58 protein-coding genes and 2 pseudogenes (2 of these 60 running past the window's edge) are annotated in these 53,171 nt (G+C 68.8%); 26 read left to right on the forward strand and 34 right to left on the reverse strand.

Translation table 11 applies throughout. From position 1 onward, the window contains the following. The 6 genes from pxpA to ACAM58_RS21650 all read right to left on the reverse strand — a co-directional run. Positions 1 to 722, reverse strand: the 5' portion of a protein-coding gene (gene pxpA / locus ACAM58_RS21625) for a 5-oxoprolinase subunit PxpA (RefSeq protein ID WP_015867135.1). The gene continues 19 nt to the left of window position 1, outside the view; only the first 722 of its 741 coding nucleotides appear in the window; its start codon is at positions 720 to 722; its stop codon lies off the left edge, out of view. Between the two features lie 70 nt (positions 723 to 792). Then, positions 793 to 1,791 carry a biotin-dependent carboxyltransferase family protein gene (locus ACAM58_RS21630; protein WP_018906724.1) on the reverse strand — a complete coding sequence of 333 codons (999 nt, stop codon included), beginning with the start codon at positions 1,789 to 1,791 and terminating at the stop codon, positions 793 to 795. Further along, complete coding sequence (gene pxpB / locus ACAM58_RS21635) at positions 1,788 to 2,435, reverse strand: 5-oxoprolinase subunit PxpB (protein WP_018906723.1); 648 nt, start codon at positions 2,433 to 2,435, stop codon at positions 1,788 to 1,790. Before pxpB ends, ACAM58_RS21630 begins: the two co-directional genes overlap by 4 nt. Before the next feature lie 10 nt (positions 2,436 to 2,445). Further along, positions 2,446 to 2,949, reverse strand: a complete 504-nt coding sequence (coaD, locus tag ACAM58_RS21640; RefSeq protein ID WP_015867138.1) for a pantetheine-phosphate adenylyltransferase — start codon at positions 2,947 to 2,949, stop codon at positions 2,446 to 2,448. Positions 2,950 to 2,992: 43 nt separating this feature from the next. Next, the gene (locus tag ACAM58_RS21645) at positions 2,993 to 3,655 is read right to left on the reverse strand and encodes an RsmD family RNA methyltransferase (protein WP_015867139.1); all 663 of its coding nucleotides are present in this window, start codon (positions 3,653 to 3,655) and stop codon (positions 2,993 to 2,995) included. A gap of 27 nt (positions 3,656 to 3,682) precedes the next feature. Then, positions 3,683 to 4,318, reverse strand: coding sequence for a LysE/ArgO family amino acid transporter (locus ACAM58_RS21650; protein ID WP_369663547.1), 636 nt, complete (start codon positions 4,316 to 4,318; stop codon positions 3,683 to 3,685). Positions 4,319 to 4,399: 81 nt separating this feature from the next. Between ACAM58_RS21650 and ACAM58_RS21655 the strand changes: the two genes are divergently transcribed. Continuing rightward, positions 4,400 to 5,317 carry a LysR family transcriptional regulator ArgP gene (locus ACAM58_RS21655; RefSeq protein ID WP_018906721.1) on the forward strand — a complete coding sequence of 306 codons (918 nt, stop codon included), beginning with the start codon at positions 4,400 to 4,402 and terminating at the stop codon, positions 5,315 to 5,317. Between the two features lie 11 nt (positions 5,318 to 5,328). On the opposite strand, the gene ACAM58_RS21660 is transcribed toward ACAM58_RS21655, so the two are convergent. Next, on the reverse strand, positions 5,329 to 6,675 hold the full coding sequence (locus ACAM58_RS21660) for a M16 family metallopeptidase (RefSeq protein WP_369663548.1): 1,347 nt from the start codon (positions 6,673 to 6,675) through the stop codon (positions 5,329 to 5,331). A gap of 17 nt (positions 6,676 to 6,692) precedes the next feature. After that, positions 6,693 to 8,102: a M16 family metallopeptidase gene (locus tag ACAM58_RS21665; protein ID WP_369664507.1), complete on the reverse strand. Its 1,410-nt coding sequence runs from the start codon at positions 8,100 to 8,102 to the stop codon at positions 6,693 to 6,695. Between the two features lie 77 nt (positions 8,103 to 8,179). Between ACAM58_RS21665 and ftsY the strand changes: the two genes are divergently transcribed. Further along, the gene (gene ftsY / locus ACAM58_RS21670) at positions 8,180 to 9,412 is read left to right on the forward strand and encodes a signal recognition particle-docking protein FtsY (RefSeq protein ID WP_369663549.1); all 1,233 of its coding nucleotides are present in this window, start codon (positions 8,180 to 8,182) and stop codon (positions 9,410 to 9,412) included. A 24-nt stretch (positions 9,413 to 9,436) separates the two neighbouring features. On the opposite strand, the gene ACAM58_RS21675 is transcribed toward ftsY, so the two are convergent. From ACAM58_RS21675 to ACAM58_RS21685, 3 genes are all read right to left on the reverse strand, one after another. Continuing rightward, entirely contained in the window at positions 9,437 to 10,474 is a 1,038-nt protein-coding gene (locus tag ACAM58_RS21675; protein WP_018906719.1) for a hypothetical protein, read from the reverse strand. Between the two features lie 149 nt (positions 10,475 to 10,623). After that, a complete protein-coding gene (locus ACAM58_RS21680; protein WP_018906718.1) occupies positions 10,624 to 12,402 on the reverse strand; it encodes a hybrid sensor histidine kinase/response regulator in 1,779 nt (592 codons plus the stop codon). 10 nt (positions 12,403 to 12,412) lie between these two features. Then, complete coding sequence (locus tag ACAM58_RS21685; protein WP_038108002.1) at positions 12,413 to 13,126, reverse strand: response regulator transcription factor; 714 nt, start codon at positions 13,124 to 13,126, stop codon at positions 12,413 to 12,415. Positions 13,127 to 13,293: 167 nt separating this feature from the next. On the opposite strand from ACAM58_RS21685, the gene ACAM58_RS21690 reads away from it, so the two are divergent. Both ACAM58_RS21690 and rpoH read left to right on the forward strand, forming a co-directional pair. Then, complete coding sequence (locus ACAM58_RS21690) at positions 13,294 to 13,758, forward strand: DUF962 domain-containing protein (protein ID WP_018906716.1); 465 nt, start codon at positions 13,294 to 13,296, stop codon at positions 13,756 to 13,758. A 147-nt stretch (positions 13,759 to 13,905) separates the two neighbouring features. Beyond that, entirely contained in the window at positions 13,906 to 14,847 is a 942-nt protein-coding gene (rpoH, locus tag ACAM58_RS21695; protein WP_018906715.1) for an RNA polymerase sigma factor RpoH, read from the forward strand. A 51-nt stretch (positions 14,848 to 14,898) separates the two neighbouring features. On the opposite strand, the gene ACAM58_RS21700 is transcribed toward rpoH, so the two are convergent. The 6 genes from ACAM58_RS21700 to ACAM58_RS21725 are packed head-to-tail and all read right to left on the reverse strand — an operon-like array spanning position 14,899 to position 20,000. After that, positions 14,899 to 15,738 (reverse strand): DNA alkylation repair enzyme, encoded by an 840-nt coding sequence (locus tag ACAM58_RS21700; RefSeq protein WP_018906714.1) that lies wholly within the window; start codon positions 15,736 to 15,738, stop codon positions 14,899 to 14,901. Between the two features lie 10 nt (positions 15,739 to 15,748). Further along, complete coding sequence (locus ACAM58_RS21705; RefSeq protein ID WP_026284245.1) at positions 15,749 to 16,366, reverse strand: SCO family protein; 618 nt, start codon at positions 16,364 to 16,366, stop codon at positions 15,749 to 15,751. A 28-nt stretch (positions 16,367 to 16,394) separates the two neighbouring features. Beyond that, the gene (cyoE, locus tag ACAM58_RS21710) at positions 16,395 to 17,300 is read right to left on the reverse strand and encodes a heme o synthase (protein ID WP_015867152.1); all 906 of its coding nucleotides are present in this window, start codon (positions 17,298 to 17,300) and stop codon (positions 16,395 to 16,397) included. Then, positions 17,297 to 18,517: a heme A synthase gene (locus ACAM58_RS21715; RefSeq protein WP_018906712.1), complete on the reverse strand. Its 1,221-nt coding sequence runs from the start codon at positions 18,515 to 18,517 to the stop codon at positions 17,297 to 17,299. The genes cyoE and ACAM58_RS21715 overlap by 4 nt, the downstream gene beginning before the upstream one ends. A gap of 6 nt (positions 18,518 to 18,523) precedes the next feature. Further along, positions 18,524 to 19,207, reverse strand: coding sequence for a hypothetical protein (locus ACAM58_RS21720; RefSeq protein WP_018906711.1), 684 nt, complete (start codon positions 19,205 to 19,207; stop codon positions 18,524 to 18,526). Further along, entirely contained in the window at positions 19,191 to 20,000 is an 810-nt protein-coding gene (locus ACAM58_RS21725; protein WP_018906710.1) for an SURF1 family protein, read from the reverse strand. The genes ACAM58_RS21720 and ACAM58_RS21725 overlap by 17 nt, the downstream gene beginning before the upstream one ends. Before the next feature lie 36 nt (positions 20,001 to 20,036). On the opposite strand from ACAM58_RS21725, the gene ACAM58_RS21730 reads away from it, so the two are divergent. Next, a complete protein-coding gene (locus ACAM58_RS21730) occupies positions 20,037 to 20,258 on the forward strand; it encodes a twin transmembrane helix small protein (RefSeq protein ID WP_015867156.1) in 222 nt (73 codons plus the stop codon). Positions 20,259 to 20,332: 74 nt separating this feature from the next. Here the strand turns inward: ACAM58_RS21730 and ACAM58_RS21735 are convergent, their stop codons facing one another. From ACAM58_RS21735 to ACAM58_RS21770, 8 genes are all read right to left on the reverse strand, one after another. Beyond that, on the reverse strand, positions 20,333 to 21,214 hold the full coding sequence (locus ACAM58_RS21735; protein WP_015867157.1) for a cytochrome c oxidase subunit 3: 882 nt from the start codon (positions 21,212 to 21,214) through the stop codon (positions 20,333 to 20,335). Between the two features lie 70 nt (positions 21,215 to 21,284). Continuing rightward, entirely contained in the window at positions 21,285 to 21,494 is a 210-nt protein-coding gene (locus ACAM58_RS21740) for a DUF2970 domain-containing protein (protein WP_015867158.1), read from the reverse strand. Beyond that, on the reverse strand, positions 21,491 to 22,117 hold the full coding sequence (locus tag ACAM58_RS21745; RefSeq protein ID WP_018906709.1) for a cytochrome c oxidase assembly protein: 627 nt from the start codon (positions 22,115 to 22,117) through the stop codon (positions 21,491 to 21,493). Before ACAM58_RS21745 ends, ACAM58_RS21740 begins: the two co-directional genes overlap by 4 nt. Positions 22,118 to 22,145: 28 nt before the next feature. Further along, positions 22,146 to 22,262, reverse strand: a complete 117-nt coding sequence (locus ACAM58_RS21750; protein ID WP_208856271.1) for a cytochrome oxidase small assembly protein — start codon at positions 22,260 to 22,262, stop codon at positions 22,146 to 22,148. 31 nt (positions 22,263 to 22,293) lie between these two features. Continuing rightward, positions 22,294 to 23,925 carry a cytochrome c oxidase subunit I gene (gene ctaD / locus ACAM58_RS21755; protein ID WP_015867161.1) on the reverse strand — a complete coding sequence of 544 codons (1,632 nt, stop codon included), beginning with the start codon at positions 23,923 to 23,925 and terminating at the stop codon, positions 22,294 to 22,296. Positions 23,926 to 23,971: 46 nt separating this feature from the next. Next, positions 23,972 to 25,150 carry a cytochrome c oxidase subunit II gene (coxB, locus tag ACAM58_RS21760; protein ID WP_015867162.1) on the reverse strand — a complete coding sequence of 393 codons (1,179 nt, stop codon included), beginning with the start codon at positions 25,148 to 25,150 and terminating at the stop codon, positions 23,972 to 23,974. Between the two features lie 60 nt (positions 25,151 to 25,210). Beyond that, positions 25,211 to 25,687, reverse strand: coding sequence for a DUF2244 domain-containing protein (locus ACAM58_RS21765; protein ID WP_026284244.1), 477 nt, complete (start codon positions 25,685 to 25,687; stop codon positions 25,211 to 25,213). A gap of 168 nt (positions 25,688 to 25,855) precedes the next feature. Further along, on the reverse strand, positions 25,856 to 26,770 hold the full coding sequence (locus ACAM58_RS21770) for a class I SAM-dependent methyltransferase (RefSeq protein ID WP_018906707.1): 915 nt from the start codon (positions 26,768 to 26,770) through the stop codon (positions 25,856 to 25,858). A 23-nt stretch (positions 26,771 to 26,793) separates the two neighbouring features. On the opposite strand from ACAM58_RS21770, the gene ACAM58_RS21775 reads away from it, so the two are divergent. Together ACAM58_RS21775 and trmL are read left to right on the forward strand one after the other, a co-directional pair. Beyond that, positions 26,794 to 27,510, forward strand: coding sequence for a ComF family protein (locus ACAM58_RS21775; RefSeq protein ID WP_369663550.1), 717 nt, complete (start codon positions 26,794 to 26,796; stop codon positions 27,508 to 27,510). Between the two features lie 19 nt (positions 27,511 to 27,529). Next, on the forward strand, positions 27,530 to 27,991 hold the full coding sequence (gene trmL / locus ACAM58_RS21780) for a tRNA (uridine(34)/cytosine(34)/5-carboxymethylaminomethyluridine(34)-2'-O)-methyltransferase TrmL (RefSeq protein WP_015867166.1): 462 nt from the start codon (positions 27,530 to 27,532) through the stop codon (positions 27,989 to 27,991). A gap of 9 nt (positions 27,992 to 28,000) precedes the next feature. On the opposite strand, the pseudogene ACAM58_RS21785 reads toward trmL, so the two are convergent. Beyond that, positions 28,001 to 28,470, reverse strand: a pseudogene (locus ACAM58_RS21785) (MaoC family dehydratase). A gap of 52 nt (positions 28,471 to 28,522) precedes the next feature. After that, on the reverse strand, positions 28,523 to 29,143 hold the full coding sequence (locus ACAM58_RS21790; protein ID WP_018906704.1) for a ParA family protein: 621 nt from the start codon (positions 29,141 to 29,143) through the stop codon (positions 28,523 to 28,525). A 92-nt stretch (positions 29,144 to 29,235) separates the two neighbouring features. Between ACAM58_RS21790 and ACAM58_RS21795 the strand changes: the two genes are divergently transcribed. Further along, complete coding sequence (locus ACAM58_RS21795) at positions 29,236 to 29,931, forward strand: NAD(P)H-dependent oxidoreductase (protein WP_018906703.1); 696 nt, start codon at positions 29,236 to 29,238, stop codon at positions 29,929 to 29,931. Positions 29,932 to 29,933: 2 nt separating this feature from the next. Further along, positions 29,934 to 31,784, forward strand: coding sequence for a glutathione-regulated potassium-efflux system protein KefC (gene kefC, locus ACAM58_RS21800; RefSeq protein WP_018906702.1), 1,851 nt, complete (start codon positions 29,934 to 29,936; stop codon positions 31,782 to 31,784). 27 nt (positions 31,785 to 31,811) lie between these two features. On the opposite strand, the gene ACAM58_RS21805 is transcribed toward kefC, so the two are convergent. Further along, positions 31,812 to 32,678 carry a 4-hydroxyphenyl-beta-ketoacyl-CoA hydrolase gene (locus ACAM58_RS21805; protein WP_015867171.1) on the reverse strand — a complete coding sequence of 289 codons (867 nt, stop codon included), beginning with the start codon at positions 32,676 to 32,678 and terminating at the stop codon, positions 31,812 to 31,814. A gap of 104 nt (positions 32,679 to 32,782) precedes the next feature. On the opposite strand from ACAM58_RS21805, the gene ACAM58_RS21810 reads away from it, so the two are divergent. The 7 genes from ACAM58_RS21810 to ACAM58_RS21840 are packed head-to-tail and all read left to right on the forward strand — an operon-like array spanning position 32,783 to position 39,756. After that, positions 32,783 to 33,556, forward strand: a complete 774-nt coding sequence (locus ACAM58_RS21810; protein WP_018906701.1) for a crotonase/enoyl-CoA hydratase family protein — start codon at positions 32,783 to 32,785, stop codon at positions 33,554 to 33,556. Continuing rightward, positions 33,553 to 35,406 carry a feruloyl-CoA synthase gene (locus tag ACAM58_RS21815; protein WP_018906700.1) on the forward strand — a complete coding sequence of 618 codons (1,854 nt, stop codon included), beginning with the start codon at positions 33,553 to 33,555 and terminating at the stop codon, positions 35,404 to 35,406. The genes ACAM58_RS21810 and ACAM58_RS21815 overlap by 4 nt, the downstream gene beginning before the upstream one ends. Positions 35,407 to 35,431: 25 nt before the next feature. Then, positions 35,432 to 36,196: an SDR family NAD(P)-dependent oxidoreductase gene (locus ACAM58_RS21820; RefSeq protein WP_018906699.1), complete on the forward strand. Its 765-nt coding sequence runs from the start codon at positions 35,432 to 35,434 to the stop codon at positions 36,194 to 36,196. Between the two features lie 49 nt (positions 36,197 to 36,245). Continuing rightward, entirely contained in the window at positions 36,246 to 37,235 is a 990-nt protein-coding gene (locus tag ACAM58_RS21825) for a Bug family tripartite tricarboxylate transporter substrate binding protein (protein WP_018906698.1), read from the forward strand. A 7-nt stretch (positions 37,236 to 37,242) separates the two neighbouring features. Continuing rightward, positions 37,243 to 39,012 carry an acyl-CoA dehydrogenase family protein gene (locus ACAM58_RS21830; RefSeq protein ID WP_018906697.1) on the forward strand — a complete coding sequence of 590 codons (1,770 nt, stop codon included), beginning with the start codon at positions 37,243 to 37,245 and terminating at the stop codon, positions 39,010 to 39,012. A 40-nt stretch (positions 39,013 to 39,052) separates the two neighbouring features. Next, positions 39,053 to 39,544 (forward strand): MarR family winged helix-turn-helix transcriptional regulator, encoded by a 492-nt coding sequence (locus ACAM58_RS21835; protein ID WP_018906696.1) that lies wholly within the window; start codon positions 39,053 to 39,055, stop codon positions 39,542 to 39,544. Positions 39,545 to 39,579: 35 nt separating this feature from the next. Continuing rightward, positions 39,580 to 39,756 (forward strand): hypothetical protein, encoded by a 177-nt coding sequence (locus ACAM58_RS21840; RefSeq protein ID WP_015867178.1) that lies wholly within the window; start codon positions 39,580 to 39,582, stop codon positions 39,754 to 39,756. A 55-nt stretch (positions 39,757 to 39,811) separates the two neighbouring features. On the opposite strand, the gene ACAM58_RS21845 is transcribed toward ACAM58_RS21840, so the two are convergent. Beyond that, positions 39,812 to 40,474, reverse strand: coding sequence for a TetR/AcrR family transcriptional regulator (locus tag ACAM58_RS21845; RefSeq protein ID WP_018906695.1), 663 nt, complete (start codon positions 40,472 to 40,474; stop codon positions 39,812 to 39,814). Positions 40,475 to 40,602: 128 nt separating this feature from the next. Between ACAM58_RS21845 and ACAM58_RS21850 the strand changes: the two genes are divergently transcribed. The 5 genes from ACAM58_RS21850 to ACAM58_RS21870 all read left to right on the forward strand — a co-directional run bounded on the left by ACAM58_RS21850 (position 40,603) and on the right by ACAM58_RS21870 (position 44,001). Continuing rightward, complete coding sequence (locus ACAM58_RS21850) at positions 40,603 to 41,040, forward strand: VOC family protein (protein WP_018906694.1); 438 nt, start codon at positions 40,603 to 40,605, stop codon at positions 41,038 to 41,040. Between the two features lie 41 nt (positions 41,041 to 41,081). After that, positions 41,082 to 41,609, forward strand: a complete 528-nt coding sequence (locus tag ACAM58_RS21855; RefSeq protein ID WP_015867181.1) for an SRPBCC family protein — start codon at positions 41,082 to 41,084, stop codon at positions 41,607 to 41,609. Between the two features lie 18 nt (positions 41,610 to 41,627). Beyond that, positions 41,628 to 42,047 (forward strand): VOC family protein, encoded by a 420-nt coding sequence (locus ACAM58_RS21860; RefSeq protein WP_018906693.1) that lies wholly within the window; start codon positions 41,628 to 41,630, stop codon positions 42,045 to 42,047. 36 nt (positions 42,048 to 42,083) lie between these two features. Further along, a complete protein-coding gene (locus ACAM58_RS21865; RefSeq protein ID WP_018906692.1) occupies positions 42,084 to 43,577 on the forward strand; it encodes a DHA2 family efflux MFS transporter permease subunit in 1,494 nt (497 codons plus the stop codon). Positions 43,578 to 43,641: 64 nt separating this feature from the next. Then, positions 43,642 to 44,001, forward strand: a complete 360-nt coding sequence (locus tag ACAM58_RS21870; RefSeq protein WP_015867184.1) for a DUF1428 domain-containing protein — start codon at positions 43,642 to 43,644, stop codon at positions 43,999 to 44,001. Positions 44,002 to 44,025: 24 nt separating this feature from the next. Here the strand turns inward: ACAM58_RS21870 and ACAM58_RS21875 are convergent, their stop codons facing one another. Then, on the reverse strand, positions 44,026 to 44,784 hold the full coding sequence (locus ACAM58_RS21875; protein ID WP_018906691.1) for a sulfite exporter TauE/SafE family protein: 759 nt from the start codon (positions 44,782 to 44,784) through the stop codon (positions 44,026 to 44,028). Between the two features lie 200 nt (positions 44,785 to 44,984). On the opposite strand from ACAM58_RS21875, the gene ACAM58_RS21880 reads away from it, so the two are divergent. Then, positions 44,985 to 45,458 carry a DoxX family protein gene (locus tag ACAM58_RS21880; RefSeq protein WP_015867186.1) on the forward strand — a complete coding sequence of 158 codons (474 nt, stop codon included), beginning with the start codon at positions 44,985 to 44,987 and terminating at the stop codon, positions 45,456 to 45,458. 9 nt (positions 45,459 to 45,467) lie between these two features. On the opposite strand, the pseudogene ACAM58_RS21885 reads toward ACAM58_RS21880, so the two are convergent. Continuing rightward, positions 45,468 to 46,207 (reverse strand): annotated as a pseudogene (locus ACAM58_RS21885) (Crp/Fnr family transcriptional regulator). Positions 46,208 to 46,235: 28 nt separating this feature from the next. On the opposite strand from ACAM58_RS21885, the gene ACAM58_RS21890 reads away from it, so the two are divergent. Next, a complete protein-coding gene (locus ACAM58_RS21890; protein WP_018906689.1) occupies positions 46,236 to 47,879 on the forward strand; it encodes an adenylate/guanylate cyclase domain-containing protein in 1,644 nt (547 codons plus the stop codon). Between the two features lie 28 nt (positions 47,880 to 47,907). Here ACAM58_RS21890 and rtcA read toward each other — a convergent pair whose 3' ends face one another. Genes rtcA through ACAM58_RS21905 form a run of 3 tightly spaced genes read right to left on the reverse strand, consistent with a single transcriptional unit; the run spans position 47,908 to position 50,552 of the window. Beyond that, entirely contained in the window at positions 47,908 to 48,945 is a 1,038-nt protein-coding gene (rtcA, locus tag ACAM58_RS21895; RefSeq protein WP_018906688.1) for an RNA 3'-terminal phosphate cyclase, read from the reverse strand. Next, the gene (locus tag ACAM58_RS21900; protein ID WP_015867190.1) at positions 48,942 to 49,325 is read right to left on the reverse strand and encodes a zinc-ribbon domain containing protein; all 384 of its coding nucleotides are present in this window, start codon (positions 49,323 to 49,325) and stop codon (positions 48,942 to 48,944) included. The genes rtcA and ACAM58_RS21900 overlap by 4 nt, the downstream gene beginning before the upstream one ends. Before the next feature lie 3 nt (positions 49,326 to 49,328). Then, complete coding sequence (locus ACAM58_RS21905; protein ID WP_018906687.1) at positions 49,329 to 50,552, reverse strand: RtcB family protein; 1,224 nt, start codon at positions 50,550 to 50,552, stop codon at positions 49,329 to 49,331. Between the two features lie 239 nt (positions 50,553 to 50,791). On the opposite strand from ACAM58_RS21905, the gene rtcR reads away from it, so the two are divergent. The 3 genes in view from rtcR to ACAM58_RS21920 are tightly spaced (at most 58 nt apart) and all read left to right on the forward strand, a layout consistent with a single transcriptional unit that may run on beyond the window. Continuing rightward, positions 50,792 to 52,402, forward strand: a complete 1,611-nt coding sequence (gene rtcR, locus ACAM58_RS21910; protein WP_018906686.1) for an RNA repair transcriptional activator RtcR — start codon at positions 50,792 to 50,794, stop codon at positions 52,400 to 52,402. A gap of 41 nt (positions 52,403 to 52,443) precedes the next feature. Next, positions 52,444 to 52,785 carry a VOC family protein gene (locus tag ACAM58_RS21915; RefSeq protein WP_026284241.1) on the forward strand — a complete coding sequence of 114 codons (342 nt, stop codon included), beginning with the start codon at positions 52,444 to 52,446 and terminating at the stop codon, positions 52,783 to 52,785. 58 nt (positions 52,786 to 52,843) lie between these two features. Beyond that, on the forward strand, positions 52,844 to 53,171 hold the beginning of the coding sequence (locus ACAM58_RS21920; RefSeq protein WP_018906684.1) for an alpha/beta hydrolase. 509 nt of this gene lie beyond the right edge of the window; 328 of the gene's 837 nt are visible here — the first part of the coding sequence; the start codon lies at positions 52,844 to 52,846; the stop codon falls past the right edge of the window.

Genomic DNA, 53,171 nt, shown 5'->3' on the forward strand with positions numbered 1-53,171 from the left:
GCGATGCCCTCTTGCTGCAGGCGCTCGCGAATGCGGCGCGCAAAGGCCAGCGCGTGGGCGCCATCGCCATGCAGGCACACGGTCTGGGCATTGACCGGCACGATGCTGCCGTCGATCGCCTTGACCTTGCGGTCGCGCACCAGCGAGAGCGTCTGGGCGAGGGACTGCTCCTCGTCCTCGATCAGCGCGCCGGGCTGGCTGCGCGGCACCAGGCTGCCGTCGGGCATGTAGCCGCGGTCGGCAAAAACCTCTTCGACCGGCGTGAGGCCGGCACGGCGCGCGGCGTCGATCATGCCGCTGCCCGCAAGGCCGAAGAAGCGGAGCGAGGGATCGAAGCGCCGCACCGCTTCGCAGAGCGCGTCGGCGAGTTCGGGCTCCTTCACGGCCTGGTTGTAGAGCTGGCCGTGCGCCTTCACGTGCGAGAGCTGGCCGCCCTCGGCCTTGGCGATCGCGGCCAATGCGCCGACCTGGTAGAGCACGTTGGCCACGATCTCGTCGGGCGGCAGGTGCATGGTGCTGCGGCCGAAGTTCTCGCGGTCCGGAAAGCTCGGATGGGCGCCGATGGCCACGCCGTGCGCGATGGCCCAGCGCACGCACTGCCGCATGGTCTTGGCGTCGCCCGCATGCCAGCCGCAGGCGATGTTGGCCGAGCTCACGAGGCCGAGCAGCGCTTCGTCGCTGCCGGCGCCTTCGCCGAGATCGGCATTCAGGTCGATTTGCATGGGGTGGGTTCCTTCTTCAAGACAGGCCGGCACGCCGGGCCAGCCGGCGCGCCTGCGCTGCTCGCACAGTCTATGCCGGTCTCGTCCAGCCCGCTGCCGCCAGCCCTTGCGCGACCTGCGCAAGATAGCGCTGCTGCCCGGCCCAGGCCTCGAGCGCCGCGGCCATGTCGACCTGCACCAGCCGCAGCCGGCCGTCCAGCGGCGCCTGCGCGAGCTTCCACAGGTCGGCGCGGATCACCACGCCGATGCGCGGATAGCCGCCGGTGGTCTGCGCGTCGCCCATCAGGATGATCGGCTGGCCCGAGGGCGGCACCTGGATCGTGCCGGGAATGACGCCCGACGAGAGCATGTCGGCACTGCGCCGGCGCTTGAGCTCGGCGCCCGCGAGCCGGCTTCCCATGCGGTTGCTCTGCGCGGTGATGCGCCAGCGCTCGCTCCACAGCAGCGCCTGCGAGGCCACGGTGAACTGGTCGAATTCGGGGCCGGGCAAGACGCGCAGGGCGATGGCCGAATCGCTTTCCTCCGCTCCCCAGTCCGGACCGCGCAGGCCGAACGGGCGCCGCGCGAGCCGGGCGGCATCGAGCGCCGTGGCGCCCAGTGGGAGCCGGTCGCCCTTGCGCAATGCGCGTCCCTGGTGGCCGCCGAAGCCGGCCTTGAGGTCGGTGCTGCGCGAGCCGAGCACCGGCGGCACGTCGATGCCGCCCGCCACCGCGAGCCAGCTGCGCAAGCCGGCCTTCTTGGCGCCAGCCGCGTTGGCGCCCGCGAGCTTGAGCGTTTGCCCCGCCGCGACAGGCACGCTCCAGCAGGGCCAGAGCGGTGCGCCGTCGAGCCGGGCGCCAAAGCCGTCGCCCACCAGCGCGATGCGCGTGGCGGTCTCGAAGCGGATCTCGCAGCCGCCCATGGTGATTTCGAGGCCGGCTGCACCGTCGGCATTGCCGACCAGCCGGTTCGCCAGTGTGAGCGCCAGCACGTCGAGCGCGCCGCCGGGGCAGATGCCGAGCTGGCGGTGCCCGTGCCGCCCCAGGTCCTGCACCGAGGCCAGCATGCCGGGCTTGTGCACCAGCATCATGTCTGCACGCTTTCGACGACGAAGCGCACGTGGTCGCCCGGACGCAGCAGGGTGGGCGGCTCGGCCGATGGATCGAAGAGCTCGAGCGAGGTGCGGCCGATCAGCTGCCAGCCGCCCGGCGACACCAGCGGATAGATGCCGGTCTGCTCGCCGCCGATGCCGACCGAGCGCGCAGGCACCGCCGTGCGCGGCTCGGCGCGGCGCGGCGTGGCAAGCTCGGGCGGCAGCCCGCCCATGAAGGCGAAGCCGGGCAGGAAGCCCAGCAGGTAGACCACGTAGTCGGCCGCGCTGTGGCGCCGCACCACTTCGGCCGGCGTGAGCCCGGTGTGCGCCGCGACATTGGCAAGATCTGGGCCGTGCTCGCCGCCATAGGCCACCGGAATCTCCACCCTGCGGCCTTCGATGGCCGTGGCCGACAGCTGCGGCCAGGCCTCGTTCACGCGCGACATCAGCGCCTCGATATCGATCGCGGTCGGATCGAAGGTCAGCGTGAGGTTGTTCATGCCCGGCAGCACCTCGCCCACGCCGGCCCATTGCTGCACCTCGGCACCCAGCGCCCAGATCTGCTGCTGCTGCGCCAGCGTGGCGGGCGGCGCCAGCTCGCAAAGCAGCGCCGCATCGCCCAACGGGTGCAGGCGCGGCAAGGGGAGCCGGCTACTCACGACCGAGGCTGCGCACCTTGGCTGCGAGCTGCTTCTCCACATCGGGCGAGACGAACTTGTGGACCTCGCCGCCGAGCATGGCGATCTCGCGCACGAAGGTGCTCGAGATGAACTGGTACTTGTCGCTGGGCGTGAGGAACACGGTTTCGACGTCGGGCATCAGCGAGCGGTTCATGCCCGCGAGCTGGAATTCGTAGTCGAAGTCGGTCACGGCGCGCAGGCCGCGCACCATGGCCTTGCCGCCGCGCGCCACCACGAAGTCGCGCAGCAGGCCCGAGAAGCTCTCGACCGTGACCTGGTCGCTGTAGGGCTTCACGGCCTCGCGCGCCATCTCGATGCGCTCCTGCAGGCTGAACAGCGCCTTCTTGTGATGGCCCGCCGCCACCGCGACGATGACCTTGGAGAAGAGCTGGGTTGCACGCCGCACCACGTCCTCGTGGCCGAGGGTGATGGGATCGAAAGTGCCGGGATAAACCGCGATCACGTTGCTGGCCATGGTTGCTTCTTCCTCATGCAGCCGGTGCGGCTTGTTCGGCGGATTATGCAGTCCCGTTCGCGGCCTGCCGCAGCAAGTGAGCGTGCACCGCCCCTGCCTTGAGGTAACGAAAACCAACAAGGCCGAGCGCGGCCAGCTCCTCGTCGCTCCAGCGGCGCGGTGCCTCCAGGTAGACGGCACCCCCGCTTTTCATGGCGCGCGCGGCGGCCCGCAGCGCGGGTTCGTAGAGGGCGATGCTCTCGAAAGGCGGATCGAGAAAGACCGCATCCAGGCTGCCCGCGGGCGCACGCTCGAGCGCAGTGAGCCCGCTGCCGCGCTCGATGCGCACGGCCTCGGCCGAGAGCTTGGCCTTGGCGGCCTGCAACTGGGCCGCCAGCGCGGCGTCCTGCTCGCAGAGCAGCACGCTCGCGGCACCGCGCGACGCGGCCTCCAGGCCGAGCGCGCCGGTGCCCGCGAAGGCATCGATGCAATGCCAGCCCGGCAGTTCGCCGCCGCCGGCGCCCGCAATGCTCGCGAGCCAGTTGAACAGCGTCTCGCGCACGCGGTCGGGCGTGGGGCGCAGGCCCGGCTTGTCGGCCACCGGAAGGCGGCTGCGCTTCCATTGGCCGCCGATGATGCGCACTTCGTGCGGCAGCGATTTCGATCGCGGCGGTGGCGGTGGTGTCGAGGGGGAGCGCCTGGCGGCTGCGGCTTTCTTCTGGGGCATGCGGCAAGCTTAACGCCGCATCCGGGCTCAGGCCCCGAGCAAGGCCCGCCGCGCCAGCAACGCGGCAAGCAGCAGCATCGTGCCGCCGATCAGCGCGTCGAGCATCTGCCAGGCGCGCGGCCGCGCAAACACCGGCGCCAGCCAGCGCGCACCGAAGCCCAGCACCGAGAACCACAGCGCGCTCGCAATCGCCGAGCCGGCGACGAACCAGGCCTTGAGTGCCCCGCCGTACTGGGCGCCGGTGCTGCCCACGAGCAGCACGGTGTCGAGATAGACATGCGGGTTCAGCAAGGTGAAGCCCGCCGCCTGCGCCAGCACGGCGGTGCGCGAGAGCGACACGCCCTGGGCCTTTGCCTGCAGCGTGCCGGGCTGCCGGGCCCGCCACAGCGCGCGCAGCCCGTACGCCCCCAGGAACAGTGCACCGAGGCCGGCGAGTGCGGTGGCGAATGCGGGCCGCCCTTTCAGCGCCTGCGCCATGCCAGCCACGCCGGCGGTGATCAGGAGGGCATCGCTCGCCGCACAGAACAGCACCACGGCGCTCACATGCTCGCGCCGCAGCCCCTGGCGCAGCACATAGGCGTTCTGCGCGCCGATGGCGACGATGAGCACCAGGCTCATGAGGAACCCATTGACGAATGCGGCAGAGATTTGTTCGATCACCATGGCGCCAGCTTGCCGCTTCGGCTGCATTAATTCAAACTAAACTTCCTAAGCCATGTTCAGTTTTTCTAATCCACGCGAACCATGCTCGACTACGCCGCCCTGAATGCATTGGCCGCCGTGGTGCGCGAAGGCAGCTTCGAGCGCGCGGCCCGCGCCCTCCACGTCACGCCTTCGGCCGTCTCGCAGCGCGTGAAGCTGCTCGAGGAGCGCACGGGCGGCGCGCTGCTGGTGCGCGGCCAGCCCTGCATCGCGACGGAAGCCGGGCAGCAGCTGTGCCGGCACATCGAACGCGTGGGCATGCTGGAACACGAGCTGCGCGAGGCGCTGCCGGCACTCGGCATGGGCGGCCGAAGCGGCGAGGGAGCCGAACGGGTCACGGTGCGCGTGGCGGTGAATGCCGACAGCCTGGCCAGCTGGTTCATGGCCGCTGCTGCAGCCTTTGCAAGGCAGGAAGAATCCGCCCTGCTCGACCTGACGGTGGACGACCAGGACCACACGGCCGAGCGCCTGCGCAGCGGCGCGGTGCTGGCGGCCGTCACCGCGCTCGCGCAACCGGTGGCCGGCTGCAACAGCGAAGCGCTGGGCGCCATGCACTACGTGGCCGCCGCAAGCCCGCAGTTCGTCGAGCGGTACTTCGCCAAGGGCGTGGGTGCGCGCACCCTGGCCCATGCGCCGAGCCTGGTGTTCGACCGCAAGGACCGGCTGCAGGCACGCTGGGTGCGGCGCATCTGCCACCGCAGCATCGAGACGCCGCGGCACTGGCTGCCATCGGCCCAGGGTTTCGTCGAAGCGGCGCGCGCCGGCATGGGCTGGGGGATGCTGCCGGCCAGCATGGCGGCCGAAGCGATGCGCGCGGGAGCATTGGTGGAGCTGGTGCCTGGCTCGGCGCTGCAGGTGCCGCTCTACTGGCAGCAGGCGCGCGCCGCGCCGCAGCTGCTCGAGCGGCTCAAGGCCGCAGTGCGCGCGGCCGCCGCAAGCGGCGCGCACGCCCTGCGCTGAACAACGCGGCCCTATTTTCCGCCCACCACCACCGTCACCATGCGTTCGGGCTGCAGCTTGCGCGCGAAGGCGGCCCGGACCTCGGCCGCCGTGACCGCGTCCATGCGCGCGGTCCAGGTGTCGAGATAGTCGAGTGGCAGGTCGTGCCAGGCGATGTTGGCCACGTTGCCGATGAGCTTGCGGTTGCTGTCCAGCAGCAGCGGGAAGCCGCCGATCAGGTTGTCCTTGGCGGCCTTGAGCTCGGCGGCGGTGGGGCCTTCGGCCACGAACCTGGCGAGCACGTCGCGTGAGACCTTCACCGCCTCTTCGGCCTGGTCGGGGCGCGTCTGGAAGCCGACGCGGAAGGCGCCGGCGTCCAGCCCCGGCGCGAAGCCGCTGTAGACGCTGTAGGCCAGGCCGCGCTTCTCGCGCACTTCGTTGGTCAGCCGCGAGACAAAACCGCCGCCGCCCAGCACGTAGTTGCCGAGCGTGAGCGCGAAATGGTCCGGGTCCTTGCGCGGATAGCCGGGCTGGCCGATCAGCACGTGGGCCTGGGCCGAAGCGAAGGGAATGCGCTCGTCCTTGGGCGCGGCGAGCGCGGCCACCGGCGCAATCGCCGGGAGCGGCGTGCACGCCTCGGGCCCCGGCAGCCGGGAGAGCAGCGCGGTGGCCATGGCCTCGGCCTCGGCGCGGGTCACGGCGCCCACGATGCTGAGCTTGGCCCGGCACGGCACGATCAGCTCCTGGTAGCGCTGCCGCATGGCGGCGGTGTCGATGCGCGCGAGCGTGGCCTCGGTGACTTCCTGGCCGTAGGGATGGCCGCCGTAGACGGCCTTCGCGAAGGCGCGGCCCGCGATGGTTGCCGGCTTGGTGTTGGCCTCCTTCAGCGAGGCATTGATGCGCTCCCGCTCGCGCTGCCAGATGTCGTCGGGAAAGGCCGGCTCGCCGATCTCGCGCGAGGCCAGCGCCACCACCTTGGCGCGCAGCGCCGGGTCGGACAAAGTGCGCAGCGAGTAGCTGGCGCGGTCGGTGCCGGCGCTGGTGCCGAACTCGGCGCCCAGGTCGGCCCAGGCTTCGCCGAGCGCGTTCTCGTCGAGCGCCGGCTCGCCGTTCTTGCCGGCGCGCACGCCCTTCTCGACCATGGTCGCGGTCGCGCTGGCCAGGCCGGCCTGGCCGGCCGGATCGCGCCGGCTGCCGGCATCGAAATCGATCTGCACGTCGACGATGGGCAGCGCCTGGGTCGACACCAGGTAGATCTTGGCGCCGCTCGCGAGCGTCCAGTGCTCGATCGGCAGCGCGGCCTGTGCGGCGTTCAGGCCGGCGAAGGCCGTGGCGGCCGCGAACAGCGCGGAGCGCAGGATTTTTGTCATGGGGGTCATTGAAGAATCCGGGCCTTTCAGCGCAGTTCGCCCTGCGGGGCGGCAAAACCGCGGCCGCGCGGCCTGGCGTCGAGCGGCAAGGGGCGCAGCGTGGCCACGGTGAGCTGGTCGTCGCCGAAATATTTGGCGGCCACGGCCTGCACCTGGGCCGGCGTCACGGCCTGCAGCTTCGCGACGATGCGCGCGCTGGTGTCCAGCGGCAGTCCCTGCACCCAGTTGCTGCCGAGCTCGCGGGCCTGCGCCATCACGGAGTCGCGCTTGTAGGTTTCGCTGGCCACCCACTGTGTCTTGACGCGCGCGAGTTCGGCTTCGCTCACGCCCTCCTTCGCAACGCGCGCCACCTGGGCGCGCAGCGCCGCCTCCACCGCTTCGGCGCTCTTGCCGTGGGCCGGCACGCCCACCAGCGTGAACAGCTGCGGCCCGCGGCCGGCCAGGCCCGAGTAGGCGCTGGCCGAATCGGCCACGCGGTCGGGGCCCTGGGTCAAGGCACGGTCGAGCCGTGCACCCGTGTAGCCGTCGAGCACGGCCGACAGCACTTCGAGCGCCCACACGTCGCTGTCCGCGGCATCGATGCTCTCCAGCTGCGGAATACGGAAGGCGAGCGACACGTAGGCCTGCTCGGCCGGCGCCTTGAACTCGATGCGGCGGATGCCGCGCTGCGCGGGCTCGGTGCGCGGCTTGCGCGCAGGCACGGCGCGCGCGGGGATGCTGCCGTAGTACTTCTCGGCCAGCGCACGCACCTGGGCCACGTCGACGTCGCCGGCCACCACCACCGCGGCGTTGGCGGGCACGTACCAGTGGCGGAAGAAGGCGCGGGCGTCGTCGGCCGTCATCGCGTCGAGGTCGCTCATCCAGCCGACCACGGGGCGGTGGTAGGGCGAGGCCATGAACACGGCCGCGTTCTGCTGCTCGCCGAGCAATGCGCGCGGCTGGTCTTCGGTGCGCAGGCGCCGTTCCTCCTTGACCACCTCGATCTCGCGCTTGAACTCGTCGTCGGACCACTGGTTGTTGGCGAAGCGGTCCGATTCGAGTTTCATGACCTGCTCCAGGCTGGCCACGGGAATCTGCTGGTAGTAGCCCGTGTAGTCGCGCGTGGTGAAGGCGTTCTCCTGGCCGCCCAGCGCCGCCACGCGGCGCGAGAACTCGCCGGGCTTGATGTCCTTGGTGCCCTTGAACATCATGTGTTCGAGCACGTGGGCCACGCCCGAGGTGCCGTCGACCTCGTCCACCGAGCCCACGCGCACCCAGAGCATCTGCACCGCGGTGGGCGCGCGCCGGTCGGGCTGCACCAGCAGCGTCATGCCGTTGGCCAGGGTGAATTGCCGGGGTGCGGATGCGGCCGCGGCGGCAGCGTCGGAGGGAGCGGCGGTGGGAACCGGTGTGGGCTGGGCCTGCGCAGGCATGGCCCACAGCGCGCAAAGCGCCATTGCCAGCACCGCACCGGACGCAGCACGGCGTGGCGAGGGGTGTTTCATAGAATGGGTCGGATTGTAAAAAGCTCCCGATGTTCAGTTTCTTCAAGAAAAAACCGCCTGCCGAATCCCCGGCCGCGCCGGCGCCCTCACCGGCCGCCGAGCCGGCCGCTGCGCCCGAACCCGCGCCTGCGCCCGCTGCCGCACCCGCGCGCTCGGTGTTCTCTCCGTCGAGCTGGTTCGGTTCGAAGCCTGCCGCGGAGGAAGCGGCGCCTCCGCCTGCAGCGCCCCCGGTGGCGCCTCCTCCGCCGCCACCCACGGTTGCGCCACCCGCCGCACCCGTGCCTGCACCTGCACCTGCACCTGCGCCGGTGCCGGTGCCCGCTCCCGCTCCCGCCGTCCTCACCGAAGCCGCCATGCCCGCCGAGCGCAAGGGCTGGTTCGACAAGCTCAAGACCGGCCTGCGCAAGACCGGCACCGGCATCCAGGCCGTGTTCGTCAACGCGCAGATCGACGAAGCGCTGTACGAGGAGCTCGAATCGGCCCTGCTGATGGCCGACGCCGGCGTCAAGGCCACCGAGTTCCTGCTCGACGACCTGCGCGGCCGCGTCAAACGCCAGATGGCGACCGATGCGGCGCAAGTGAAGCGGCTGCTGGCCGATGCCATCACCGACCTGCTCCAGCCGCTCGAGAAGCCGCTGGTGATCGGCCAGTTCACACCGACGGTGATCATGGTGGCGGGCGTCAACGGCGCCGGCAAGACCACCTCGATCGGCAAGCTCACCAAGCACCTGGCCAGCGAAGGCGCCTCGGTGCTGCTGGCCGCGGCCGACACCTTCCGCGCGGCGGCGCGCGAGCAGCTGCTGGTCTGGGCCGACCGCAACACGGTCGAGATCGTGAGCCAGGAAGGCGGCGACCCGTCGGCCGTGAGCTTCGACGCGGTCACGGCCGGCAAGGCGCGTGGCAAGGACGTGGTGCTGGTCGACACCGCCGGCCGGCTGCCGACGCAGCTGCACCTGATGGACGAACTCAAGAAGATCAAGCGCGTCGTCACCAAGGCCGACGCCACCGCGCCGCACGAGGTGCTGCTGGTGATCGACGGCAACACCGGGCAGAACGCCCTGGCGCAGGTCCGGGCCTTCGACGAGACGCTGGGCCTCACCGGCCTGGTGGTGACCAAGCTCGACGGCACGGCCAAGGGCGGCGTGCTCTGCGCGATTGCGCGCGAGCGGCCGATCCCGGTCTACTTCATCGGCGTGGGCGAGAAGCTGGAAGACCTCGAGACCTTCAACGCGCGCGAGTTCGCGCTGGCGCTGCTGGGCTGACGCGCCGGCAGCGGCCGCCCGCCCTCAAAAACCGAAGAGCGAGCGGGTGTCGCAGAGAAAGCCGCTGCAGTTGGCAGGCTTGACGTAGAGCGTCCTGATCTGGCCGCTCGGCAGGCCGTAGTCGCCCACCAGCGCATTGCCCTTGGCGCCCTCGGCGTTCGCCTGCACGATGTAGTCCGCACTGTTGGCCGCGGGCTGCAGGCTCTGGTAGCTGAACGTGGCCGCTTGCGACAGGTCTTTCTCGTAGAGCAGTTTCAGGCCGTCCGAGAAGACGTAGCCGGTCTTGAACCGGAAGCCCTGGGCGCCCTTCGCCTCGAACTGGGCCAGGAAGTCGGAGTCGCTGCCGGGCTGGTCCAGCGCTTCATAGCCGTAGGTGGCATTGCCTTGCGCGTCCTTTTGGAAGACCAGCACCGTGGCTCCGCCGATCATGTACGCGCCGCCGACGCTGTAGTAGCCGCTGCCGCCCTGCGCATTGATCAGCGACAGGTAGGCGGCGCTGTCGGCGGGTGCCGCCTGCACGGCATAGGTGTAGGTCGATGCCGAGCCGTTGTCCTTGCGGTAGAGCGTGCGGATCTGGCCGCCGACCACGTATGGCCCGCCCCACTTGAAACCCCGGGCGCCCTGGGCGTTGAGTTGGGCCTGCAGGTCCGCCGTGGAGCCGGTGTCCGGCAGCAGTTCGAAGGCGTAGGTGGTGCCGGCATCCTTCACGTAGGCCTCGACGACCTCCGTGCTGGTCGGGCTCGTGGGGAAGGCCAGGCCGCTGAAGAAGCGGAAGGCCCTGGCGCCCTGGGCATTGAGTTGGTCGAGAAACGCCGAAGCGTCGGCGGCGGGCGGCAGCGCCTCGTACATGAAGGTGCGGGTGGCCGGGGCGGGTGCCGGGGCCGGGGCCGGGGCGGGTGCCGGAGCGGGTGCCGGGGCCGGCGCGGGTGCAGGAGGCGGCGGAACCCCGTTGCCCCAGCCAACCGGCAGGCCACCACCGCCTCCTCCACCCCCGCCGCCGCATGCCGCGAGGGCCAGCATGGTGGTGGTTGCGATTGCTACCGCTGCAAACTTGAATCTCATTCGGAATCCTCCCTGATCGATGTGTGTGTGCGACCCAGGGAAGGTACGTCCGGGGGGCTGACGGCCACCAGTGCCGAAAGTCATGACATCGCCGGCTAACGCCCCGGCAATTACCAGCCACACATTCGAAAGTATTCGATTCCGGGCCGCTAAGCGCTTGCCGCTCGGGCCATCATCCGGAACAGCGAATCGGCGGCCACCGGCTTGAACAGCACCGGAATCCCGGATTCCCGCACGCGCTGCAGCCTGTCGGGAGAGGTTTCGCCGGTGATCAGCAGCAAGGGAATCGTGGGCCCGCCCTGCCGCCGGCCGCTCAGGCGCAGGCCCACATCCAGCCCATCGACGCCATCGGCCAGCCGGTAGTCGCACATCAGCAGGTCGAAAGGCCGCCTTTCGCTGCTCGCCTGCTGCAAGGCGGCGGCGGCGGCGGCTTCGTCCGCGACGGCGAGCGCGTCGATCGAATGCGAGCGCAGCAGGCCCGTCATGGCTTCGCGGATTTCGGATTCGTCGTCCAGCAGCAGCACCCGCGCGGGCAGTGCCGGGGCCGCTCGCCCGGGCCGTTTTTCCTGCCGCGGCGCCGCAGCCTCGGGCAGGAAAGGTCCGGCCAGCGCGCCCGCCTGCGGCGCGACGGCCGGCAGCACGACGCGGAAATGGGTGCCGCGACCGAGCCGCGAATGCATCTGCACCGGATGGCCCAGCAGGTGCGAGAGCCGCTGCACGATCGACAGGCCGATGCCCAGCCCGCGCGAGCGGTCGCGCCCCGGATTGTCGACCTGGTAGAACTCCTCGAAGATCCGGCTCGACTGCTCGGGCGCAATGCCGATGCCGGTGTCGCGCACCTCGATCCACACGAACTCCCCGCGCTCGCGGGCCGTCACCGTCACTCCGCCGCGCGCGGTGTACTTGAGGGCGTTGTCCAGCAGGTTGGACAGCATCCGGTGCAGCAGCTGGGGGTCGCTGCGCACCCACAGCCCGCTGGCGCGCACACGCAGCTGCAGCTGCTTTTGCTCGGCCTGGGCCGAGAAGGTGTGGTTGAGCGGCAGGAACAGGGCATCGAGCTGGACGGCCTGGCGCACGGGCGTGACCACGCCGGCGTCCAGCCGCGAGATGTCCAGCATGATGTCGAGCGAGGCGCCCAGGGCATTGACGGCGCGCATCAGGCGCTGCGCGTTGAGCTCCTCCGGACGGCCGCGCAACTCGTTCTCGAGCGCGGCGCCGAACAGCGCAATGGCATGCAGCGGCTGGCGCAGGTCATGGCTGGCGCTGGCCAGGAAGCGGGTCTTTTCCCGGCTGGCGCGCTCGGTGGCGGCAATCTGCTCTTCCAGCCGCACGGCCAGGGCTTCCTTCTCGAAGCGCAGGACCAGCGAATCCGCCAGCAGCCTGTGCTCCTGCACGCCGACGCGCAGCATGAGAAACAGGTAGATCGAGGCGAAGGCCGCGAGAAAGAGATGGATGGAGTCGCGCTGCCACGCCAGCGCAACGATCAGCCCGCCCATCATGGGCAGCGTGTGGCCGAACAGCGCTGCCTGGAGCGGCCGCAGCGACTGCACGGCCCGGGCGCAGTTGCCCATCATCACCACCATCAGCGCGGCAGTGACCGGCAGGTTGCCCGCGGGCACGAAGATCCACGGCGCCAGCGCATCGGCAAACCCGAGCAGGGTCACGATGCGGGTGATCCTGCGCGCCCACCAGGCGCTGTCCGCCGCCGGGACCGACGGATTCCAGCGCGGCGTGAAATACATGCACAGGTACAGCGTCAGGTGCAGCACGACGAAGGGCAGCACCATCGGGTCGCCCAGCTGCAGGTACATGAACGCACCGAGCACCAGCACGAAGACGACGCGGGCCAGGAAAGTGGCGTTGTAGTTGAAATAGACCGACGCCACGTGCTCGCGCAGCACGCGCTGGTTCAGCGGCGTGTCGGCCATGCGCGGCGGCTCAACGCAGGCTGCTGATCAGCTGCGCACGCGAACGCACGCCGAACAGCAGCAGGATGGTCGATACGTGGTTCTTCACCGTGCCTTCGCTCAGGTTCGCGAGCTGGGCGATCTCCTTGTTCGCCTTGCCGTCGAGCACCCATTGCAACACCTGCATCTGGCGCGGCGTGAGCTCCTGCCAGGCGCTGGCCCGGGCCGATTCGGCGTAGCCGCCGGGCGCCTTCGGCATGGCGGCGGAAGGGGAAGCTTCAGGCGCGCCGGGCTCGAGCAGGCCGCAGGCGCGGATGAATCCCACCACCTCCTTCAGGTCCGCCGACTTCGGAAGAAAGGCGCTCGCGCCCAGCGCCACAGCGCCCTGCGCCAGCGAGGTGTTGCCGGTGCCCGACAGCACCACGATGCGGGCGGACGGGTGGCGCAGGCGGAATTCCGCGAGGCCGCTCAGGCCGTGGGTGTCGGGCAGCGCCAGATCCAGCAGCACCAGGCGGATCGACTCGCGGTGCCTGCCGTACAGCGCCAGCGCCTCGGCCGCGCTGGCGGCCTCAAAGACCTCGATGCTCGCCCCCGAGGAGGCGGTCTGTGCCTCGATCAGCGCGCGCACGCCGAGCCGCAGCAAGTCGTGGTCGTCCACCACCAGGATCGCGCCAGGCGGGTGCGCCGGGATGCCGCCCTCCAGGGTCGGCGGCGGCGGTTTGGAGGAAGATTCGAGCGAAGGCACGCGGTCAATCTTAGCGACGCGCCCGGCGCGCAACAGTGCACTAAGTCATGGGGTAGCCGCCGTTCCGGGGCATCGCTTGCTCTTGTTTTAATAGCACTTGCCATCCCCTGCGCGCGGGAGCACCATGCGCTACCCGCCGCACCGAACGGCGTTTGGAGACAACAACCATGATGCACACCGCCGATGCCCCGCTGGCAGCGGGCGAGCGCAAGATCGACCGGCTGCTGGCCCACTATGGCGAAAGCCACCGCCACCCGGCCAACGAGCTGATTCACTTCGCCGCGATCCCGGCCATCATGCTGAGCCTGGTCGGCCTGCTGTTTGCGCTGCACCCGTGGGCCGCCTACCTCTTCGTGGCGGCCAGCCTGGTCTACTACGCCACATTGCGCTCCCCCGCGTTCCTGCTCACCATGCTGGCTGGCACGGCCCTGGTGCTGGCACTGGTCCATGCGATGGGGAGCCTTGTACTGCCGGTTTCCGCCGCCATCTTCGTGGTGGCCTGGATCTTCCAGTTCATCGGCCACAAGATCGAAGGCAGGAAACCTTCTTTCTTCGAAGACATCCAATATCTTTGGGTGGGGCCGCTGTTCGTACTTTCGAAGCTGTTTCTGCGCCTCGGTATCCGCTGGTGATTCCCAGGGTCGGACGCCGCCGCAGGCCAGATCGCCGTCCGGCTGACAGCTTTGGCTATCGGTGCGATAGAAACTTAGGGGGAACCCTTGGCTTAGCACTCCCTCCAATCGAGTGCTAATATGGCCAATACAAAGGAGTTTCCCCTGATGACCACGCTGTCTGGAGCCTCTGCCAACCAGCTCGCCGTCGCCAATCCATGGTCGATGGTGCCGCCGCTGGGCAACCTGGATGCTTATATTTCGGCCGCCAACCGCCTGCCGATGCTCACGCTCGAAGAAGAGCAGGGCTTCGCACGCCGTTTGCGCGACCACAACGACCTCGAAGCGGCCGGTGCGCTGATCCTCTCGCACCTGCGCCTCGTGGTGTCCATTTCGCGCCAATACCTGGGCTACGGGCTGCCTCACGGCGACCTGATCCAGGAAGGCAACGTCGGCCTCATGAAGGCCGTGAAGCGCTTCGACCCCGACCAGGGCGTGCGGCTCGTGAGCTACGCCATGCACTGGATCAAGGCCGAGATCCACGAGTACATCCTGAAGAACTGGCGCATGGTCAAGGTCGCAACGACCAAGGCCCAGCGCAAGCTGTTTTTCAACCTGCGCTCGATGAAGCAGGGCTTCAAGGCCGACTCGGCCGCGGCCGACAACGGCACGCACCGCGACACGCTGAGCCCCGACGAGGTGTCGCAGATGGCGACCCGGCTCAACGTCAAGCCCGAAGAAGTGCTGGAAATGGAAACCCGCCTGTCGGGCGGCGATGTGCTGCTCGATCCGGGTCCGTCGGACGACGGCGACGAGGCCTTCGGCCCGATCGCCTACCTGGCCGACGCCACGCAGGAGCCGACCGCCCTGCTCGAGTCGCAGCAGCGCGACCGGCTTTCGAGCGACGGCATCGCCACGGCGCTCGAAGCGCTGGACGAGCGCAGCCGCCGCATCGTCGAAGAGCGCTGGCTCAAGGTCAACGACGACGGTTCGGGCGGCATGACGCTGCACGACCTGGCGGCGGTGTACGGCGTGAGCGCCGAGCGCATTCGCCAGATCGAAGTCGCGGCCATGAAGAAGATGAAGAAGGCGCTGGCCGACTACGCCTGAGCCCCGTCGCCGCGTTTCACCCGAACAAGCCCGGCCGCGTGCCGGGCTTTTTCATGCCTGCTTGGCCAGCGTGCGCAGCGCCCGCCTGGCGATGTAGCGGGTGGCCGGCGTGTCCGATTCGGCCAGCCAGCGCGCGCAGAGCCGGTCGACCCACTCGGGCTGGGTCTTGCTCGCGTCGTTGAGCCAGTTGGCCACCGAATTCTGCACATAGCGGCTGGCGTCGGCCCGCAGCGGCGCGAGGAGCGGCAGCGCACGCCAGGGCTCGGCCTTGAGCGCGTCGATCTGCGCGCACCAGACGCCGCGCGGGCGCGTGAGCTCGCTCGCAAAGCGGCGGATGTTCGGATCGGCGTCGGCCGTCCACGGCTGCAGCAGCGCGAGCGACTCGTCGAGCGAGGCGATGACCGCGTCGCGCACCGCCATCCAGGCGATTTCCCGCACGCCGAAGTGCGGATCGGCGGCAAAACGCCGCACCGCCTCCAGCTGCGCTGCCAGCGGCAGGCCCGAGAGCGTGACCCACTGCGCGGCCCAGCAGCGCGCCACGTCGCTCGCGTGCGTGGCCAGCCGGTGGGCGACGGCGTCGCGCTCGGCATGCGGCGCCGCCAGGTCGTAGAGCGCGCGCGCAATGTGGCCGTGCCGCTGCATCGGCTTGAACGCGCCGAGCATGGCGATGGTGTCGGCCAGCCGCTCGCTGGCCGGATCGAGCCCGATGTGGGCCGCCACGCTGCGCGCGAGCCGCGGCAGCTCGAGCGCCATGAATTCGTTGAGGTTGACGGTCTCGAGCAGCCCGTCGTTGAGCGCGCGCAGCACCTCGGGCGGAATGAGCGCGATGCGGAAGGCGCCCCGGCGCGCCTTCAGGTGCTCGACGGAGGCCAGGGCAAGGGCGGCGTCCATGGGCGCGCGGTCAGGACTTGAGCAGCGCCTTCACGTCCGACACCATCGGCGCCACGCCGGCGCCATAGCGCGCGTAGAGCCGCAGCCGGCCGTCGGTGTCGTAGACGAAGCTGGCGGCCGAATGGTCCATCGAGTAGCTCGTGGGAGTCTTGCCCTCGACCTTCTTGAAGTAGACCTTGAAGTCCTTGGCGACCTGGGCGAGCTGGTCGGCCGTGGGAATCAGCGCGACGAAGCCCGGGTCGAACGCGCCCATGTAGGCCTTGAGCACCTCGGGCGTGTCGCGCGCCGGGTCGACCGTGACGAACAGCACCTGCAGCTTGTCGCCATCGCTGCCGAGCTGCTGCTTGACCTGCGCCATCTCGGTCATGGTGGTGGGGCAGACGTCGGGGCACTGCGCGTAGCCGAAGAACAGCACGACCACCTTGCCCTTGAAGTCGGCCAGCGTGCGCAGCTTGCCGTCGGCATCCTTGAGCGAGAAGTCGCGGGCGTAGTCGGCGCCGGTGATGTCGACCGCATTGAAGCTGGGCTTGGCTTCGCTGCAGGCCGAAAGACCGAGGCCCAGGGTGGCGGCCATGGCGGCCCATCCCGCGCCGCCGGCAATCAGTTGGAGGGCATTTCGCTTGTTCATGGGCACGGGCATTCGGTCAGTCAATCAATCAGCGGAGGTAATGGTCGACGAGCAGTGCCGCGAACAGCACGCTCAAATGGATCAGCGAGAACCGGAAGGTCTTGCGCGCCAGCGCATCGGAGTAGTTGCGCCAGAGGGCGAAGGCATAGCCCGTGAAGCCGATGCTCACGCCCACCGCCACCGCCAGGTAGAGCCAGCCGCTCATGCCGTAGATGAAAGGCATCAGGCAGGCCGCGAACAAGATGAAGGTATAGAGCAGCACCTGCAGCCGCGTGAACTCGTTGCCGTGCGTGACGGGCAGCATCGGCAGGCCGGCCTTGCGGTAGTCCTCGACGCGGTAGAGCGCCAGCGCCCAGAAATGCGGCGGCGTCCACAGGAAGATGATCAGGAACAGGATCAGCGCCTCGGGGCCCACGTCGCCGGTCATTGCGGCCCAGCCCAGCACCGGCGGCATCGCGCCCGAGGCACCGCCGATCACGATGTTCTGCGGCGTCAGCGGCTTGAGGATCACGGTGTAGATCACCGCATAGCCGACAAAGGTGGCAAAGGTCAGCCACATGGTGAGCGGGTTGACCTGGAACCACAGCAGCGCCGAGCCGGCCGCGCACAGCAGCGCCGAGAACACCAGCGCCTGCAGGTCGCTGAGCTGCCCGCGCGCCGTGGGGCGCCAGGCGGTGCGCTTCATCTTGGCGTCGATGCCCTTCTCGACCAGGCAGTTGAACGCCGCCGCCGCACCCGCCACCAGCCAGATGCCGATGCAGGCCAGCACGGCGCGCTGCACGTCGGCCCACGAGGGCAGCCCGGGCACGGCCAGCACCATGCCGATGAGGGCGCAGAAAACGATCAGCTGCACCACGCGCGGCTTGGTCAGCGCATAGAACTGGCGCAGCACGTTGGCGGTGCTTGTCTGCTGCACGGAAATCGGCGTGCTCACGCGGCGGCCTCCCTCTGGTTGTTGTGTGGGGCGCCGGGCGCCTTGTCTGTCTCGTGTGCGGTCGCGGCCACGGCCCCGCGGCGGCTCTCGCACAGCGCCCATGTCAGCACCACGGCCAGCGCGGCGGCGCCCCCGGTGTGCAGGACCGCGGCGACCAGCGGCCAGCCGAGCAGCACGTTGCCGAGGCCGGTGGCCAGCTGCAGCAGCGCGAGCCCCGCGAGCCAGCGCGCCTGCGGCCGCAGCGGCGGCGTGCGGCGCAGCTGCCACGCGAGCACGCCCAGCGCGGCGAACACGGCGTAGGCCATCAGCCGATGCACGTAGTGGATGGCGGTGAGCGCGGAAAAATCGAGCGGCACGCCGCTGCCGGTCACGCCCAGGTGGCGCCAGATCTCGAAGCCCTGGGCAAAATTCATCGGCGGCCACCAGCTGCCCTGGCAGGTCGGGAACTGGGTGCAGGCCAGCACCGCATAGTTGGTGCTGACCCAGCCGCCGAGCGCGATCTGCAGCAGCAGCAGGGCCGAGGTGGCGATCAGCCCGCTGCGCAGCGCAGGCGACACCGGCGTGGGCAGGCGGTCGGCGGCGGCCTGCCGGTAGCGCACCGCCTGGATGCACAGCAGCACCAGCAGCACCACGGCGCCCAGCAGATGCAGCGTGACGATCGCTGGAAAGAGCTTCCAGGTGACCGTGAGCGCGCCGAACGCGCCCTGCAGGCAGACCCAGGCCAGCGTGAGCGCGGGCCACCAGGCGCTGAGCGTGGCGTGCTCGCCGTCCGCCGGCGCGGGCGGCATGCGGCGCTGGCGCCGCCGCACGGCCCAGGTGGCGCCCGCCAGCGCGAGGATCAGCACACCGACGCCGGTGGCCAGGTAGCGGTGCACCATCTCGACCCAGGCCTTGCTGTGCGTGACCGGGCCGGTCGGCTGGGCCGACTGCGCCATGGCGATCTCGTGGCGCGCGCCCACCGGGCTCGCGTTGCCGTAGCAGCCCGGCCAGTCGGGGCAGCCCAGGCCCGAATCGGTGAGCCGGGTGAAGGCGCCGAACAGCGTGAGGTCGAAGGTGAGGAACAGCGTCAGCACGGTGAGCGCATGCAGCCGGCGCGCCGGACCGGCGCCCGCGTTGCGGCGCCACACCCACACCAGCGGGCCGAGCGCGATCAGCACGCCGGCAGCCATCAGCCAGGCGACGGGGGTGAGGTCGTAGAGCGAGCCGGTGTCCATCATGCGGTGCTAGCGGCCGGGCTCGTCCCAGGAGGCGGAGGCGCGCAGCAGGCGGTCGAGGTCGCGCTTGGCGCGGCTCGCGCCCGCGGCGTCCATGCGGGCCGGAAATCGCATCATCCAGTTGCCCATCGGATCGACCACGTACAGGTGCTCGGCCAGCCCATGGCCCGATGCTGGCGCGAGCCATTGGGCCAATTGCTGGGCCGGCACGCGCAGCACGGTGGCGCCGCGCAGGCCGTTGTCCAGCCGCGCCGGAACGGGCGCCGCATCGCTCACGAGCCAGACGCGGTCGAGCCGGTCCTTCTCGCGGCCCAGGCTCTCGCGCAGCTGGCGCTGCAGGTAGAGCTGCTGTTCGCAGAGCGCGTCGCAGGCCGCATCGGCCACCGCCACCAGCAGCCACTGGCCCTTGAGCGTGGCCAGGTCGACCGGCGCGCCGCTGCGGTCCGTGGTGGCGAGCACAGGCAGCGTGCGCTGCGGATCGATGAGCTCGCCGTAGACGCTGCGCCCCTCGGGCCGGATCACGTAGTAGGTGAAGTACGACGCGATGACGGGCGCGGCGCACATCAGCATCACGGCAATCATCTTCCAGCGCCCGGCCACCGTGCGGCGGCCCTCGGCACCGTCGAGCGCCTGGTTGGGCGACGGCATCGAGTGCACCGTCAGGCCCAGCGGTTCGTCAGAGGCTGCGTTCATCGCGTGCGCGGCGCCTCGAGCGGCGGTAGGGGGAAATGATTTGGAACCAGACATAGAGGATGACCACGAGGGCCGAAAGCCCGAACCACTGGAATGCATAGCCGTAGTGCTTCTCCAGACCCAGAGCGGGGGCCGGCCAGTCGCGCTGCAACCCCTCGGAAGCGGGGCCGGCCTGCTGCAGCGACACGTCGGTTCGCAGCGGCAGCTTGGTTTCGGCGCGGAACGCTTCCAGGTCGAGATTCTGCCGGATGGGCGAAGACCCCGCGGATTCCGGTGCCGAGGCGGCTGCGGCGGGCTTGCCGAGCTCGAACAAATGGCCCGGCGGCGGCTCGATCAGGCCCGTGACCTCGACGATGCCCGGCGGCGTCTCGACCGCGCCCAGCTGCGTGCGGTCGTTGAAGTTGCGCTGCACCCATCCGCGCTGGATCATCACGGCCTGGTCGCTGCCTTCCAGGGCGAACGGCGTCAGCACGTAGAAGCCCGGCACGCCATGCATCTGCCGGTTGTCCAGGTAGACCGTCTGGGGCGTCAGCCAGAGGCCGCGCAGCCGCACGGGCCGGTGCAGCTCGCCGGCCGGCGCCTCGAGCGCCAGGAACTCGGCCTGGGCCAGCGGCGGCTTCTGCTTCTGGGCCTCGATCTCGGCCTGCAGCGCCTCTTTCTGCGCGGCGCGCGACAGCTGCCAGCGGCCCAGCGACACCGTGGCGCAAAGGGCCAGCACGGCGGCCAGCGTGACCAGCAGGAAGCGGCCCCGCCTTGGCCTCTGGCGGACGGAATGAAGGGGTTCCGGCGTCACTGGAGTGGATGAGGCGTGCGGCCGATAATCGGGGTCATGAAATATTTCGTCGCCCTGGTTTTCGTGGGCATCTTCGCGAGCCTTGCCTTCGCGCTCTTCTACATGCTGAAAGACGGGCGCAACGGGCGCGCCAAGAGCGGCGGCATGGCGCGCGCCCTCACCTTTCGGATCGGCCTGTCGGTGTTTTTGTTCCTCTGCATGCTGCTGGCCTGGAAATTCGGCTACATCCAGCCCACCGGGCTCCCGCTCGGCAAGTAGATGGTGCTCGTTCCACGAGAACCATGAAAAAGGCGCCTTCCGGCGCCTTTTTTTCTGCATGCCGCGGGGGTCGCTCAAAGCCAGTACACCAGCATGTAGAGGCCGAGCCACACCACGTCGACGAAGTGCCAGTACCAGGCCGCGCCCTCGAAGCCGAAATGGCGCTCCGGCGTGAAGTGGCCCTTCTGCAGGCGCAGCGTGATGAACAGCAGCATCAGCATGCCGATGAACACGTGCAGGCCGTGGAAGCCGGTCAGCATGAAGAAGGTCGAGCCGTAGGCGCCGGAGCTGAGCTTGAGGTTCAGCTCGGTGTACAGGTGGTGGTACTCGTAGCCCTGCACGCCCAGGAACAGCACGCCGAGCAGCACGGTGAGCCACATGAAGCGGATGGTCTGGGCACGATGGCCGGCACGCAGTGCGTGGTGGGCAATGGTGAGCGTCACGCCCGAGCTCAGCAGCAGCGCGGTGTTGATCGTGGGCAGCCAGAACGGGCCGACGGTCTGGAAGGGCTCGACGATGTCGGCCGGCGAACCGGTGGCGCCGGCTGCAACGCTGGGCCACACGGCCTTGAAGTCGGGCCAGAGCAGCGCGTTGTCGAGGCTGCCGAGCGCCGGCAGCGAATGGGTGCGGGTCCACCACAGCGCGGTGAAGAAGGCACCGAAGAACATCACTTCGGAGAAGATGAACCAGCTCATGCTCCAGCGGAACGAGAGGTCGATCTTGTGGCCGTACTGGCCGCTTTCGCTTTCGCCGATGGCGGTGCGGAACCACACGAACAGCGTGGCGAGCCATGCGACCATGCCCGCCAGCAGGGACCAGGCGCCCCACTGGTGGCCGTTGATCCATTGGGCCGCGCCGAGAATCACGAAGAACAGGCCGGTCGCGGCCATGACCGGAAAGGCCGATGGCCCCGGCACGAAGTAGTAGGGCGTGGTGCCGTGGGTGGTTGAACTCATATCAGCTCCTGGCTTTCTTTCTTCTCTCGATTCGATGGGTTCTGGATGTCGTGGGCCATGCGGACCGGGCTCAGGGCGCAACCACGTAGCGCACCAGCAGCACCAGGCCGACGATGAAAACGATGACCGCTGCAAAGGCCACCGCGATGATGTGCAGCGGGTTCAGCTTGGCCAGGTCGTCCTGGTAGGCGCTTTTCTTGCGCACCCCGAAGAACGACCAGCACACGGCCTTCACCGTGTCCCACAGCGTGGCCTTGGGCGGCGTGTTCGGTGCGGTCACGAACGGGGCTCATGGGCAGCATTCGAAACAGCGGCCACCGGGGCCGCGGGCGTCTTGCCGCCGACTTCGAAGAAGGTGTAGGACAGCGTGATGGTCTTCACGTCCCTGGAGATCTTCGGGTCGATCACGAAGGCGACGGGCCACTGCTTCTTCTCGCCCGGGTCGAGCGTGTACTGGTTGAAGCAGAAGCACTCGAGCTTGTTGAAGTACGGCGCGGCCTGCTGCGGCGCATAGCTCGGGATGGCCTGCGCCGCCATGCGGCGGTTCTGCACGTTCTGGAATTCGTAGACCACGGTGTTGAGCTGACCGGGGTGCACCTGAATCGTCCGCTCGGCGGGCTTGAAGTCCCAGAGGGCACCGCGCACGTTGGAGTCGAACTCGACCGTGATGGTGCGCGTGGTGTCGACCTGCGTGTTGTCGGGCACGCGCACGTTCTTGCCGCCGCTTGCGCCCCCCGGCACCTCGAGTTCGCTGAGCGCGAGGATGTTGATGCCGGTCATTTCGCAGATGGCGCGGTACAGCGGCACCAGGGCATAGCCGAACGCGAACATGCCGCAGGCCACCACGGCCAGCTTGCCGACCATGCGGACATTGGCGCGCTTGATGCGTTGACCGAGGCTCATGATGCGGGCGGCTCCGTTGGCTCGTGCTTCAGCGTCCGCTGAACCAGATCATGCGGACCAGGAATCCGAGAAAGAACAGCACGGCGATGGAGGCCAGCGTGAGCCCCATGCGGCGGTTGTTCCTTTTCTGTTCGGGCGTGGTCATCGTGGTCATGCAAGCCGGCGGCCGGTGCGGTTCAGCCGATCACCTTGGTGGCGGTTGCATCGAGCTTGGGCGGGTTCTCGAAGGTGTGGAAGGGCGCCGGCGACGGCACTTCCCACTCGAGGCCTTCAGCCGCTTCCCAGGGCTTCTGCGCTGCCTTCTCGCCCTTGCCGAGCATGGTCGGCAGCACGATGAAGAAGAAGAAGTACACCTGCGCAAGGCCGAAGGCGAAGGCACCCACCGAAGCCACCGCGTTGAAGTCGGCGAACTGCATCGGGTAGTCGGCATAGCGGCGCGGCATGCCCGCGAGGCCGAGGAAGTGCATCGGGAAGAAGGTGACGTTGAACGAGATCAGCGACCACCAGAAGTGGATCTTGCCGCGCGTTTCGTTGTACATCACGCCGGTCCACTTGGGCGCCCAGTAGTAGTAGCCCGCGAACATGGCATAGAGCGAACCGGCCACCAGCACGTAGTGGAAGTGGGCCACCACGTAGTAGGTGTCCTGCAGCTGGATGTCGATCGGGGCGATGGCCAGGATGAGGCCGGTGAAGCCGCCCATCGTGAACACGAAGATGAAGCCCACCGCGAACAGCATCGGGGTCTCGAAGGTCATCGAGCCCTGCCACATGGTGGCGATCCAGTTGAAGATCTTCACGGCCGTGGGCACCGCGATCAGCATGGTCGCGTACATGAAGAACAGCTGGCCCGTGACCGGCATGCCGGTCGTGAACATGTGGTGCGCCCAGACGATGAACGACAGGATCGCGATCGAGGAGGTGGCGTACACCATGGAGGCGTAGCCGAACAGCCGCTTGCGCGAGAACGCCGGCACGATCTGGCTGATGATGCCGAAGGCCGGCAAGATCATGATGTAGACCTCGGGGTGGCCGAAGAACCAGAAGATGTGCTGGTACATCACCGGGTCGCCGCCGCCGGCGGGATTGAAGAAGCTGGTGCCGAAGTGGCGGTCGGTCAGCGTCATGGTGATGGCGCCTGCGAGCACGGGCATCACGGCGATCAGCAGGTAGGCGGTGATGAGCCAGGTCCAGCAGAACATCGGCATCTTCATGAGCGTCATGCCGGGGGCGCGCATGTTCAGGATGGTGACGATGATGTTGATCGAGCCCATGATCGACGAGGCGCCCATGATGTGCATCGCGAAGATGCCGGCGTCCATCGAGGGACCCATCTGCAGCGTGAGCGGCGCGTAGAGCGTCCAGCCCGCGGCGGGCGCGCCGCCGGGCATGAAGAACGAGCCCACGAGCATCAGCGCGGCGGGGATCAGCAGCCAGAAGCTGAAGTTGTTCATGCGCGCGAACGCCATGTCGGATGCGCCGATCTGCAGCGGGATCATCCAGTTCGCGAAGCCGACGAAGGCCGGCATGATGGCGCCGAACACCATGATCAGGCCGTGCATGGTGGTGAACTGGTTGAACAGCTCGGGGTTCACCAGCTGCAGGCCGGGCTGGAACAGCTCGGCGCGGATCAGGAGCGCAAGCACGCCGCCCACCATCAGCATGGTGAAGCTGAACAGCAGGTAGAGCGTGCCGATGTCCTTGTGGTTGGTGGCGAACACCCAGCGGCGCCAGCCGGTGGGCGCTGCGTGGTGCTCGTCGTGTGCGTGGCCGTCGTGGGCGTGACCGTGGGGGTCGAGGACTGCACTCATTTCGTTGTTCCTTGCAATTTCTTCGTCGCGGGGCGCTTGGACGCGGTCACTTGCCGCGCAGGGCCAGAACTTCGGCCGGCTGCACCAGCTGGCCCGTCTTGTTCGACCAGCTGTTCTTGGTGTAGGTGGCAACGGCCGCGAGGTCGGTGTCGCTCAGCTGCTTCCAGGAGGGCATCGCGCCATTGTTCTGGCCGTTGAGCAGCACCGTGAGCTGCACCTTGTGGTCGGTGTCGAGCACCTTGGGGCTGGCGTCCAGCGGCTTGATCGGGCCGGCGCCCTTGCCGTTGGCCTGGTGGCAGGCCGCGCAGTTGGCGGCATAGACCTTCTCGCCGCGCGCCAACATGTCGGGCAGGGTCCAGACCTTGCTCGGATCGTCGAGCTTGGCCGCGGCTTCCTTGCGCTTGCCATCGACCCAGGCCGTGTAGTCGGCGGCCGAGACCACCTTCACGTGGATCGGCATGTAGGCGTGTTCCTTGCCGCAGAGTTCCTGGCACTGGCCGTAGTAGTCGCCCACGGTCTCGGCGCGGAACCAGGTGTCGCGCACGAAGCCGGGAACCGCGTCCTGCTTGATGCCCAGCTGGGGCACGGCAAACGCGTGGATCACGTCGTTGGCGGTGGTGATGATGCGCACCTTCTTCTGGACCGGCACCACCATCGGGTTGTCGACCTTGAAGAGGTAGTCGTCGGGCATGGCACCCTTGGCACCGGCGTCGGACATGGCGCGCTGCGAGCTGTCGAGCGTGGAGATGAAGGCCAGGCCCTCGCCTTCGCCGTTCAGGTAGTCGTAGCCCCACTTCCACTGGTAGCCGGTGGTCTTGATGGTGAGGTCGGCGTTGGTGGTGTCCTTCTGGGCCACCAGCACCTTGGTGGCGGGCAGCGCCATCACGATCACGATGATGAAGGGCACGATGGTCCAGATGACCTCGACCACCACCGATTCATGGAAGTTGGCCGCCTTGTGGCCGACCGACTTGCGGTGCTTCCATATCGAATAGAACATGACCGCGAACACGGCAACGAAGATGACCGTGCACAGGATCATCATCACCGTGTGCAGGAAATGCTGTTCCTGCGCAATCTTGGTGACGCCCAGCGGAAGATTCAGCTGGCGCACCGAGGGGCCGCCGGGCAGATCGTTGACTGCGTGCGCCGCGCCGCTGAAAGCCGCGCCGGCCGCCAGCAACAGATTCGCCGGCCTGTACTTATTGCGCCAAATGCTCTTCATCGTGTTCACGTTTCTTCAATTTTTTTCAACAAACCCAACCGTGCAGCGCCGCGCGAGCCCTCAGGCGCCACGCAACGCCATGCGAATCTCGCGCGCCAATGCGGCTCGCAACTCCGGGCGTACATAGCGCCCCACCCTGACCGATCGACCCTGACCCGAGACCTCGATCAGCGAACGATCGCTGGCCTGCGGTTCGACCCGCACCTGGTGCGGCAGAAATTCCGTGCGCTCGTAGTCGCCACCGTTCTCGAGTTCCACCACCAGCCGGCCGCCCTGCAGCGCAATCCGTTCTCCATCGGTTGCGTGCCGTGCGTACAGCATGAACGCGAAACCCACCGCGGCCAGTTCGAGCCAGGCAAAAGGCAGAACCAGCGGCGCACCGAGCATCCAGAAGACCGCGCCGATACCGAGCGATACCACGCACAGCGAGGCGTAGAGCCAGCCCAGCTGGCTCGGCGTCACCGAGCAATTGCGCTTCAGGAACCAGTGGATGTTCTGGCCTGAAACGGTGGCAAAACGAAACACGGAATTCGACACGGGCGAGTTCAGCAAATCGGTGCGTCGACGGCTGCCCAACCCCTTGTCTCCACAGGATCGGACAGACCTCGTTCGCGGAACACTACCCGCGAGTTTCACGCAACGGCGGATTGTAGCGGGTAGACACAGGCGCCCGGTCGCGGATGCGCGGCTGGCCGGGCGCGCCGATCAGGCGCCGGGCCGCCCGCGCTGCAGCATCGAGCGCATCTCGCGCAGCGATACCGCGCTCTCGGCCGAAAGTGCCACGCGCGGCGCGGGCTTGAAGGCATGGCCGTAGATGACCTCGAAGGTCAGCGCGATGCGCCCGCCGCCCTCCTGCGCCGGCGCCAGTTCGGGCAATGCGTGCTTGAGCGCCTGGTGCCATGCCTTGCCCCGAAGCGCCGGGAAGCGCGCGGGATGCAGGTTGCGCCCGAGCGTGCGCAGCTCGGCCAGTGCCGCTTCGGGCGTGGCCCAGGTGAGCACGATGCGTTCCATGTCCATCACCGGCTCGGCGAAGCCGGCATGCACCAGCATGTCGCCCCAGTCGTGCATGTCGGTGTATTCGTGGCCCGCGGCCGGCCAGCCCAGGCGCGCGTGCAGCGCCCGCAGCTCGCGCACCGTGTCGGGGCCCAGGCACGAGAACATCAGGAAGCCGTCGGTCGCCACCAGCCGGTGCCAGCGCGCGATGAGCGCCTCGGGGTCGGCCGCCATGTGCAGCGACATGTTGGCCCAGAGCAGGTCCACGCCGTCTTCCGGCGGTGCGTCGAAGCGCAGCTTGCTGCCCTGCCAGCGTCGCGCGCTCCACCAGGGCGCGGCCAGCGCCTCGCCGGCCGCAGCGGCCAGGTTCGCTTCGGGTTCGATCACGAAGCAGGCGGCTTCGCGGTAGCGCCGGGCCACCAGCTCGTGCGCCTCGAGGCCGCCGCGCAGCGGCGCCCAGTCGGCCCAGGTGCGCGGCTGCGCCTTGATCCATTGCAGCCGGTCTTCCATGCGGCGGCCGATTTCCTCGTGCAGCCAGGGCGAGCCGTCGGCGGGCGCGAGCCGGCTCCAGCGTGCGGCCGCCGTGGGATCGATGGTCGGCGGTCTTCTTGCGGGGTCGGTGGCCATGGGGCCGTGAGTATATTGAGCCCATGTTCAGCCGTTGGGCCGACCGGCCTTTGACCTCTCTGCTCGCACGGCTGCCCAGCCAGTGCGAGGTGTGCCGCGCATGGCCCTCGCGCCGCATCTGCGATGCCTGCGTGGCGCGCTTCGCGCCGCCGGCCGCGCGCTGCGGCAGCTGTGCCCTGCCGGTGCCCGAGGGCGTGGCGCGGTGCAGCGAATGCATGCGCGATCCGCCGCCGCTCGATGCCTGCTTTGCAGCCTGCGCCTATGCGTGGCCCTGGCCCGATTGCATCGCTCAATTCAAGTTCCACGGCGAGGCCGGCTGGGCCGGGCCGCTCGCCACGCTGATGCGCAGCGTGCCGTGGGTGGAGCCGGCGCTGGAGCAATGCGACCGGGTGATACCCATGCCGATGGCGCCGGCCCGGCTGCGCGAGCGCGGCTTCAACCAGGCGCTCGAACTGGCGCGCCGGCTCGCGCCCGCCAAGACCGACGCGGCGCTGCTGCTGCGTACCCGCGAGACGCCGGCGCAGAGCGGCCTCGCGCGCGCCGAGCGCCTTGGCAACCTGCGCGGCGCCTTCGCGGTAGAGCCCTTGCGCGCCCACGAGCTGCAAGGCCGGCGCGTGGTGCTGGTCGACGACGTGATGACCAGCGGTGCCTCGCTGTTCGCGGCCGCCGCGGCACTGCGGCTGGCCGGCGCGGTGCACGTTACGGCCCTGGTGTTCGCCCGCACCGATCCGCCGCATTGAGCACCGCGACAATCGGCGCATGTTCCATATCGTCCTGGTCCAGCCCGAAATCCCGCCGAACACCGGCAACGTGATCCGCCTTGCCGCCAACACCGGCTGCACGCTCCACCTGGTCGAGCCGCTGGGTTTTTCGATGGATGACCGCCTGCTGCGCCGCGCCGGGCTCGACTATCACGAATATGCCGAAGTGAAGCGCCACGCCGGCTGGCAGGCGCTGCTCGAGGCCGAGCGGCCGGCCGCTGAGCGCATGTTCGCGCTCACCACGCGCGGCACGCGGGCCGTGCACGACGTGCGCTTCCAGCCGGGCGACTGGCTGGTGTTCGGCTCGGAGACCAGCGGCCTGCCCCCCGCTGTACGCGAGGGCTTTGCCGAACCGCAGCGCCTGCGGCTGCCGATGCGCGAAGGACAGCGCAGCCTGAATCTGTCGAATGCCGTGGCGGTGACCGTCTTCGAGGCCTGGCGCCAGAACGGCTTCGGCTGAGCCGAGGCCTCAGCGGTAGCGGCGCACCACCGATTCGGCCACGCAGGCCGGCTTGGCCACGCCTTCGAGCTCGATCGTGGCTTCCAGGTCATCTGGATGCCGTCGTCGGCGATCGGCTCCGCCGTGAGCAGCTTCATGCGCGCGCGCAGCCGCTTGCCCACCGGCACCGGCGACATGAAGCGCACCCGGTTCAGCCCGTAGTTCACGCCCATGCGCGACTCGACCACATCGAGCGCCGTCTCGAAGAAACGCGGCAGCAGCGACAGCGTCAGGAAGCCATGGGCGATCGGCCCGCCGAAGGGCCCGGCCTTGGCGCGCTCGACGTCGACATGGATCCACTGGTGGTCGCCCGTGGCCTCGGCGAACTGGTTCACCTGCGCTTGCGTGATGGTGATCCAGTCGCTCACGGCAATTTCCTGGCCGACGCAGGCCGCAAGATCCTGGAGCGTCTGGAATGTCTTTTTGGTCATGCGGGGCATTCTGGCGCCAAGGCCGGCGGCGCGGCTGTCGGCCTTGCGACAGCCGCGATCCTCAGCCTTCCAGCCAGTCGCAGATCGGCTGCCACTGCGCCAGGTCGCGCTGCACCCGGCCCGGCGCGATGTCGAACAGCGTGAGCCCGCGCGCGGCCAGCTGCACGTAGTTCTGCGTGTCGCGCAGCTCGCCCAGCACCGGCACGCCAAGGCTGGCGATGAACTCGTGCAGCCGGTCGGCCGCCAGGGTGCGGGCGTTCACGCGCATGCCCACGAGGCTGATCCTTGTCTTTTCGGCGCGGCGCTGTTCCTTCAGCCGGTCGAGGAAATCGCGCGTGGCGTAGATGTCGAAGATGCTCGGCTGCAGCGGCACGATCACCCGGTCGGCCAGCGCCAGCACCTCCTTGAAGCGCCAGCCGTGCAGGCCTGCGGGGGTGTCGAGCACCGCATGCGTGGTGCCGCGCGGCGGCCGCACCACGGCGCTGTCGCCGGTGGCTTCCCAGGTGGCGATGGCCCGCGCCTGCGGGGGGCGCAGGCCCAGCCAGAGGCGCGAGGACTGCTGGCGGTCCACGTCGCCCAGCATCACCGCATGGCCGCGGCTCGCAAAGTAGCCCGCAATGTTGGTTGCGAGCGTCGATTTGCCCACGCCACCCTTGGGATTGGCGACCAGAACCACCGGCATAGCATCTCCTCCAGAGCTGGAAACCTCCGCATCGTAGCGACACGGGATGCGTTCGGCCCCGGCAAGCACCCAACCTGCGCTATGTTCGCGGCATGACGACAACAACATCGGCCGCCGGCGACACCGGCGGCATCTACGTGCTCGCGGCCCATCCGCACTGGCGCGACTCGCGCGTGAACCGGCGCATGCTGGCCGCCGCGCGCGGCGTGCCGGGGGTCGATGTCAACGACATCTACGGCAGCTACCCGGACTTCTCGATCGACGTCGAGGCCGAACACGCCCGGCTCGCCAGGGCCAGCCTGGTGGTGCTGCTGCACCCGATCCAGTGGTATTCGATGCCGGCGCTGCAAAAACTCTGGCTCGACGACGTGCTCAGCTACGGATGGGCCTACGGCCCAGGCGGCACGGCCCTGCAGGGCAAGGACTGCTGGCTGGTCGCCACCACGGGAAGCCCCGAGGCGAGCTACCACCCCCAGAGCTACCACCGCTATTTCTTCGACGCCTTCCTGCCGCCCTACGAGCAGACCGCGGCGCTGTGCGGCATGCGCTTCCTGCCGCCGCTGGTCTTGCACGGCGCGCGCAGCGCCGCGGAGGACGAGGTGGCGGCACACGTCGAGGTGTTCGCCCAGCGGCTCGGCAGCTACCCGCAATGGCCCGAGCTCGAGGAGCTCGACGCCTGCGTGGCCTGCCCGGTGCCCGAAACCGACCGCCCGGGCGAAGCCGATGGCCTGGACGAGGCGGCGTCTGCCGCCAACGATGAACAGAACGACGAAAAAGGCATGGCCTGAGCATGGAACACGCACCCGCCTGGCTGACCAACAGCCTGATCTACCTGGGCGCCGCCGTGCTGGTGGTGCCGCTGTCCAAGGCGCTGGGCCTGGGCTCCATCATCGGCTACCTCGTGGCCGGCATCGCGATCGGCCCGTGGGGGCTCGGGCTCGTCTCCAGCGTGGAGGACGTGCTGCATTTCGCCGAGTTCGGCGTGGTGCTGATGCTGTTCCTCGTGGGCCTGGAGCTCGAACCCAAGCGCCTGTGGAACCTGCGCCGGCCGATCTTCGGCTGGGGCACCGCGCAGGTGCTGAGCTGCGCCGCGGTGCTGTTTGCCGTCGGCTTTGCCGCGGGCGTGGCGTGGCGGGTGGCGCTGGTGGCGGCGCTCGGCCTGGCGCTGTCTTCCACCGCCATCGCGCTGCAGGTGCTGGGCGAACGCAACCTGCTGAAGACCCCGAGCGGCCAGGCGGGCTTCTCGATCCTGCTGTTCCAGGACGTGGCGGCCATTCCGATCCTCGCGCTGCTGCCGCTCTTGGCCGGCGCCACGGCGGCCGAGCAGTCGCTCAGCGGGCTGGACCGCACGCTCGAGGGCCTGAAGATCGTCGGCGTGATCGCCGGCATCATCCTCGGCGGCCGGCTGGCCCTGCGTCCGCTGCTGCGCTGGATCGCGCGCAGCAACACGCCCGAGATCTTCACCGCCGCGGCGCTGCTCCTGGTGGTGGCCATCGCCGCGCTGATGCAGTTCGTGGGCCTGTCGATGGCGCTGGGCGCCTTCCTTGCCGGCGTGCTGCTGGCCGAGAGCGAATACCGGCGCGAGCTCGAGACCGACATCGAGCCCTTCAAGGGCCTGCTGCTGGGCCTGTTCTTCATTGCCGTGGGCATGTCGATCAACTTCGGCGTGCTGATCGCGAGCCCGGGGCTGATGGCGCTGCTGGTGGTCGGCTTCATGGCCATCAAGCTGGCCGTGATCTACGCGCTGGCCAAGGCCATGGGCCTGGCCTACCAGGAGCGGCCGGTGTTCACGCTGCTGCTGGCGCAAGGCGGCGAGTTCGCGTTCGTGGTGTTCCAGGCCGCGGGCCCCGACGTACTGCCGCCCGAGACCACCTCGCTCCTGATCGGCGCGGTGGCGCTGTCGATGCTGCTGTCGCCGCTCCTGCTGGTGCTGCTCGACAAGTTCGTGCTGCCGCGCTACAGCCGCAGCAACGGCACGCAGCTGGAAGAAATTTCGGAGCAGCAGGACGCCAAGGTGCTGATCTGCGGCTTCGGGCGCTACGGCCAGATCGTGGGCCGCATGCTGATATCGCAGGGCCTGCGCGTGACGGTGCTCGACCACGACGCCGACACCGTGGAGGGCCTGCGCCAGTTCGGCTTTCGCGTGTTCTACGGCGACGCGACGCGGCTGGACCTGCTGCGCACCGCGGGCGCCGGCACGGCCAAGGCCATCGTGGTGGCGGTGGACGACATCGAGCAGTCGCTGGAGATCGTCGATCTCGTGAAGGAGCACTTTCCGAAGGCCCGCATCATCGCGCGGGCGCGCAACGTGAACCACCTGTTCCAGCTGCGCGACCGCGGCGTGACGGACGTGGAGCGCGAAGTGTTCGAGTCGTCGCTGCGCAGCGCGCGCACCGCGCTCGAGGCGCTGGGCTGGCCGGCGCACGAGGCGCGCGAATCGGCCATGCGCTTTCGCCGCCGGAACCTCAAGCTCGGCGACGAGATGTACCCGCACTACAAGGACCGCGCCCAGCTGATCGCGGCCAGCAAGGCCGGCCGCCAGCAGTTCGAGGAACAGATGGCGCGCGAACGCGAGGAACGGCAGCGCCGCTCGGGCCTCGACTGGGACCTGATCGAGGAAAAGGAAGAGGCGGACGCGTAGCCCGCGCTGGGCCCCGCCTACTGGCGCTCAGCCCTCCAGCTTCAGCAGCCTGACCGCATTGCCCTTCAGGATGCCCGGCATCACCTCGGGCTTGAAGCCGGCCGCCTCGAAGTCCTTCATCCAGCGGTCGGGCGTGATCAGCGGATAGTCGCTGCCGAACAGGATGCGGTCCTTCAGCAGCGTGTTGGCGTACTGCACCAGCTGCTTCGGAAAGTACTTGGGGCTCCAGCCCGACAGGTCGATCCAGACGTTGGGCTTGTGCGTGGCCACGCTCAGCGCCTCGTCCTGCCAGGGAAAGCTGGGGTGCGCCATCACGATCTGCATGTCGGGAAAGTCGATGGCCACGTCGTCCAGGTGCATCGGGTTGCTGTACTCCAGCCTGAGGCCCCCGCCGCAGCGCATGCCCGAGCCGATGCCGCTGTGGCCGGTGTGGAAGATGGCCGGCAGCTTGTGCTCGGCAATCACCTCGTACAGCGGCCAGGCCATCTTGTCGTAGGGGTGGAAGGCCTGCACCGTCGGGTGGAACTTGAAGCCCTTCACGCCGTGCTCCTCGATGAGCCGGCGCGCCTCGCGCGCTCCCATCTTGCCCTTGTGCGGATCGATGCTCGCGAAGGCGATCATCATGTCGCTGTTCTTCTGCGCGGCTTCGGCGATTTCCTCGTTCGGGATGCGGCGGCGGCCCATGTTCGATTCGGCATCGACCATGAACATCACCAGCCCGATCCTGCGTTCGCGGTAGTAGGCCACGCTCTCGGCAATGGTGGGCCGGCCGCTGGAGCCGAAGTACTTGTCGGCGGCGCGGTCGTATTCCTCGCCGTAGTTGTCGAAGGGGTTCCAGCAGCTCACTTCGGCGTGGGTGTGGATGTCGATGGCGATCAGGTTCTGGTGGTCCATGTCGTTGTCTCCAGTACGGGTAAGTCCCTAGGGATCGGGGGTCTCAAGTGCCTTGAATTGATTATTTATCATAACCATAATCCAACTCACACACGAATGCAATCATGACCAATCCCGACCTCCAACTCGACATCCGCGACGACGTGGCCATCGTCCGCCTGACGCGCGGCGCCAAGCGCAACGCGCTCTCGGACAGCCTGATCCTCGCGCTGCGCAATACCTTCGAGACGCTGCCTTCCACGGTGCGCGCCGCGGTGCTCGACGGCGAAGGCCCGCACTTCTGCGCCGGCCTCGACCTGAGCGAGCTGAAGGAGCGCGACGCCGGCCAGGGCATGCAGCACTCGCGGCTGTGGCACGGCGCGCTCGACCTGATCCAGCACGGCCCGGTGCCGGTGATCGCGGCGTTGCACGGCGCGGTGGTGGGCGGCGGCCTCGAGCTGGCGAGCGCCTGCCACATCCGCGTGGCCGACCGCAGCACCTTCTACGCGCTGCCCGAAGGCTCGCGCGGCATCTTCGTGGGCGGCGGCGGCTCGGTGCGCATTCCCAAGCTGATCGGCGTGGCGCGCATGACCGACATGATGATGACCGGCCGCGTCTACAACGCCGAGGACGGCGAGCGCGCCAACTTCGCGCAGTACCTGGTCGACGAGGGCGCGGCCTTCGACAAGGCCTTCGAACTCGCCAAGCGCGTGGCCACCAATGCGCCGCTGACCAACTACGCGCTGATGCATGCGCTGCCGCGCATTGCCGAGCAGTCGGCCGACCACGGCTTCTTCACCGAGGCGCTGATGTCCGGCATCGTGCAGAACGCGCCCGAGGCCAAGGCGCGCGTGCGCGATTTCCTCGAAGGCCGCGGCGCCAAGGTGAGCAAGGAATGACCACCATCCGATACCGTCCGCTGGCCTTCGGCGTCACGCGCGCCGTGCTGCGCCAAGGTGCGCCGGGCACCCAGTACCTGCGGGCCGAAACCCAGCTCGCGCCCTACCGCGACCGCATGACCGACCGCCTCGCGCACTGGGCCGAGCAGGCGCCCGAGCGCACCTTCATCGCCCGCCGCGAACGGCTGGCCGATGGCAGCACCGGCGACTGGCAGCGCGTGAGCTACGCCGAGGCGCTGCACAAGGCGCGCGGCATCGGCCAGGCGCTGCTCGATCGCGGCCTGAGCGCGGAGCGCCCGGTCGCGATCCTGAGCGAGAACGGTATCGAACATGCGCTGATGGCGCTCGGCTGCCTCTACGCGGGCGTGCCGTACTGCCCGGTGTCGCCGCCCTACTCTGTGGTGAGCCAGGACTTCGAGAAGCTGCGCCACGTGCTGGACACGCTCACGCCGGGCCTGGTGTTCGCGGCCGATGCCGCGCGCTTCGGCCGCGCCATTGCCGCCACCGTGCCTGCCGGGACCGAAGTGGTGATCGCTGAAGGCGCGCTCGAAGGCCGCGACGCCACCTCGTTCGATGCGCTGGCCGCCACGCCGGCCACGCCCGCCATCGATGCCGCGATGCGCGCCACCGGCCCCGACACCATCACCAAGTTCCTCTTCACCTCGGGCTCCACCAAGATGCCCAAGGCGGTGATCAACACGCACCGCATGTGGTGCGCCAACCAGCAGCAGCTGCGCCAGTCGATTCCCGCCCTGGGCGAGGAGCCGCCGGTGCTGGTCGACTGGCTGCCCTGGAACCACACCTTCGGCGGCAACCACAACGTGGGCATCGTGCTGGACAACGGCGGCACGCTCTACATCGACGACGGCAAGCCCACGCCCGCCGGCATGGCCGAGACGCTGCGCAACCTGCGCGAGATCGCGCCCACCATCTACTTCAACGTGCCGACCGGCTTCGAGGCCATTGCGCACGCCATGGAAACCGATGCGGTGCTGCGCCGCAACCTGCTGTCGCGCGTGAAGATGTTCTTCTACTCGGGCGCCGCGCTCTCGCAGCCCGTGTGGGACAGCCTGCACAAGACGCAGGAGTCCGAAGTCGGCGAGCGCATCGTGATGGGCACGGGCCTGGGCATGACCGAATCGGGGCCGTTCGCGCTCTACGTCACGGGGCCCGAGGTCAAGTCGGGCGACGTGGGCCTGCCCGCGGCCGGCATCGAGCTCAAGCTGATCGAGGTCGACGGCAAGACCGAGGTGCGCTACCGCGGCCCCAACATCACGCCCGGCTACTGGCGCGCGCCCGAGGCCACGGCCGAGGCCTTCGACGACGAGGGCTTCTTCTCGACCGGCGACGCGGTGAAGTGGATCGACGAGTCGAACATCCACCGCGGGCTGCGCTTCGACGGCCGCATTGCCGAAGACTTCAAGCTCGCCACCGGCACCTTCGTGAGCGTGGGTCCGCTGCGCGCCAAGATCATCGCGGCCGGCGCGCCCTACGTGCAGGACGCGGTGCTGACCGGCATCAACCTGAAGGAAGTCGGCGCGCTGGTCTTTCCGACGCAGAAGGTGCGGGAACTGGCCGGCCTGTCCGAAGGCGCATCGATGCAGCAGGTGCTCGAAAGCGCGCCGGTGCAGGCGCACTTCCAGCAGGTGGCCAATGCGCTGGCGGCCATGGGCACCGGCAGCGCCAACCGCATCGCGCGGCTGCACCTGATGGCCGAGCCGCCTTCCATCGACAAGGGCGAAGTGACCGACAAGGGCTCCATCAACCAGCGCGCCGTGCTCAAGCACCGCGCCGAGCTCGTCGAGGCGCTGCATGCCGACACCCTGCCCTTCACCCTGAAGCCCCGCTGAACCACCACCCGAGGAGACACACACCATGAAGATCGAAGGACAAGCCGCACTCGTGACCGGCGGCGCATCGGGCCTGGGCGAAGCCACCGCGCGCGAACTCGCGCGCCTGGGCGCCAAGGTGGCGGTGCTCGACCGCAATGCAGAGCTCGCCGCCAAGGTGGCCGCAGAGATCAGCGGCGTCGCGTGCGTCTGCGACATCACCGACACCGAGAGCGTCAATGCCGCGCTCGACAAGGCCGCGGCCGCACACGGCCCCGCGCGCATCCTGATGAACGTGGCCGGCATCGGCAGCGCCAAGCGCATCGTCGGCAAGGACGGCAACCCCGCGCCGCTCGAAGACTTCGTGCGCGTGGTCAACATCAACCTGGTCGGCGGCTACAACATGGCGCGCCTCTTTGCTGCACGCTGCGCCAAGCTTGACGCGCTCGACAACGGCGAGAAGGGCGTGATGCTCTTCACCGCCTCCGTCGCGGCCTTCGACGGCCAGGTGGGCCAGCAGGCCTACAGCGCCTCCAAGGGCGGCCTCGTGGGCATGACGCTGCCGATGGCGCGCGACCTCGCGCAGCACGCGATCCGCGTCTGCACCGTGGCGCCAGGCCTCTTTGCCACGCCGCTCCTGATGGAGCTGCCCGAAGCCGTGCAGCAATCGCTGGCCGCATCGATCCCGTTTCCGCCGCGCCTGGGCAAGCCTTCGGAATTTGCCGAGCTGGCCTGCCACATCGTGACCAATGGCCACCTCAACGGCGAAGTCATTCGCCTCGACGGCGCCCTGCGCATGGCGCCGCGCTGATTTTCAGCCCCAGCAAACAGAGAGCCCCGCAAGGCAAGGAGACAACACCATGACCAACAGACGCCAATTCGTGCAGGCACTCGGCGGCGCAGCCGCGCTCGGCGCCCTGCATCCGCTTGCCGCACTCGCCCAGGCCGTGCAGCAGGCCAAGATCTACTACGGCTTTCCGGCCGGCAGCGCGGGCGACAGCGTGGCGCGCCGGGTGGCCGAGAAGCTGGGCGACACGCCCTATTCGAAGATCAACGCGGTGGTCGAGAACAAGCCCGGCGCGGGCGGGCGCATTGCGCTCGACACGCTCAAGGGCTCGCCGGCCGACGGCTCGGTGCTGTGCCTCGCGCAGGCCTCGGCGCTTTCGACCTACCCGCACATCTACACCAAGCTGAGCTACAGCCTTGCCGATTTCGCGCCGGTGTCCATCGGCGCCGTGATGACGCACGGCCTGGCCGTCGGCCCGATGGTGCCGGCCAGCGTGAAGACGCTGAAGGACTACATCGCCTGGGCCAAGGCCAACCCCGGCCAGGCCAGCTACGGCTCGCCGGGCGCGGGCTCCACGCCGCACTTCCTGGGCGCGCTGCTGGGCCTGAACACCGGCACCGACCTGCGCCACGTTCCCTACCGCGGCTCGCTGCCGGCCATCAACGACGTGGTGGGCGGGCAGATCGCCTCGAGCATGACGCCCGTGGGCGACTACCTGCCCTTTGCCAAGGCCGGCAAACTGCGCGTGCTCGCCACCTCGGGCGCGCAGCGCGCGGCCTACCTGCCCGACGTACCCACCTTCACCGAACAGGGCTTCCCCGAGATCGTGGCCGACGAATGGTTCGGCTTCTTCGCGCCGGCCAAGACGCCCGCCGCCGTCATTGCCACCGCGAGCACGGCGATCCAGGCCGCGCTCAAGGACAAGGCCGTGGCCGAGGGCCTGCTGTCGGTCGGCCTGGTGGCCCACGGTTCCTCGCCCGAGGACATGAAGAAATCGCTCCAGTCCGAATACGAGCGCTGGGGCCCGCTGGTCAAGAAGATCGGCTTCACCGCCGAGTCCTGACGCACCCATGGATTACCGCCCCCGCCCCGAAGACAGCCGCTTCATCCTGAACGCGGTGCTCGACGCACCTTCGAAGCTGCGCGCCCTCGCGCCCTTCGCCGAGGTCGACGAAGCGCTGCAGCAGCAGGTGCTCGAGGAAGCGGCGCGCTTCGTGGCCGAGGCGGTGGCGCCCATCAACCGCGGCGGCGACGAGACCGGCTGCCGCTTCGCCAACGGCGAGGTCGCCACGCCGCCCGGGTTCCGCGCGGCCTACCAGGCCTTCGTCGATGGCGGCTGGCCCAGCTTGTCGGCCGCGCCTGAAGACGGCGGCCAGGGGCTGCCGGCCGTGCTCGAGGCCATCCTCTACGAATGGCTGAGTGCGGCGAACCATGGCCTCACGATGGCACCGGGCCTGCTGCACGGCGCCTATGCCTGCCTCAAGCACCACGGCAGCGACGAACTGAAGGCGCTCTACCTCTCGAAGATCGCCACCGGCGAATGGCTCGCCACCATGTGCCTGACCGAAGCCCATGCGGGCAGCGACCTGGGCCAGGTGCGCACGCGCGCCACGGCGCAGGCCGACGGCAGCCTGCGCGTGAACGGCGGCAAGATCTTCATCTCGGGCGGCGAGCACGACCTCACGCCCAACATCGTGCACCTGGTGCTGTGCCGCATGCATGGATCGGAAGTACAGGCGCCCGCCGGTCCCAAGGGCCTGTCGCTGGTGCTCGTGCCCAAGCTGCTGCCGGACGGCACGCACAATGCGGTGCACTGCGAGCGCATCGAGGAGAAGATGGGCCTGCACGGCAGCCCCACCTGCACGATGCGCTTCGACGACGCCACCGGTTGGCTGGTCGGCGAGCCGGGCCGCGGCCTGGCCGCGATGTTCGTGATGATGAATGCGGCGCGCCTGCATGTGGCGCTGCAGGGCATCGGCCTGCTCGACGCCGCCTGGCAGAAGGCCGACGCCTATGCGGCCGAGCGCCGCCAGATGCGCGCGCCCGGCACCGTGCCCGCCAGCCGCGGCAGCGAGGCCGCGGACCTGATTGCCGAGCATCCCGCGATCCGCCGCATCCTCGATACCCAGCGCGCCTGGATCGACGGCGCGCGCACGCTCGCCTACCGCAGCGCGCTGATGCTCGACGTGGCCGCGCACGATGCCGATGCCAAGGCGCGCGAACGCGCGCAGCGCTGGTGCTCGCTGGTCACGCCCGTGCTCAAGGCAGCCTGCACGCAGCAGGCCTTCCATGGCGCGAGCGAATGCCTGCAGGTGTTCGGCGGCCACGGCTACGTGCGCGAATGGGGCATCGAGCAGATCGTGCGCGACGCGCGCGTGACCATGATCTACGAGGGCACCAACGAGATCCAGGCCATCGACCTGCTGGTGCGCAAGGTGCTGCCCGACGGCGGCGCCGCCATGTCGGCCGTGCTGCTCGAACTGCGCGACACGCTCGACGCCTCGCGCGACGCCGATGCCGACGTGCAGCGCCGGCTCGCGCAGCTGCGCTACCTGGGCACCACCATCGCGATGGCCGCGCATGCCAACCCCGTGCTGCCCTACGAAGTGGCCGACGATTACCTGCGCGCCGTGATGCTCGCGATGCTGGCCTGGGCCTGGGCGCGCATCGATGCGGCCGAGGCGCCGGAGGCCGAGCGCGCCGCCAGGGCCGGCCCGGCGGCCGCGCTGCGGCGCTGGGTGCTGCCCGAATTCGACATGCGGCTGGCCATCGTCAAGCGCGCCTGCGAAGGTGTCGCCATGACGCACCACGCCGCAAAAACCCCGGCCGCCGCGCGCTGACGGAAGCCCGGTCGGGCCGGCCACGAGTTACGCTCGGGCCATGCCCCGTCCATCCAAGAACAGTCCCGCCAAGGCAGAGCCGGCCGCAGCGCCAAACGGCAAATCGGAGCGGCTCGACGCCCGCATGCTGGAAGCCCTGGTCGGCTACAACGCACGCCGCGCCTGGCTCATCGTGAGCAGCGTGTTCGCCGACCGCATGGCGCCGTACGGCCTCAAGCAGATCGACTTCTCGGTGCTGTCGCTGCTGGCGCACAACCCGGGCGCCACCTCGCGCCAGCTGTGCAACACGCTCGACATCCTGCCGCCCAACCTGGTGAGCCTGGTCGCCACGCTCGACAGCCGCGGACTCATCGAGCGCCGCCCGCATCCGCACGATGGCCGCGCGGTGGGCCTGCACCTCACCGAGGCCGGAGAAAAGCTGATTCGCGAGGCCGAGCAGACCGTGACGCAGCTCGAGGCCGACGCCAGCGCCCGGCTCACGGCACGCGAGCGCGAAACGCTGATCCGGCTGCTGCAGAAGATCTACCTCTAGGCTGCTCCAAGGTATTCCCGTCCGAGGATTCATCCATGCAGATCGGTGCCAAAGAAGCCAAGCGTCGTACCGAGCCGGAGGCCTGGGAACAGAAGAAGCCAATGGCTCAGCGCAAGCGAGAGTTCTGCGAAACGTACAAGGATTGGATTGCCGTACAGAACGATCTGGTCGATCGCATTGGCGTCTTCGGCGAAGAGTTCAGGCCTTGGTGAAAAGAGCGCACGGTAGCCAGCCCAGGGTGGGTGCTGACCAGGTGCGCCTCCGGCGCTAAAGCCCCCGCTCCACCATGTCGATCAGCCGCTGCCCCAGCGCATGGCTGGACTGCGCATCCATGCCCTTGAGCGGTCCTTCGATGATCAGCAGCGCCAGGCCGTGCACGGCCGACCAGGCCAGGTATTCGGCGTTGGGGCGGTGCGAAGGGTCGAGCGCACCTGCTTCCACGAGCCGGTCGATCGCCGCGCCCAGCAGCTGGAACGGATCCTTGCCGCTGGCCCCCTCCTTTCCCGGCCCCACCTCGCCTTCGGCGTCTTCCGACGACACCACGAAAGCGGTGCGGAACAGGCCCGGCTCGGCCTGGGCAAAGCGCAGGTAGCCGGTGCCGATGGCCCGCACCTGCGCCCGCGCGAAGTCGACGGGCGGCTGGTCGCAGGGCAGCACCGCCAGCTCCTTTTCCATCGCACTGGCCGCCGCCGACAGCGCGGCCGCGCGCACCGCCAGCAGCAGCTCCCGCCGGCTCGCGAAATGGCGGTAGGCCGCGTTGGGCACCACGCCCGCGCGGCGCGTCACCTCGCGCAGCGCCACCGCATCGGGGCCGCCGTCGCGCGCCAGTTCGATCCCAGCGTCGAGCAGCGCGCGGCGCAGGTCGCCATGGCGGTAGGTGCTGCGGGCCGCGGGCGGGCTCGGGGCTGGCGGGACGATGCGGGGGCTCATCAGGAATCTCCATGTGGACAGTGTCCATTATATCTGCTATTCTTTGTGGACGGTGTACACAAACTTAGTTATTCCGTATGCGCGCAGGTCTCTGCGCATCCTTTCATCCTCAGTCCAAAGGAAACGCCATGAAAGTCCAGTCCTATCTGTCGTTCGAAGGCCGCTGCGACGAAGCGCTCGCGTTCTACAAGAAGGCGCTCGGCGCCGAAGTCGTGCAGCTCATGCGCTACAGCGAGGCGCCGCAGATGCCGCCCTCGTCCGATGCCGACGCCAGCTGCGGCGGCGGCGCGCCGGCGGCCGACAAGGTGATGCACGCGGTGGTGCGCATCGGCGAAACCGAGCTGATGGCCTCCGACGGCCGGTGCTCGGGCCAGCCGGAGTTCAAGGGCATCATGCTGGCCCTCACCGCCGCCACCGACGCCCAGGCGCGCCAGTGGTTCGATGCGCTGGCCGACGGCGGCCAGGTGATGCAGCCGCTGATCCCGACCTTCTTCAGCTCCAGCTTCGGCATGCTCACCGACCGTTTCGGCGTGGGCTGGCTGCTGGTGGTGCACGCCGGCCAGTAACCCGTCGCCGCGACGCCCGCTCCCGCTCCAGGAATACCTTCATGCTCAAGAAAATCGTCTTCGCCATCCTCGCGCTGATCGCGATCGTGCTCATCTACGCCGCCGTCCGCCCCGGCAGCTTTCGCGTCGAGCGCACGGCGCGCATCGCGGCGCCGGCCGAGAAGATCTTTCCGCTGATCAACGACTTCCACCGCTGGGGCGAGTGGTCGCCCTACGAGAAGCTGGACCCGGGCATGAAGCGCGCTTTCGGCGGGGCACCCGCCGGCCGGGGCGCGACCTACGCGTGGGAAGGCAACGACAAGGCGGGCGCGGGCCGCATGGAAATCGCCGAGTCCACGCCGGCTTCGAGGATCGCGATCCGGCTCGATTTCATCAAGCCCTTCGAAGCCCGCAACATGGCCGAGTTCACGCTGCAGCCGCAGGACGGCGCGACACAGGTGACCTGGGCCATGCACGGCCCGAGCCCCTACGTCGCAAAGCTCATGGGCATCTTCTTCAACATGGACCAGATGATCGGCAAGGACTTCGAAACCGGCCTTGCCAACCTCAAGACGGCCTCCGAAAAATAACCCCCGAAAGGAAACACCATGTCTCCCATCCACGCCTACCTGACGTTCGACGGCAACGCGGCCGAGGCCATGCGCTTCTACGAGAAGACGCTCGGCGGCACCATGCAGATGATGATGACCGTCGGCGAAGCGCCCGGTACCGAGCAGATGCCGGCCGACGCCAAGAAGCGCATCATGCATGCGTCCCTGGCCTACGGCGACGGCATGCTCATGGCCTCCGACGCCATGCCCGGCCAGGCCTACGAAGGCATGAAAGGCTTCGGCGTTGCGCTGACCCTCGAGACCGTCGTCGAAGCGCGCCGCGTGTTCGACGCCTTTGCCGAGGGTGGCACCGTCTCCATGCCCTTCGAGAAGACCTTCTGGGTCGAGGGCTTCGGCATGGTGACCGACCGCTTCGGCACGCCCTGGCTCATCAACGGCGGCAAGCCGCTGGTCTGAAATCACCTCACACGCCATTTGCAGGAATCGCTCTTCATGACCGACACACTCGACAACAACCGCAAGCGCTGGCTCGCACTGATGGTGCTGTGCCTGGGCGTGCTGATGATCGTGCTCGACACCACGATCGTGAACGTGGCGCTGCCTTCGATCCGCACCGACCTCGGCTTCACCGAGACCTCGCTGGTCTGGGTGGTGAATGCCTACATGCTGACCTTCGGCGGCTTCCTGCTGCTGGGCGGACGGCTGGGCGACCTGTACGGCCACCGCCGGCTCTTCCTGATCGGCCTCGTGCTGTTCACGCTGGCCTCGCTGGCCTGCGGCCTCGCCAACTCGCAGGCGCTGCTGGTCGCGGCGCGCGCGGTGCAGGGGCTGGGCGGCGCGGTGGTCTCGGCGGTGGCGCTCTCGCTGATCATGAACATCTTCACCGAGCCGGCCGACCGCGCCAAGGCGATGGGCGTCTACGGCTTCGTCTGCGCGGGCGGCGGCAGCATCGGCGTGCTGCTGGGCGGACTGCTCACGAGCACGCTGAGCTGGCACTGGATCTTCCTGGTGAACCTGCCGATCGGCGTGGCCGTGTATGCGCTGTGCCTCGCGCTGCTGCCCTCGGCGCGCGGCCACGCCCATGGCGAGAAGCTCGACGTGGCCGGCGCCGTGGCGGTGACGCTGTCGCTGATGCTCGCGGTGTATGCCATCGTCAACGGCAACGAGGCCGGCTGGCAGTCGGCACAGACGCTCGGCCTGCTGGGCGCCGCGGTAGTGCTGATGGCGCTTTTCATCGCCATCGAGGCCCGCGTGCAGCATCCGCTGATGCCGCTCGGCCTGTTCCGGCTGCGCAGCGTTTCTGTCTCCAACGTGGTGGGCGTGCTGTGGGCGGCCGCCATGTTCGCGTGGTTCTTCATTTCCGCGCTCTACATGCAGCTGGTGCTGGGCTACACGCCGATGCAGATCGGCCTGGCGTTCCTGCCGGCCAACCTGATCATGGCGCTGTTCTCGCTGGGCATCTCGGCCCGGCTGGTGATGCGCTTCGGCATTCGCCGGCCGCTGTCCGTGGGGCTGTGGCTCGCGGCCATCGGGCTGGCGCTGTTCGCGCGGGCGCCGGTGAACGGCAGCTTCGTGGTCGACGTGCTGCCGGGCATGCTGCTGCTGGGCCTGGGGGCGGGCATGGCGCTGAACCCGCTGCTGCTCGCGGCCATGAGCGAGGTGAGCCCGACCGAGTCGGGCCTGGCCTCGGGCGTGGTCAACACGGCCTTCATGATGGGCGGCGCGCTCGGGTTGGCGGTGCTGGCCAGCGCGGCCGTCGCGCGCACCACGTCGATGGAGGCGGCCGGCGCAAAGCTGGCGCTCGCGCTCACCGGCGGCTACAACCTCGCGTTCCTGATCGGCGCCGTGTTCGCGGCCGTGGCGGGGCTGCTCGGGGCCGTGCTGCTTCGCACCGCATCGCCAGGGTCCACCCAGAACAACGAAGACAACAACAGCAAGGGGTCCGCGGCATCCGCAGGCACGGCCAACCGTGCGGCGGCGTCCTGAGGGTCCGCCCGCCGGGCGGCCCCTTTTTCTTTCCTTTCTTCCGTTTCTTTCAAGGAGACTTCCAATGGCTCGCTATGTCGATGGCTTCATCGTTCCCATTCCCTCGAACAACATCGAGGCCTACCGCAAGCTGGCGCGCAAGGCCGGCAAGATCTGGATGGAGTACGGCGCGCTCGAATACGTGGAATGCGTGGCCGACGATGTGAAGCCCGGCAAGTTCACGTCTTTTCCGCAGAGCGTGAAGCAGAAGGCCGACGAAACCGTGGCGTTCTCGTGGATCGTCTACAAGTCGCGCAAGCACCGCGACGCGGTCAACGCCAAGGTGATGGCCGACCCGCGCCTTGCCGCGATGGACCCCAAGACCCTGCCCTTCGATGGAAAGCGGATGATCTTCGGCGGGTTCAAGTCGATCGTCGAGTTCTGAGCCGAGACCCTGAGACCCCCGGCCTCAGGCGAAGAATCCGTCGTAGACGAGCTTGAGGCCGGTCAGCAGCATGCCCAGGTACACGAAGCGATAGAACCACGCCGCATCGATGCGCCGGGCAATGCGGATGCCCACCCACACGCCGAGCGGCGCGAGCGGCATCAGCGCCGCCGAAGTGGCCAGCGTGCGCAGGTCGATCAGGCCGAGCCATGCGTAGGGAATCCACTTGCTCAAATTCACCACGAAGAAGAAGTACGCCATGGTGGCGGTGAACACCACCGGCTTGAGCCGCAGCGGAATCACATAGGCATTGATCGGCGGCCCGCCGGCATGCGCGATGAAGCTGGTGAACCCCGACACCGCGGTGAGCGCCGCCCCCACCGCGCGCGAAGGCAGCGGATCGTCCGGCTTGGGCGGAAACACCAGCCGCTGCGCCAGGAACAAGAGCGTGAACACGCCGACGATGCCGGCCACCGTGTGGGCCGAGAGCGTGCGGAAAAGCAGCGTACCGATCACCGTGCCGAGCAGCCCGAAGGGAATCAGGAACTTGAGCAATGCGCGGTCGAAGTCGTTGCGGAAGGCGGCCAGGCCGAGCAGGTCCATCAAGAGCAGCAGCGGCATCAGGATGGCCGCGGCCTGCGGCACGGTGACCGCCAGCGCCATCAGCGGCACCGCCAGCGAACCGAAGCCGGCGCCGAAGCCGCTCTTGCTGATGCCCAGCAAAAGCACGGCGGGAATGGCCACCGCATAGAAATGCGGATCGGTGATGAGGGGAAAGACCATGGGGAAGGAAGCGGCGCAGAAAAAAGCCCGCTGTGTACCGGGTAGCGGGCCGCCTGAGCGTAGCAGGATGGCGCCGGCCATGGGTTGCCGTCGGAAATTGTGCGTAAACGCACATACCGGCGTGTGGCAGCTGCGCACACTGGAAGCGCAACCGCCGCACTGCGCGGCGACTCCCTCCCATTTTTTCTCAAGGATCCGCCATGAACACCCGGGCTGCCTCCATCGCCTCCGCCGCTTCGGCGTCTTCTTCCTCGTCTTTCCTTGCCACGCCCGCCGCCCGCGACGACGCCGGCAAGCTGCTGCTGCGCCTGGCGATCGGCGTGCTCGTGCTGCTGCACGGCATCTTCAAGATCTCGGCCGGCGTGGGCTTCGTGAGCGCGATGCTGGCGAAGGCCGGGCTGCCGGGCGGGCTGGCCTACCTGGTGTACGTGGGCGAGATCGTGGCGCCGCTGCTCATGATCGCCGGCTTCTGGACCCGCGCCGCCGCCGGCGTGGTGGTCATCAACATGCTTGCGGCCTTCGGCCTGGTGCACATGGCCGACCTGTTCGCGCTGACCAAGCAAGGCGGCTGGGCGCTCGAGCTGCAGGGCCTGTACCTGTTCGGCGCGCTCGCCGTGGTGCTGCTGGGCGCGGGCCGATTCAGCCTTGGCGGGCTGCGCGGCCGCTGGAACTGATCCGGCTCATCAGTCGCCCCTGACCTGCGAAACCATCGCCTCGAGCCGGGCGACGTCGGCCACCCGCAAAGCCTTGCCGTCCTTCTGAAGCACGCCACTGCGCGCCAGCACGTTGAGCTCGCGGGTCACCTGCTCGCGGTTGGTGCTGATCTGGCTCGCGAGCGCCGCGTGCCTGGGCGCCGGCTCCAGCCGCGCCTGGTTGTGCGCCACGCCCGCGGTTCGCGCGAGGCGCAGCAGCTCGGCATGCAGCCGGTTCTGGACCCCCAGCGTGCTCAGGTCGATCACGCGCTCCGACAGCTGGCGCACCAATGACGCCAGCCGCTGCATCACCCGCTCGGCCACCAGCGGCTCCTCGCGCAGCAGGCTCAGGAAGGCGGCGCGGTCGAGGCTGGCCAGCACGCTCGGCAGCAGCGTGACCACGTCGGCCGAACGCGGCCCGCCGTCGATGGCGGCAATGTCGCCGAAGTGCTCGCCGGCCTCCGAATCCCTGAAGGTCACCTGCCGCCCGTTGGCCGCATAGGTGGTCACGCGGACCCGGCCCGAGACCAGCAGGAACACCTCGCCCTGCTGCTGTTCGGCGCGCAGCAGCAGCGGTTTGCGGCCTCGACGCTGTGCCACAGGCATTGCTGCGCAAGCAGGTCGAGCCGCTGGTCTGGCAAGCCTTCGAACAGCGCGATGCGGCGCAGCGCGAGGCTGGAACGGGGAATGTCTGGAGTGAAGGCCATGCCGGTGAAGAGGGGCGCGCGCATTATGCTCGGGTGCCCTTCGAAGCCATTCATGGACAGACGCTCCCCACCCATCGCCCGGCTGCCGAAACCGCCAACCCGGCGCAACCTCCGATGGACGAGCGGACTGGTGCTGATGGCCTATGTCACGGCGCACCTGCTGAACCATTCGCTGGGCATCGCGTCCTTTGCGGCGGCCGAGGCGGTGCTGCGCAATGTGCAGCTCTTCTGGCACAGCCTGCCGGGCACGCTGCTGCTGTACGGCGCGGCCGGCGCGCACCTGGCGCTGGCGGTGGCCGCGCTGTGGGAGCGCCGCACGCTGCGCATGCCGCCGCTCGAGGGCCTGCGCGTGCTGCTGGGTTTTGCGCTGCCGCTGCTGCTGGCCACCCACCTGACCGCCATGCGCGGCGCCTACCTCGCCTACGGCATCGAGGGTTCCTATGTGCGCGTGGTCGCCGGCCTGTGGAGCCTGCCGGGCGCCGGCGCGCAGTTCACGATGCTGCTCGCGGCCTGGACCCATGGCTGCCTCGGCATCCACTTCGCGCTGCGGGCGCGGCCGGCCTACCGCCGCTTTTCCTACCTGCTGCTGGCCATTGCCGTGGTGCTGCCGCTCACGGCAATGATGGGCTTCATCTCGATGGGGCGCGAGTTCCAGTGGACCGGCGTGCCGCCCGCGGTGCTGCCGACTCCGGCCGAGGGCCGTGCGCTCGACACGGCGGAGGGCCGCATCAAGCTCTTCTACGCGCTCGGCCTGGCCGCCCTGCTGGCTGCCTATGCGGCGCGCAACTGGTTCGCGCGCCGCGCGCGGGGGGCGTCGATCGCGCTGCGCTATCCCGGCCGCACGGTGCACGTGCCGCGCGGCTGGAGCGTGCTGGAAGCGAGCCGCTCGCACGGCATCGCGCATCTCTCGGTGTGCGGCGGGCGGGCGCGCTGCTCGACCTGCCGCGTGCGCGTGCTCGGCCCCACACAGCACACGGACCCGCCCGACCGCGACGAGCAGCGAACGCTCGACCGCGTGCGAGCCCCGGGCGGCGTGCGGCTGGCCTGCCAGCTGCGCCCGCGAGGCGACATCGAGGTCATCCCGCTGTTCGCACCGGCAAGCCGCGGAAGGCAGCCGGCGCCGGCCAGCAGCTTCGGCCGCGAGCGCGACGTGGCCATCCTGTTCGTGGACCTGCGGCGCTGGTCGGGGTTGGCGGAGGGGCAATGGCCCTTCGACCTGGCCTATGTGCTCGACCGCTACTTCGCCACCGTGGGCGCCGCGGTGCGCGAATGCGGCGGCGTGCCGAACCAGTTCATCGGCGACAGCGTGATGGCGATCTTCGGGCTCGACACCGACCTGCCCACCGCCTGCCGGCAGGCGCTGCGCGCGATCGAACTCATCGGCCAGCGCATGGATGCGTGGAGCGAGGGCTTCGAAGCCCAGTTCGGCCACCAGCTGGACTTTGGCATGGGCCTGCACGCCGGACGCGCGGCCGTGGGCGAGGTGGGCTACCTCGACACCACCACCTTCACCGCGATCGGCGAGGTGGTCAACACCGCGAGCCGGCTGCAGGACCACGCCAAGACGGCCGCATCGCGCCTGGTGGTCTCGGTGTTTGCCGCGCAGCAGGCCGGCTTCGCGCATGCGGGAGGGCAGGTCGAAATGCTGGCCGTGCGCGGCCGCTCCGAGCCGATTGCGGTGATCTGCTGCGATTAGCAGCAGCGGCCGGCCGACGCGCTGCGCTTCAGGCCGGCGCCACCGTCACGGTGGCCGCGCCCGGCGCTTGCGCGATGGCATAGCGCACCGGCAGGAAGCGCTCGATCACCGCGCAGTTGGTGCGCGTGTGCTCGGTCACTTCGCTGCAGGTGAAGGCGCCGCCGCGGCCGCTCTGCCATGCCGCCAGGCCCAGCAGCAGGGCCAGCTGATCGGCCAGGTGCGGGCCCACGGCCGCCTGGCTTTTCTGGAATTCGCGCAGCTCCTTCACCAGCCCGTGCGCCACCTGCTCGGCGCTCAGCGACTTTTCGCCGAAAGCCGTGAAGACCTCGGTGACATGCTCGTACGCCAGCGTGGCAAGCAGCGCGTTGCCGGGGCCTTCGTTCTGGCGCGCCGCTGCGGTGCGCAGCTGCTCGCCGGACCAGCCCATGGCCTTGCCCAGCGTCTCCAGTTCGCGCACGGCAATGTGGCGCGCAAGCCCCGGCGCCAGGCACTCCGCATGGCTCGACAGCAGCGCGCCGCGGCTCACCAAGTCGAAGGGCTGCAGCCCATCGGCCGCCGGCACGATGGCCGCTTCGACCTCCCCGCCGCCGGCCGGATAGAAACCACAGCGGCGCAGCACCAGCTGCAGGTCGGCGCCCAGGCGGCGCACCAGCGGTGCGAAGGCGCGTTCCAGGAAGTGGAAAGGCGGCGCCATCGGGTTGTGCGTGCCGCCGCTCAGATGCAGGTGGCTCGGCGCACCGGCCAGCAGCAGCGGCGGCAGCACCGTCTGCAACACCAGCATGCAGCTGCCCGCGCTGGCAATCGCGAAGCGGTACTCGCCCGCGCGCACCGGCCCCGGCACGAAGCGCAGCGACTGCGATCCGAGCTCTGCCCCTTCGACCTGCGCGCCGCTGATCTGTGCCGCTGCATTCACGCAGGCCAGGTGCTGGCGCATCAGGCCCGGCTTGGCGCGGCCTGCGCGAATCTTCTCGATGGCCACTGGCTGGCCCGTGGCCACCGAAAGCGCCAGGCTGGTGCGCAGGATCTGCCCGCCGCCCTCGCCTTGCGAACCGTCGAGTTCGATCATGGGCGGCCTCCTTGTTGCGCGGCGACCACGGCCGCGCCGGAGCGCGAAAGCGCGCGCCTTGCGAGCCGGCAGGCACGGCAGCGCACCGCCGTGCTGTTGATGTTGCCCAGCGCCACCTCGTACCACCACTTCTGCTGCTTGGCCGTCCACACTTCGTCGGCGCCGCAGTCGCGGCAGGTGAAGGCCTTGTCCACGTAGAACGTGGGCAAGGGTCCGTAAGTATTGTTGTGCGCGGCCAGCAGCGCCGTATCGGCGACCACCAGGCCGGCACCGCTCACGGGCCGCGCGCCGGCGGGCAGCCGCTGCTCGGCCAACCTGCGCGCGGCGCGTTCGAGCCGATGTGCCTTGATTTCGGCGCGGCGTTGCTTGTTGCTTTTCATGGGTTATCCCTTCACGCACACCACCTGCTTGAGCGTGTAGACCACCTCCACCAGGTCCTTCTGCGCCTCCATCACCGCGTCGATGTCCTTGTAGGCCATCGGGATCTCGTCGATCACGTCGGCGTCCTTGCGGCATTCCACGCCTTCGGTCGCGGCGATCTGGTCGGCAATGGTGAAGAGCTTCTTCGCCTTGGTGCGGCTCATCTTTCGGCCCGCGCCGTGGCTGCAGCTCATGAAGCTCTCGGGGTTGCCCTTGCCGCGCACGATGTAGCTCTTTGCGCCCATGCTGCCGGGAATGATCCCGAGCTCGCCGGCCTTGGCGCTCACCGCGCCCTTGCGCGTGACGAGCACCTCTTCGCCGAAGTGCGTCTCGCGGCTCACGTAGTTGTGGTGGCAGTTCACCGCTTCCACATGCGCCTCGAAAGGCTTGGCAATCACCTTGCGCGCGGCCGCGACCACGCGCTGCATCATCACCTCGCGGTTGGCGCGCGCGAACTTCTGGGCCCAGCCCACCGCGCGCACATAGTCGCCGAAGTACTGGGCGCCTTCCTCGAAGTACGCCAAGTCCTGGTCGGGCAGGTTGCGCTGGTGCAGTTCGGCGTCCTTCTTCGCAAGCTCGATGAAGTGCGTACCGATGGCATTGCCCACGCCACGCGAACCCGAATGCAGCATGAACCACACGGCGCCCGCTTCGTCGAGGCAGACCTCGATGAAGTGGTTGCCGGTACCCAGCGTTCCCAGGTGCTTGTGGTTGTTGGTGTTCCTGATGCGCGGGTAGTCCTCGCAGATCAGGTCGAACTCATCCACCAGCTTGGCCCAGGCGGCATCGGTCTCGTCGGGCGGCGTTTCCCACGATCCCTTGTCGCGGCCCATGCGCTTGGGGTTGCTTCCGTGCGGCACGGCCTTTTCGATGGCCGAGCGCAGCGGACCCAGGTTGTCGGGCAGGTCGCGCGCGTTGAGCGTGGTCTTGCAAGCCATCATTCCGCAGCCGATGTCCACGCCCACCGCGGCCGGGATGATGGCCTTGAAGGTCGGGATCACCGAACCCACGGTGGCGCCGATGCCGTAGTGCACGTCGGGCATGGCCGCGATGTGCTTGAACACGATGGGCAGGCGCGCCGCGTTCTCGAGCTGCTTCTGCGCCTCGTCTTCCACGGGCACGCCGTTCGTCCACATCTTCACGGGGACGCCGTTGGCGACTTCGTGCAGTTTGTAGTTGTTTGCCATCTTTTTGCCCTCTGATCATCAAATTGTCCGGCGGGGAGGATGCCGATGCACCCTCCCCCGACTCACGCCACAACGGCGCTTGGGACCTCTCCTTGCGAAGAGCGTGCCAATATGGCCCGCGTGCCGCGACTTTCTTCAAGTCGTTGATGTCATTGGATTTTTTCGATATTTCGCGTGAGAAATGATTCTGCTGTCTCTTCATGAAACTAGAATATTGGCTAGTAATTTAGCTTCATCGAATGAAACCCATCGTCGTCATCGGCTTCCTCGGCACCCAGCTCGACGCCGGCCAAGGCGCGGGCCGCTGGAACAAGTGGCGCCCGACGGTCTCGCTCGCGCAGCACGACGACATGGTCGTTTCGCGCATGGAGCTGCTCTACACGCTCAAGCACAAGGCGCTGGCCGAAGTGGTCAAGGCCGACATCGCCGCCGTGTCGCCCGAGACCACAGTCAACCTCGTGCCCTTCGACCTCGCAGATCCTTGGGACTTCGGCGAGGTCTACACGCGCCTGTACGACTGGGCGCGCGCCTACACCTTCGACACCGAGCGCGAGCAGTACTGGACGCACATCACCACCGGCACACACGTGGCGCAGATCTGCATGTTCCTGCTGTCGGAATCGCGCGTGGTGCCGGGCGTGCTCGCGCAGACCTCGCCGCCCCGGAAGCAGCGCGAAGGCGAGGCCGGCAAGTGCACGCTGATCGACCTCGACCTGTCGCGCTACGACGTGATCGCGCGGCGCTTCGATGCGGAGCAGCGCGACGCGGTCGCGTTCCTGAAGAGCGGCATCGCCACGCGCAATGCGCGCTTCAACGCGCTGATCGACGAGATCGAGCGCGTGGCCGTGCGTTCGCGCGCGCCGATCCTGCTGGTGGGGCCGACGGGCGCGGGCAAGTCCTTCCTCGCGCGGCGCATGTTCGAGCTGAAGCAGGCGCGCCACCAGATGAGCGGGCCGTTTGTCGAAGTGAACTGCGCCACGCTGCGCGGCGACGGCGCGGCCTCCACCCTGTTCGGCCACAGGAAGGGCTCCTTCACCGGCGCGGCAAGCGACCGGGCCGGGCTGCTGCGCACGGCGAACCAGGGCGCGCTGTTCCTCGACGAGATCGGCGAACTCGGGCTCGACGAGCAGGCGATGCTGCTTAAGGCCATCGAGGAGAAGCGCTTCTTCCCGGTGGGCGCCGACAAGGAAGTGGAGAGCGACTTCCAGCTGATCGCCGGCACCAACCGCGACCTGCGCAGCGACGTGGCCGAGGGGCGTTTCCGCGAAGACCTGTTCGCGCGCATCAACCTCTGGACCTACGACCTGCCCGGCCTCGCGCAGCGGCCCGAGGACATCGAGCCCAACATCGACCACCTGCTGGCCATCCATGCGGCCGAGAACCACCGCGTGGTGCGCTTCAACGCCGAGGCGCGCGCAGCCTACCTGCGCTTCGCGCAGAGCGGCGAGGCGCTGTGGTGCGGCAACTTCCGCGACCTCTCGGCCAGCGTGACGCGGCTGGCCACGCTCGCGGACGGCGGGCGCATTCCGGTGGCGCTGGTCGAGGCGGAGATCGAGCGGCTGCGCTGGCTCTGGAACCGCGAGGGCCCGGCCAGGCGAAGCGCAGGCGCTGCCGACGTCGACCTCGGCAGCCTGCTCGGCGATGACCGCGCGGCCGCGCTCGACCTGTTCGACCGGCTGCAGCTCGAAGCGGTGGTGCGTGTGTGCCGCGACTCGCGCAGCCTGTCGGATGCGGGGCGGCAGCTCTTCCAGGCCTCGCGCGCGCAGCGCAGCGTGGTGAACGATGCCGACCGGCTGCGCAAGTACCTGACCAAGCACGGGCTCGAATGGAGCCGCATCGCGGCGGGCTGAGCTATCCTGCGCCGGAACTGCCACATTCCAAGGAGAAACCCATGTCGCTGACACTGCTCCTGCGCTGCCACGATCTGGACCAAACCCAGCGCTTCTACGCCGATGTGCTCGGCTTCGCGGCTGCGCATTCGGCAGAAGGCACCCTGACGGTCGAGAAGCAGGGCGGCAAGCTCATCTTCACCCAGCAGGATCTCTGGCAGAGCCCGCCCGCCTGCTCCGGCACCTTCTATTTCGTCGTGCCGGATGCGGCGGCCTACTACGCCGCCGTCAAGGACAAGGCCTCCATTGCGTGGCCGCTGCAGCAGATGCCCTACGGCTCCAGCGAGTTCGCGGTGGTGGACTGCAACGGCTACCACCTTGCATTCCGGCAGCAGCAAGCCTGAGCGGCCGATCCGCAAGGCGCCCCACGCGGCCGGGCGCCACGGAAAGCAAGCACTCCCCATGAACTGGAAGCTGGCCTTGTTCGCAGCCCTGCCCGCCTTTCTCACCGGTTGCGTCCAGTCGATGTTCTATTACCCCGACCGCGTGCGCTACGAAACGCCCGACGCGCTCGGGCTGCGCTACGAGGCGGTGCAGTTCGCCAGCGCCGACGGCACGCGCCTGGCCGGCTGGTTTCTTCCGGCCGCGGGCCGCAGCAACCCGAAGGAGGCCAAGGGCACGGTGGTCCACTTCCACGGCAACGCCCAGAACATGAGCGCGCACTGGCGCTTCGTGGCCTGGCTGCCGAAGCAGGACTTCAACGTGTTCGTGTTCGACTACCGCGGCTACG

It is taken from the genome of Variovorax sp. V116 (assembly GCF_041154435.1).
Lineage (GTDB): Bacteria > Pseudomonadota > Gammaproteobacteria > Burkholderiales > Burkholderiaceae_C > Variovorax > Variovorax paradoxus.

What these genes read in the sequence shown, in the direction of transcription:
- ACAM58_RS21745 (WP_018906709.1), bottom strand. Translation starts at nt 22,117, where the DNA reads ATGAGCCTCGGTCAACGCATCAAGCGCGCCAATGTCCGCATGGTCGGC.
- ACAM58_RS21890 (WP_018906689.1), top strand. Translation starts at nt 46,236, where the DNA reads ATGGACAGACGCTCCCCACCCATCGCCCGGCTGCCGAAACCGCCAACC.
- ftsY (WP_369663549.1), top strand. Translation starts at nt 8,180, where the DNA reads ATGTTCAGTTTCTTCAAGAAAAAACCGCCTGCCGAATCCCCGGCCGCG.
- ACAM58_RS21815 (WP_018906700.1), top strand. Translation starts at nt 33,553, where the DNA reads ATGACCACCATCCGATACCGTCCGCTGGCCTTCGGCGTCACGCGCGCC.
- ACAM58_RS21650 (WP_369663547.1), bottom strand. Translation starts at nt 4,318, where the DNA reads ATGGTGATCGAACAAATCTCTGCCGCATTCGTCAATGGGTTCCTCATG.
- ctaD (WP_015867161.1), bottom strand. Translation starts at nt 23,925, where the DNA reads ATGAGTGCAGTCCTCGACCCCCACGGTCACGCCCACGACGGCCACGCA.
- ACAM58_RS21675 (WP_018906719.1), bottom strand. Translation starts at nt 10,474, where the DNA reads ATGAGATTCAAGTTTGCAGCGGTAGCAATCGCAACCACCACCATGCTG.
- ACAM58_RS21750 (WP_208856271.1), bottom strand. Translation starts at nt 22,262, where the DNA reads ATGACCACGCCCGAACAGAAAAGGAACAACCGCCGCATGGGGCTCACG.
- ACAM58_RS21870 (WP_015867184.1), top strand. Translation starts at nt 43,642, where the DNA reads ATGGCTCGCTATGTCGATGGCTTCATCGTTCCCATTCCCTCGAACAAC.
- coaD (WP_015867138.1), bottom strand. Translation starts at nt 2,949, where the DNA reads ATGGCCAGCAACGTGATCGCGGTTTATCCCGGCACTTTCGATCCCATC.
- ACAM58_RS21805 (WP_015867171.1), bottom strand. Translation starts at nt 32,678, where the DNA reads ATGGACCACCAGAACCTGATCGCCATCGACATCCACACCCACGCCGAA.
- ACAM58_RS21630 (WP_018906724.1), bottom strand. Translation starts at nt 1,791, where the DNA reads ATGATGCTGGTGCACAAGCCCGGCATGCTGGCCTCGGTGCAGGACCTG.
- ACAM58_RS21665 (WP_369664507.1), bottom strand. Translation starts at nt 8,102, where the DNA reads ATGGCGCTTTGCGCGCTGTGGGCCATGCCTGCGCAGGCCCAGCCCACA.
- rtcA (WP_018906688.1), bottom strand. Translation starts at nt 48,945, where the DNA reads ATGATCGAACTCGACGGTTCGCAAGGCGAGGGCGGCGGGCAGATCCTG.
- ACAM58_RS21770 (WP_018906707.1), bottom strand. Translation starts at nt 26,770, where the DNA reads ATGGCCACCGACCCCGCAAGAAGACCGCCGACCATCGATCCCACGGCG.
- ACAM58_RS21655 (WP_018906721.1), top strand. Translation starts at nt 4,400, where the DNA reads ATGCTCGACTACGCCGCCCTGAATGCATTGGCCGCCGTGGTGCGCGAA.
- ACAM58_RS21775 (WP_369663550.1), top strand. Translation starts at nt 26,794, where the DNA reads ATGTTCAGCCGTTGGGCCGACCGGCCTTTGACCTCTCTGCTCGCACGG.
- ACAM58_RS21900 (WP_015867190.1), bottom strand. Translation starts at nt 49,325, where the DNA reads ATGAAAAGCAACAAGCAACGCCGCGCCGAAATCAAGGCACATCGGCTC.
- ACAM58_RS21905 (WP_018906687.1), bottom strand. Translation starts at nt 50,552, where the DNA reads ATGGCAAACAACTACAAACTGCACGAAGTCGCCAACGGCGTCCCCGTG.
- ACAM58_RS21810 (WP_018906701.1), top strand. Translation starts at nt 32,783, where the DNA reads ATGACCAATCCCGACCTCCAACTCGACATCCGCGACGACGTGGCCATC.
- ACAM58_RS21700 (WP_018906714.1), bottom strand. Translation starts at nt 15,738, where the DNA reads ATGGACGCCGCCCTTGCCCTGGCCTCCGTCGAGCACCTGAAGGCGCGC.
- rpoH (WP_018906715.1), top strand. Translation starts at nt 13,906, where the DNA reads ATGACCACGCTGTCTGGAGCCTCTGCCAACCAGCTCGCCGTCGCCAAT.
- ACAM58_RS21845 (WP_018906695.1), bottom strand. Translation starts at nt 40,474, where the DNA reads ATGAGCCCCCGCATCGTCCCGCCAGCCCCGAGCCCGCCCGCGGCCCGC.
- ACAM58_RS21790 (WP_018906704.1), bottom strand. Translation starts at nt 29,143, where the DNA reads ATGCCGGTGGTTCTGGTCGCCAATCCCAAGGGTGGCGTGGGCAAATCG.
- ACAM58_RS21865 (WP_018906692.1), top strand. Translation starts at nt 42,084, where the DNA reads ATGACCGACACACTCGACAACAACCGCAAGCGCTGGCTCGCACTGATG.
- coxB (WP_015867162.1), bottom strand. Translation starts at nt 25,150, where the DNA reads ATGAAGAGCATTTGGCGCAATAAGTACAGGCCGGCGAATCTGTTGCTG.
- ACAM58_RS21880 (WP_015867186.1), top strand. Translation starts at nt 44,985, where the DNA reads ATGAACACCCGGGCTGCCTCCATCGCCTCCGCCGCTTCGGCGTCTTCT.
- ACAM58_RS21690 (WP_018906716.1), top strand. Translation starts at nt 13,294, where the DNA reads ATGATGCACACCGCCGATGCCCCGCTGGCAGCGGGCGAGCGCAAGATC.
- ACAM58_RS21795 (WP_018906703.1), top strand. Translation starts at nt 29,236, where the DNA reads ATGACGACAACAACATCGGCCGCCGGCGACACCGGCGGCATCTACGTG.
- ACAM58_RS21680 (WP_018906718.1), bottom strand. Translation starts at nt 12,402, where the DNA reads ATGGCCGACACGCCGCTGAACCAGCGCGTGCTGCGCGAGCACGTGGCG.
- ACAM58_RS21875 (WP_018906691.1), bottom strand. Translation starts at nt 44,784, where the DNA reads ATGGTCTTTCCCCTCATCACCGATCCGCATTTCTATGCGGTGGCCATT.
- ACAM58_RS21860 (WP_018906693.1), top strand. Translation starts at nt 41,628, where the DNA reads ATGTCTCCCATCCACGCCTACCTGACGTTCGACGGCAACGCGGCCGAG.
- ACAM58_RS21820 (WP_018906699.1), top strand. Translation starts at nt 35,432, where the DNA reads ATGAAGATCGAAGGACAAGCCGCACTCGTGACCGGCGGCGCATCGGGC.
- kefC (WP_018906702.1), top strand. Translation starts at nt 29,934, where the DNA reads ATGGAACACGCACCCGCCTGGCTGACCAACAGCCTGATCTACCTGGGC.
- ACAM58_RS21830 (WP_018906697.1), top strand. Translation starts at nt 37,243, where the DNA reads ATGGATTACCGCCCCCGCCCCGAAGACAGCCGCTTCATCCTGAACGCG.
- ACAM58_RS21735 (WP_015867157.1), bottom strand. Translation starts at nt 21,214, where the DNA reads ATGAGTTCAACCACCCACGGCACCACGCCCTACTACTTCGTGCCGGGG.
- ACAM58_RS21660 (WP_369663548.1), bottom strand. Translation starts at nt 6,675, where the DNA reads ATGACCCCCATGACAAAAATCCTGCGCTCCGCGCTGTTCGCGGCCGCC.
- ACAM58_RS21850 (WP_018906694.1), top strand. Translation starts at nt 40,603, where the DNA reads ATGAAAGTCCAGTCCTATCTGTCGTTCGAAGGCCGCTGCGACGAAGCG.
- ACAM58_RS21715 (WP_018906712.1), bottom strand. Translation starts at nt 18,517, where the DNA reads ATGATGGACACCGGCTCGCTCTACGACCTCACCCCCGTCGCCTGGCTG.
- trmL (WP_015867166.1), top strand. Translation starts at nt 27,530, where the DNA reads ATGTTCCATATCGTCCTGGTCCAGCCCGAAATCCCGCCGAACACCGGC.
- rtcR (WP_018906686.1), top strand. Translation starts at nt 50,792, where the DNA reads ATGAAACCCATCGTCGTCATCGGCTTCCTCGGCACCCAGCTCGACGCC.
- ACAM58_RS21840 (WP_015867178.1), top strand. Translation starts at nt 39,580, where the DNA reads ATGCAGATCGGTGCCAAAGAAGCCAAGCGTCGTACCGAGCCGGAGGCC.
- ACAM58_RS21825 (WP_018906698.1), top strand. Translation starts at nt 36,246, where the DNA reads ATGACCAACAGACGCCAATTCGTGCAGGCACTCGGCGGCGCAGCCGCG.
- ACAM58_RS21645 (WP_015867139.1), bottom strand. Translation starts at nt 3,655, where the DNA reads ATGCCCCAGAAGAAAGCCGCAGCCGCCAGGCGCTCCCCCTCGACACCA.
- ACAM58_RS21855 (WP_015867181.1), top strand. Translation starts at nt 41,082, where the DNA reads ATGCTCAAGAAAATCGTCTTCGCCATCCTCGCGCTGATCGCGATCGTG.
- ACAM58_RS21730 (WP_015867156.1), top strand. Translation starts at nt 20,037, where the DNA reads ATGAAATATTTCGTCGCCCTGGTTTTCGTGGGCATCTTCGCGAGCCTT.
- ACAM58_RS21915 (WP_026284241.1), top strand. Translation starts at nt 52,444, where the DNA reads ATGTCGCTGACACTGCTCCTGCGCTGCCACGATCTGGACCAAACCCAG.
- ACAM58_RS21705 (WP_026284245.1), bottom strand. Translation starts at nt 16,366, where the DNA reads ATGAACAAGCGAAATGCCCTCCAACTGATTGCCGGCGGCGCGGGATGG.
- ACAM58_RS21835 (WP_018906696.1), top strand. Translation starts at nt 39,053, where the DNA reads ATGCCCCGTCCATCCAAGAACAGTCCCGCCAAGGCAGAGCCGGCCGCA.
- ACAM58_RS21720 (WP_018906711.1), bottom strand. Translation starts at nt 19,207, where the DNA reads ATGAACGCAGCCTCTGACGAACCGCTGGGCCTGACGGTGCACTCGATG.